The following is a 57671-nucleotide window of genomic DNA, read 5'->3' on the forward strand; positions in this document are numbered from 1 at the left end:
ATAAGAGAATGCGTAATCTAAAATATTAGTTTTTGTTTTTAACACTGTCTACTTGACAGGGAGCACTTCACTTCGAGACTCCTTGTCTTTTTTTTTTATAACTATGTATTTAAGGAAAACGCTTGCAGTTGGTGGTCTTTCTATGCTAATGTGTGACTGATTTTAAAATTAAAGTAATGAACAGGAGTGAAATTCCATTGTTATATAATGAATATCATGTCTCACATATAGGAAATGATGCTTGGGAGGGGTCATTCGAACAGCCCTTTAGAACAATTTCTGCTGCAGCTCAAAAAGCTTTTGCTGGTGATACAATTACGGTTCACGAAGGAATATACAGAGAAAGAGTCAATCCGCCAAGAGGAGGCGAATCTGACACGAAGAGGATTATTTATCAAGCGGCACAAGGAGAGTTAGTTGAGATTAAAGGTTCAGAAATTGTTGATGATTGGGAAGTCGTCAATGATCATTCTTGGAAAAAAGTTTTGAGTCATGACTTTTTTGGTGATTTCAATCCGTTTGACGATCTTATTTATGGCGATTGGTTCAGTCCGTTAGAACAAGAACACCATTCGGGTATGGTCTATTTGAATGGCGAGTGGCTAATCGAAGCAGCGAATCTCGCAGAAGTTTTGGAGAACCCGGAGAAAACGATGATATGGTTTGCTCATGTCGATGAAAAGCATACGACGATTTGGGCAAATTTTGGCACAGCGAATCCGAATGAATCGTTGGTTGAAGTGAATGTCCGACAGTCGGTTTTTTATCCAGAACAAACGGGGATTAATTATGTTACCGTCCGTGGTTTTACAATGAGTCAAGCAGCAACTCCTTGGGCACCACCAACAGCAGAACAAATTGGATTGATTGGTACACATTGGAGTAAAGGTTGGATTATTGAAGATAATATTATTAGTCATTCTAAGTGTACGGGAATCACACTTGGAAAATATGGTGACGAGTGGGATAATATTGACCCCACAACTTTCGCTGGACGACCAGCTGGGGAATATAAAAAAGAGAGTACGTGGCCATCCGCGGATAGCTATAATTTAGCAATCGATCGAGCCTTAAAAAAAGGTTGGAATAAGGATACAATCGGTCATCATATCGTTCGCCGGAATCATATTTCACACTGTGAGATGGCTGGGATTGTGGGGAGTTTAGGTGCTTGTTATAGTATTATTACAGAGAATGTTTTACATGATATCCATGTTATTCGAACGTTTTCAGGAGCTGAGATGGCAGCTATTAAGTTCCATGCCGCAATTGATACCTTAATTAGTCATAATCATATTTATAATTCAGATGAGGGGATTTGGTTGGATTGGATGACGCAAGGAACGCGGGTAACAGGGAATCTAACGCATCATTTAAGAGCAGATGATCTATTTGTAGAGGTTAGTCACGGGCCATATGTCGTTGATAATAATTTATTTTTATCACCTAAATCAAATACGGTTGTTCGTAATTTATCTCAAGGAGGGACATATGCCCATAATATCTTCATGGGTGATCCAGAAATTTATCCTCAACTCGATCGTTCAACTCCTTACCATGAGGAGCATTCAACGAGCATAGCGGGGGTCGTCCATATTGAAGGCGGTGACGATCGTCTTTATAATAATTTATACATTAGTGAGGATCGTAGACGCTTAGGTCTGCACGCATATGATACATCTGTTTTTCCTGTTGTGATGGATGGTAATGTTTATTTAGAGGGGATTAGTCCATCAAATAAAGAAACGAACCCAATTTTATTAGAAAATTACGATTCACAAAAAGCAATCATTGTAGAAGAAGATGGTGTGTATTTAGAGCTCAATCTTGATGTAGCTTGGAAAGAGGAACGTACGCGGCAGTTGGTAACGAGCAAATTATTAGGTGAGACTTCTGTTTCGAAGTTACCGTTTAAAGATACAGATGGTACAGAACTTGTTTTAGATAAAGATTATTTTGGTAAGAAAAGAGATGTAACGAACCCGTATCCAGGCCCATTTGAAATCAATGAAACAGGCAAGCAACGGTTTAAGATTTGGCCGATAAATTAGCTGAATTTTAATAGCATATAGATTGATATCAAAGAAAGAGTCATTGTAACCGAAAGTGATGTATTTGCATTCAAGTAGAAATTTATAAAAACGTATATTTTTAGCGTAATCTCAGGACAGAGATTGCGCTTTTTATGTATTCCTATCGTAGATTTCCTAGTATTTATTATCTAGAGAAAGAGGACGGATTTTATCATAGCGTTTTTGAGATAAGTTTTTCAATCGATTATCTCTTGGTAAATATATTGAATAGTTAAGTTTATTTACTGAAATAATCATTTAAAACGAATTAATAAGTGCTATAAGTCGCTAGTGTATCTTTAACAACTGCAATGTTAGTGACAATAAAATAAATACGTTTAGTAAATAATCGATATAAAACGTTTACATTTACTAAACAATGAGGTATGATAAATAAAAATAAATCAAAAGGAGTTCTAACATGAAAAGAAAACAATTCGCTTTAATGTCTACAGTGTTACTAACAGGTTTATTTATTGCAGGTTGCTCAGGTGGAGGTTCAGCGAAAGACGATGGCAAAACCAATATTCGTTTTTCGACATGGGATAGTGAGAAAGATTTAGAGGATCAACAAAAATTAGTTGATCAATTTAATGAATCACAAGATGAAATTAAAGTAACCTTAGAAGCCTATGGTAGTGAGTATGACACAAAGATTTCTGCAGGTATTGGCGCAGGCGATGCACCAGATGTGATGTATATGTGGAATTTCCCGCACTATAAAGACGCGTTAGAACCCTTAGATACATTGATTGAAAAAGAAGGACCAGAGTACAAAGATAATTTTTATGAGACACTATGGAATTATAACTCAATGGACGAGCAAGTTTACGGTATTCCAATTGGTTTTACGACACATGCTGTTTTCTATAATAAAGACTTATTTGATCAATATAATGTCCCTTATCCAGAAAAAGGTTGGACTTGGGATGATTTAGAGGCAAAAGCAGAACAATTAACGAATAAAGAAAATGGCGATACTGGATTTGCCTTACCAGGTAAACCGGATCCTTATGACTTTGAGATGTTTGCGTGGGGAAATAATGGGAGCTTTACGAATGCTGATGGAAAGTTAGCCGGTTCAATTGATAGTAAAGAAACGGTTGAAGTGTTCGATGATTTCCAAGCAATGTTAAAAAATGAATCGGCAATTGCAACGGAAGGTAGTGGAACGACTGAAATGGAATCGGGCAAAGTTGGTATGTATGTCTATGGTTCTTGGGGCTTACAACCATTGAAAGATGCAGGTATTAATTATGGTCTAGCAGAAGTTCCAAGTCGTAATGGACATGAGGGTGTGAGTATTTTAAGTTCATCGGGCCTATCGATTTCAAAAGACTCAAAAAATAAAGAAGCAGCCTTTGAATTCGTTAAATATTGGACGAATGAAGCCGCTAATGAATACCGGATGGAATATGAGTTACCTGTTTTGAAATCTGTCGTTGAAAAACATCAATTGGAACAAGATGAATACAAAGGTGTCTTTTATGAAATGTTAGAAAAGAGTAGTGATTTTACGCCAAGTTCTTTCAAAGCTGAAAATTGGAGTGACATTTCTTCGGATCTTTCATTATCATTTGAGCGTGTGTTTAATCCAAGTACATTAGAAAAACCAGAAAAAGTTTTCAAAGAAGTAGCAGATAACTATCAAAAATAAATGACAATAAAAGTGGCGGGTGTTAGCCCGCTACTTTTTAAATTATAGGAGGTTGAATCATTTGGAAGCAGTTGGCGTTGAGGTATCGAAAAAGAAAAAACGAGAATTTAGGAAATGGGCACCATACTTGTTTATTACGCCGTGGATCATTGGTTTTGTAGGATTTACTTTAGGACCGCTATTGTTTTCTTTGTATATGAGTTTACATGATTGGCCTGTTACGAGAGAACCAATTTTTGTCGGATTGCAAAATTATATCAATATGTTTACGAAAGACCCGCAATTTTATAAATCAATTATTCTAACATTTAAATTTGCTGTTATTTTTGTCCCGTTGAATATGGTTATCGCTTTAATCTTAGCAATGCTTTTAACGCAACACGTGAAAGGGGTTCGCTTCTTCCGTACCATTTTTTATTTGCCATCTGTTATTTCAGGGGTAGCGATTTCCATTATCTGGGGATGGATCTTTAATACGAAATACGGCATCTTAAATTATTTATTGAAACTAATTGGTGTTGAAGGACCGCAGTGGCTAGTCAATCCTCGATGGGCAATTATTGCAGTTGTGATTGCGAGTGCCTGGGGTGTGGGTTCGATGATGTTAATTTTCTATACGAATATTAAAAGTATTCCAAAAGATTATTATGAAGCAGCGGTCATGGATGGTGCCTCGCCATTAAGACAGTTCTTTTCGATTACCATTCCTATTATTACACCAACGATTTTGTTTAACTTAATTACATCCACCATTACTGCATTACAACAACTAACACTCGTCATCTTGTTAACTGGTGGTGGACCGTTGAAATCAACCTACTTCTATGGACTATATGTCTTTGAAAATGCCTTTAAGCATCAAAGATTAGGTTATGCCAGTGCAAATGCTTGGATTATGTTCCTAATTATTTTATGTTTAACAGCAATTATCTTTAAATCTTCTGATGCATGGGTCTTTTATGAAGCAGAAGTGAAGAGTGCTAAGAAGACAAAGAAAGGTAGAAAATAATATGAAATTATCGAAAAATCATTCATTGTTAACGTATTTATGTCTCATGTTTTTCTCTGTTTATTTTATGGCTCCTTTTCTTTGGATGTTGATTACGGCGTTAAAGTCACCTTCAGAAGTGAATAGCTATCCACCGACATTTGTTCCTCGCGCTGCACAATGGAAAAACTTTGCCGATGCTTGGGCATCGCAACCTTTTGGGATTTATCTTAAAAATTCGGTGATTGTCACAGTGTTAACGACTTTTGGGCAAGTAATTTCTTGTTCATTTATTGCTTTTGGATTTGCCCGATACGATTTTAAATTTAAGAATTTTTTCTTTATGTTATTACTGGCATCGATGATGTTACCTTGGGATGTAACAATGATTCCTCAATATATGCTCTTTAATAAAATTGGTTGGATTAATACGCTGAAACCTTTAATCGTCCCAGCCTTTTTTGGATCACCTTATTACATCTTTTTACTGCGTCAATTTTTAATGAATATTCCAACAGATATTGAAAACGCGGCTCGAATTGATGGCGCGAATGACTTTCAAATTTACTACCGTATTTTCTTTCCAATTATGAAAGCCCCGTTGTTCTTGATTGGTATTTTAAATATGTTAACGGTTTGGAATGACTACTTAGGTCCATTAATTTTCTTGCAAGATCGTAGTAAATATACATTAGCATTAGGTTTAGCTTCATTTAAAGGCGTCAATGACTTAAACATTATTCCGATTATGTGTATTACGATTTTAATGATTGTTCCGCCAGTGGTTGCCTTCTTCTTTGCACAAAAATATATTATTGAAGGTGTCAGTGGTGCTGTTAAATAATAATAATAAAAATAAAGGTAGGTTATATAAAAAATGAGACAAATGAAAAAGTGGGAAAACCAAAATCAGTTAGGAGAAAACAAGTTAACTCCAACAACAACGTTTAATCGTTTTTCTACGGTAGAAAAAGCTTTTGCAAACAAGAATGATGCGAAAATCGGTTTCGTAGATTTAAATGGCGATTGGCATTTTGAGTTGTATCCTTACCCAGAACTTGTATCGGATAATTTCTCAGAATTAGCGCAACAACTAAAAGAAAAAGCAACAATCCCAGTGCCTTCAACATGGCAAACGCAAGGTTATGATGCGATGCATTATACCGATGTTTTATATCCATTCCCGATTAATCCACCGTTTGTACCGACAGAAAATCCAACCGGTGTGTATTACCGTCAATTTTCTTTTGATACGACTTCGGCAAATGATGTTCATTTATTGTTTGAAGGGGTTAGCTCTTATTATGAATGTTATTTAAATGGTCAATTTGTAGGTTCAAATAAAGGTAGTCGTATGGAGTCAACTTTTTCGATTCGTCCGTTATTACAAGAAGAAAACGAACTAATTGTGAAGGTTGTTAAATGGTCGGATGGCACGTATTTAGAAGATCAGGATATGTGGTGGTTATCAGGTATTTTTAGAGATGTTAGTTTGTTTGAAGTACCAAAACTGGACGTAGTGGATGTCTTAATCAAAACAACTGCTGCTGATGAAACGTACGAAGATTTTATTTTGTCAGTGGATTTAAAGGACAGTCAAGTTGCAGTTCAAGCAACGCTTTATGATGGTACGGAACCTGTCTTAACTTTAAACGATTTTGAAGATGGTATCAGCTTAACAACCGTTGAAAAACCGAAGAAATGGAATGCAGAAGAGCCAAACTTGTATACGCTGATTTTAGAAGTTGCGGGTAGTCATTTTATTTCTTTTAAAGTAGGTTTCCGAACGGTGGAAATTACGGATAATCAACTAAAAGTCAATGGACAAGTCATCTTTATTAACGGTGTGAACCGCCATGATTTTATGCCAACAGGTGGGATGACAACGACACTTGAAGTCATGGAAGACGACATTCGTCTAATGAAGCAACACAATATGAATGCGGTCAGAACAGCGCATTATCCAAGCAAAAAAGAATTTTATGATTTGTGTGATCAATACGGTTTGTATGTCATTGATGAAGCAGATTTAGAGTGTCATGGATTTGAAAACACTGGTGATTATACATGGATTAGTGATAATAGTAAATGGAAACAAGCTTATGTCGATCGTGGTGTTCGTATGGTTCAACGAGATTATAATCATCCATCAATTATTATGTGGTCGCTTGGTAACGAATCAGCTGCTGGACAAAACTTTGCTGAAATGTACCATGCAATGAAAACACTCGATGATCGCCCAATTCACTATGAAGGCGATCGTCAAGCGGCTTATAGCGATGTTTACTCCACGATGTATTCACGTCTAGAAAATCTGATTAAAATCGGACGTGACACAGAAGGTCAAAAACCACATATTCACTGTGAATATGGGCATGCAATGGGGAACGGACCCGGTGGTTTACAAGAATATCAAGACGTTATGCGTAAATATGATCGCTTGCAAGGTGGTTTTATCTGGGAATGGTACGACCATGGTATTAAGCAAGAACGCAACGGAAAAGTAACTTATTTCTATGGTGGCGATTTTGGGGATACACCAAACAATAGTAACTTCTGTATTGATGGTTTACTCATGCCAAACCGTGTACCTTCACCAGCTATGGCAGAGTATAAACAAGTCATTGCTCCTGTTAAGGTTTATTTAGAGGATCAAACACTGACGATTAAAAACTTGTATGATTTTGCTGACTTAGCAGGCACGAAATTAACGCTTGATTTTATGGCGGGACGTGAAGTGATTGCTACGAAAGAAATCAGCTTACCTTCGATTGCTTCTTTTGAAACCTTTGCTTTAGACATTGAACAACCAACCTATCAAGGGACAGAAGATTTGTATTTAAATCTTACGTTTAAACGTGAGCTTCCAGAAATTGGCGAAAACTTGATCTCGAACAATCAGTTCTTACTAAAAGAAGCGACGGTTGCTCCAGCGCAAGTAGGCGATAAAAAAGCGCTAAGCCTGGTTGATGAAGCGCATCAAGTTAAAATCACAACAGGTAATCAAGTCTTTATCTTTAGTAAAATTACGGGTAAATTGCTTTCAGTCACAGACAAAACGGGAACCTTAATTCAATCGGGTCTGAGTTTTACCTTATGGCGTGCGCCAATTGATAACGATATGTACAAAACGCAAGCGTGGAAAGAAACCTATTTCTTACATCAAGTAACCGAGCAATTAGAAGGATTTGAAGTGGTTGAAGAAGCGACACAAATTGTCGTGACAGTGAAACGCTATGCAAGTTCGGTTAACCAAAACTGGGGCTATCATATTGAGCAACGTTATACGTTTGATCAAAGCGGAACGGTACAAACGGATATTTCATCCAAAACATTCTTACGTGGTTCAAATGTACCCGAAATGTTACCACGTGTTGGTTTCGACTTAACATTGGATCGCTCATTGAATCAAGTTAGCTGGTACGGCAATGGACCAGGTGAGAGTTACCGTGATAGTCTAGCCGCTGTTCAAATGGGGGTTTTTGATAAAACGGTCGCAGAGATGCATACAGATTATATTTTCCCACAAGAAAATGGCGCTCGTACGAATGTTTTGTGGAGTGAAATTCGAGGGGAAGGAAATCGTAAAGTTCGTTTTGATTTCGCTCAACCAGTAACATTTACGGTACATGACTATAATCGTGAGCAGTTAGAAAAAGCGTTACATACAGATGAGTTGGTGCGAGACAATGATACATTTATTACAATTGATGCGTTCCATTCAGGTTTAGGAAGCAATAGTTGTGGACAGGAACAGTATGCGTATGACAAAGCACGCTTTGAAGATTTTGAATTATCATTTAAAATGACATTTGAATAGGAGATAGAACGATGAAATTAGATATCCAAGAAATTCCTTTTTCGAGAAGAGGCTCATTTTTTGCCATATCTTACTTAAATCATTCAAATAGTGTCTGGATCAGAGAGGTGCGTGGTGGCGATGAGTCACCAAGCACCCTCTTTGAGCTAGTGATTGATGGGATGACGGATGTGAAGTCCGAATCCTTTTTAAGTAAGTACGATTTTGAAGTAAGCGAAACGTCCCTTAAAGTAACAGAAAAAGAAACGACGAATCAATTAGAAATGATTTTCCCTCGAGCGGATCAATTACGTATCAAAAATCAAGGGTTAAATGTCGAATTAAAAGCAGATAAAGTTCGTTACGATACGTTTAATCAAATGGGGACGCAACAGTTTGAATACATTTCTTATAAGAAAGAAACCAAATATCAGCTCGATTTTTCAACAGCTGATTTTATCGTGGATGCACCGTGGTATCGAGTGGGGAACACCCACATCGCCTTAACACTGGGACAACAGCAAGAATTATTATTTACAAACTATCAAGTCACACCTCCAAAAACGTCCGCATTTTCAGTTTCTTTTGATGAAGAACGGGCGGCAGTCGGTAAAGAATTTTCGGATTGGCGCCAATCCTTTGGCCATTCAACAGCCTTTCAAACAGGTTTTGATTTAGCAACGTATATTATCTGGTCAAGCATTGTACGTGAAGAAGGCCTACTAACGGGTGAGTCGATTTTCATGTCAAAAAACTGGATGCAAAATATTTGGAGCTGGGATAATTGCTTTAATGCTTTAGGTGTTAGTAAGGTCGATCCCACATTAGCTTACAATCAATATTTAGTCTTTATTGAGCATCAACATGCATCAGGTGTTTATGCTGACTTTATTAATGATAAATTCAAATCGTATAATTGTGTGAAACCACCGATTCATGCATGGGCTTATCAATTGCTCATTCAACAATCAACCTATTTTTCAGAACCGACTCGTCTATTGACAATCTATGAGAGTATAGCGAAAACAACCAATTTTTGGTTAGAAAGTCGTCGAGTAGATGAAACGTCGTTACCATACTATACGCACGGGAATGATTCCGGCTGGGATAACGCAAGTATTTTCCATACGGGATTACCAGTGATTGCTCCTGATTTAACGGCTTATTTGATTCAACAATTAACGATTTTAGGTGATTGGGCGAAGAAGTTAGATTTATATGAAGCAGCAGAAAAATGGGAACAACAAGCCGACCATTTGACAACGCAACTGATTACAGAGTTATACGATGAAGAAAAAGGACAATTTGTAGCGAAGAGTCAATTAACAGGTGAAGTGATTCCACAATTTGATAGTTTAATTTTGCAATTACCGATTGTCATTGCGGATCGTTTACCTTTAGCCATAAAAAAACAAATCATTGAAAATCTGAAGTCACGCTTTGAAAGTCCATTTGGTCTAAGAACGGAATCTGCAAATAGCCCACTATATCAAGTCGATGGTTATTGGTTAGGACCAATTTGGGCACCAGAAACATATATTTTCTTTGATGCTCTCTTACGTGCGGATGAGGGTGTGTTTGCGCAACGAATTGCTGAAAAGTATTGCCGTTTAGGCGAGCAAGGTGGCATGGCAGAAAACTACAATCCTGAAACAGGAGCGGGCAATGACGACCTTTCCTTTACTTGGACGTCAAGTGTCTTCTTGTTGTTAAGAGACTTTGTGATTGGACGCGATACGAATGAATAAATATTTAGGGAAAATCGGATTAGTCATTGTGGCGGTTATTTGGGGAAGCGGATTTGTCGCAAGTGCACTAGCGCTAGAGCATTATTCACCTTATCAAATTTTAGCCTTACGTTTTACCTTAGCGTTTGTTGTTTGGCTACTGATTAATATTAGAAAACTAAAGAAATTTTCATTTACAACGATGTGGCGTGGGTCATTGTTGGGTGTTTTCTTATTTTTGGCCTTTGCTTTTCAGACAGTCGGACTTCAATATACCACGCCGTCGAAAAATGCTTTTTTAACAGCGGTGAATGTCGTGATTGTGCCATTTTTAGGTTATCTGATTTTTAAGAAAAAACTACCTGTAAAAAATATTATTGGTTCATTTATTACTTTGATAGGGATTGCTATGTTATCATTAACACAAGCGGTCGGTAGTGTTAATTTTGGGGATGTACTGACATTAATATGTGCTGTTTTTTTCGCTTTACAAATTTTTTCAACCGATTATTTTGTAAAAGAAGAAGAGACCTGGGCCTTGATGTTACTACAGATGGGTGTGGCGGCAGTACTGTCATGGCTGACCTTGTTTATAACAAAAGGTGACGTGCCGACACTGCAAGTGACAACAATGATGCCAGTCTTATATTTAGGCTTAGTGAGCACGCTTTTGGCTTACTTTATTCAAACGATTTCACAAAAGAAAACAACGAGTTCAGAAGCAGCAATTATTTTATCGACCGAAGCGTTTTTTGGTATGATTAGTTCAGTGATTATTTTGAATGAACACATTTCGATTAACATGCTTTTTGGAGCAATTTTAATTTTTGTTGGTATTTTGGTAGTTGAATTAGAAATAAAGGGCTGGTCCACGCAAAGGAGTTAACATGAAAAATAAAAAAAATCCGACAATCAAAGACATTGCCGCAATCGCAGAAGTTTCCCCTGCAACAGTCTCGCGTGTACTCAATTATGATGCGACCTTAAATGTCTCAAATGAAACAAAAAAAAGAATTTTTGAAGCAGCAGAAGACTTAGATTATGCGTTACCGAGTACTAAGAAACGTAAAACAAAACAAAGGATACTAGGTTTTTTTAGTACGTATTCAGTAGAGGAAGAGTTAGAAGACGTCTACTATTTAGCAATGCGTGTTGCAGTTGAAAAATTAGCGATGTTTCATGATTTTCAGATTGAGCCAATTGATAGAAACAGTAAAAAAGAGCGATTGAATCAAGTGGAAGGCCTGCTTTGTGTGGGAACATTTTCGCCCGAAGATGTCGACTGGTTAAAGAAATTGAATAAACCAGTCGTATTATTGGATTCCTCTGATGAAGATGATTCGTTCAGCTCAGTGTTAATTGATACGAGTTCGGGAACCAAAAGTGCGATTGATTGCTTGATTCAAAATGGGCATCAAAAAATTGGGTTTATCGGTGGGGTTGATATTCCAGGTAAGAAAGACCCGCGCCAAGTGATTTTCGAGAATGAATTAGAAAAAATGAACGCATTAAACGTGAATTGGTTGAAATTAGGCGGATATACTCCGAATGATGGGTATCAATTGTTTAAAGAGTTGATGTCAGAAGACGAACGACCAACAGCTATCTTTATTGCTAATGATTCGATGGCAGTCGGCTGTTACAAGGCAGCCCATGAGATGGGATTAGCGATACCAGAAGATGTGAGTTTAATTGGTTTTAATGATTTAGCTTCGGCAGAATTTTTGATTCCTGCTTTAACGACAATCAAATTACAAATTGATTACTTAATTGAGATTGGTTTGGAAATATTAACTCGGACAATCCAAAAGCCTCTGCCATTTCCAATCAAGGTGATTATCCCACCGAAATTGATTGAAAGAGAAAGTATTAAAAGAATCAATTAGACGAATGTAACGATCGATGTGAAAAAGTCCGTTTGCCTTGAGCTAAATGGACTGCTTCACATCGGTCGTTCTTTGTTCGTTTTGAACAAATGACGGACAAGCAATTCATCGAAACTTCTAAACTTTTTTCAAGGGGTATCTTATCGATTTCAATCCTGTTATGCTAGGACAGTAGCAAATCTGAAAGGGTTTACTATGATCGTTTTTATAGATGAAGGGTTGAAGTCTAACTTTTAAAAAGTTCGCAAAAGATGGTAACGCTATTTTTTCCTGAGTTAAAAATAGTCGACTCCGGTCAATGCACCTGAAGCAATCTGTAATTAAAAAAGTCGTAAGGACAAACATCAAAGGAGAATCTTTAAATGAGCGAATTTAACGCAGTAGCAGGAAGAAATACCGATTTAGCACCTAAAAATGAGATTTCATCTCAAACAGTAGCATTCTCACATTACAATAACTTATCAGCACAACTACCAGTTGATACAAATGGTCAACTAGTTGAAGGTGATATCAAAGCTCAAGCAACTCAAATTTTCAAAAACATTGAAGCAATTGTTAAGAGTCTTGACCATGTAATGAGCGATGTTGTTCGTTTAAGTATCTTTGTTAAAGACATTCAAGATGTTGATGCAATCGATGAAGTTTTCACAACATTCTTCCCAACATATATGCCAGCACGCACAGTTGTAGCAGTTGATGCTTTGCCAGTAGAAGGCGCATTACTACAAATTGACGCGTTAATCACACATGGCGAAGGAACAATTCCAAACGCGCCTCAAGCGGGTGATTTAATTAAATTAACGAATACAACAACGAATGCACCAGTTGATGCATTAGCTTCTCAAACAGTGGCATTCTCACACTACAACAACTTATCAGCACAATTACCAATCGATCCTAAAACAGGTCGTTTAGTGATTGGTGGCGTGAAAGAACAAACGAGACAAGCATTACAAAACATTAAAGAAATTTTACTAAGCATCGACGTACCATTAGATGATATTGTTAAAACAACAATCTTCGTTAAAGACTTAGCAGACATGGAAGTTGTCAATGAAGTTTATACGACATTCTTCCCAGATTCTGCAATTGCGCGCGCAGTGGCTTACATGCCAGCTCGTACGGTTGTTGAAGTAGCAGACTTACAAATGGGTGCACTTGTTCAAATCGAAGCAGTTGTCTCTCATGGTGACGGTACGCCGCCACAAGCAATCGAAGATCGTCACGGAATCGTGATTTGGGCTGAAAATACAGATGCAGCACCAGTTGATGCTTTATCAACACAAACGGTTGCATTCTCACACTACAATCACTTATCAGCACAATTACCAATTGATGCAAAAACAGGTGAATTAGTTGCAACAGATATTAAAGCACAAACAACGCAAAGCTTATCACACATTCAATCAATCGTTGAAAGTATCGATCACGTTTTAGCAGATGTTGTAAAAGTAAACATCTACGTTACAAACATGGCTGATATGGCGATTGTTGATGAAGTTTACGCAACATTCTTCCCAGGTGGCGTACCAGCTCGTCGCGTTGTGGGCGTTTCAAACTTACCAAAAGGCGCGTTAATTCAAATTGATGCAGTTGTTGGTAACGCAGAAGGCACACCAATTAAATAATTGATTTTAAAAACAGCTATTTTTTGACTCCTTAGAGCCAAAAATAGCTGTTTTTTTTTTGGTAAATTGGTGCTCTTTGTTTCTTTTTTAGATAAATCAAACGCTCATTCATTTTTTTTGATATAATAGAGAAGTAAATTGAGAAGAGGAGTTATTGAACATGGATAAATTATATACGGATGATAGCCTAACGCTACATACCGATTTATACCAAATTAATATGATGTATACGTATTGGGCACTTGGTCGAGCGGATACGCATTCCGTCTTTGAATGTTATTTTAGAGACATGCCGTTTAAAAATGGTTATGCGATTTTTGCAGGTCTAGAACGTCTAGTTAATTACTTAGAAAAATTACGCTTTACAGAAAATGATCTGTCGTATTTACGTGATTTGGGTGAATATCCAGAAGAATTCTTAACGTATCTGGCGGACTTTAAATTTAGTTGTACGATTCGCTCAGCACGTGAGGGAGATTTAGTTTTTAGTAACGAACCAATTATTCAAGTTGAAGGCCCTTTAGCCCAAGCCCAATTAATCGAAACGGCTTTATTAAATATCGTCAATTTTCAAACACTGATTGCGACAAAAGCGGCGCGAATTAAATCAGTGATTGGACAAGACCCACTCCTTGAGTTTGGCTCACGTCGAGCACAAGAAATGGATGCGGCACTTTGGGGGACACGTGCGGCCTTTATTGGTGGCGCGAATGCAACGAGCAATGTCCGTGCAGGAAAAATCTTTGGTATCCCGACAAGTGGTACTCATGCGCATTCGCTCGTACAATCTTATGGTAATGATTATGATGCCTTCATGGCTTATGCTAAGACACATAAAGATTGTGTGTTCTTAGTTGATACGTACGATACATTGAAACTTGGTGTGCCAAATGCGATACGTGTTGCCAAAGAATTAGGTGATAAAATCAACTTTTTAGGCGTGCGAATTGATAGTGGAGATATGGCTTATATTTCCAAAAAAGTTCGTGAACAGTTAGATGAGGCAGGATTCCCAGAGGCAAAAGTCTATGCTTCAAATGATTTAGATGAAAATACGATTTTAAGTTTGAAAATGCAAAAAGCGAAAATTGACGTGTGGGGTGTCGGAACGAAACTGATTACCGCTTATGATCAACCCGCACTCGGTGGCGTCTATAAACTTGTTTCCATTGAAGATGAAAATGGTGAAATGATTGATACGATGAAGCTTTCGGGTAATGCCGAAAAAGTTTCAACACCAGGTAAGAAACAAGTATGGCGAATCACGCGTAAAAAAGATGGTAAATCAGAAGGTGATTATGTGACTTTATGGGATGAAGACCCACGTGAAGCAGAAAGTATTTACATGTTCCATCCCGTCCATACCTATATTAATAAAACAGTCACTGAATTCAACGCGCGACCGCTCTTACAAGATATTTTTGTTGATGGTAAGCTAGTCTATCAGTTGCCTTCTCTAGGTGAAATTAAAGCCTATTGTCATGAGTGTTTAGACGCGCTATGGGAAGAATACAAACGCGACTTGAACCCACAACCATACCCCGTTGATTTATCGACGGAGTGTTGGAATCATAAAATGAAAACATTAGAGACTGTGCGTAAACGTGTAAAAGAAATGCATGGATAGGAGAGATTCTTATGAGTTTACAAACTGAAATTATCAAAAAATTAGGTGTACAACCGACAATTGATCCAGAAAATGCGATTCGCGAAAGCATCGAATTTATGAAAGATTATTTAAAAGCTCATCCATTTATTAAAACCTTTGTCTTAGGTATTAGTGGTGGGCAAGATTCGACATTGGTTGGACGTCTAGCACAGCTAGCGATGGAAGAAATGCGTCAAGAAACCAATGACTCTGACTACTATTTTATTGCTGTCCGTTTACCGTACGGCAAGCAAAACGATGAAGAAGATGCCAAGCGCGCAATGGCTTTCATTAATGCAGATAGTCAAATTGTGGTCGATATTAAACCCGCAGTTGATGCCCAAGTAGCGGAACTAACCGCGATTGGTATTGACGTGACGGATTATAATAAAGGCAATATCAAAGCTCGTCAACGCATGGTTACTCAATATGCAATTGCAGGTGCTTATCAAGGAGCGGTCTTAGGAACGGATCACGCAGCAGAAAATCTGACTGGATTTTTCACAAAGTTTGGTGATGGCGCAGCTGACCTTATTCCAATCGCTACACTAAATAAACGTCAAGGTCGAGAAGTCTTAAAAGCGCTTGAAGCGCCAGCCAGCTTGTACTTAAAAGTACCCGTAGCTGATTTAGAAGAAAACCGCCCAATGATTGCTGATGAAACGGTTTTAGGGGTTTCTTATTCAGACATTGATGACTATTTAGAAGGAAAAACCGTATCAAAAGAAGCCCAAGAAACAATTGAAAATTGGTGGAAAAAAGGCGAGCATAAACGCCACTTGCCAATTACAATGAAAGATGATTTTTGGAAATAAAATAAATTCAAAGAGGTTGTAACGAGGGTTACGACCTCTTTTTATGAATCTTGGAGGAGAAGATGGAAGAATATTTTTTTGAAAAATCATTTTTTAATGATTTGTATTTGTATAATATCGGACATCAAAAATGCGCCCCTTCCCATCAATTCGGTCCCAGTATAAGAGAAAATTATATCTTACATTTTATTGTTAAAGGGGCAGGGACTTTTAAAGTTGAAGGGATAAACTATGAATTAACAAAAGGTGATTTCTTTTTGCTGCGTCCATCGGTTGAAACCGATTATCAGGCGAGTGCGGCGAATCCATGGGAATATTATTGGATTGGCTTTGATGGTGAGAAAGTCGAAGAAATCTTACATTACTTAAAAATTGATTCCGCTAGTCATGTTGGAAAGGCCCAAAATGAAGAGCTTGTCCTCGAACGCTTGAAACAAATTTTTCAACCTAATTTACTAGCAAACGCGAATCAACTAGTCGTTCAGCGTTATTTATACGATATATTGAGCGTCTTTCACTCAGAGGTGGTACGTAGTGATTCACTAGAGGAAGAAAAAAGACGCTATAGTTACTCCTTCATGACATATGTTAAACACTATTATCAAAAAAATGATTTACAAATCGCTGAAATTGCGGAAACATTTGGCTTAAATAAGTCCTATTTTAGTCAGGTAATTAAACAAGAAATGGGAATGACGCCGAATGAGTACTTGAGCTTTGTTCGGATGGAAGAGGGCGCGCGTTTATTGTTAAAGAGCGAAAAAAGTGTGAAAGAAATTGCTTTTTTAGTTGGCTACGAAAATCCGTTGACTTTTTCAAGGGCGTTTAAAAATTATCATGGCGTGAGTCCGATGACTTATCGCGAAAAAATAACCGAATCTAAAAAATAGTGATAGAAACCTAAAAAAGTGTTATGGCTAATAGAGAGCGCTTCCTTTATGATTTAAGTAGAAAGAAGAACAATCACAAGGAGGCAGTTCAATGGTTAAAATTACTTTTATCGGTGCAGGTAGTACTGTTTTTGCAAAAAATGTCTTAGGAGATGCGATGCTAACGCCAAGTTTGCAATATGCGGACATCGCTTTATATGATATCGATGAGGAACGTTTACGTGAATCGGAATTAATGTTGAAAAATATCAATAAAAATTCAAATGACAACCGTGCAACGATTAAAACCTATTATAATCGAAAAGAGGCGCTAAGAGGGGCAGATTTTGTTGTTAATGCAATTCAAGTAGGCGGTTATGAACCATCAACAGTTATTGACTTTGACATCCCTAAAAAATATGGATTACAGCAAACGATTGGTGATACGTTGGGGATTGGCGGGATTTTCCGTGCGTTACGTACGATTCCAGTGATGGTAGCTTTTGCCAAGGAGATGGAAGAAGTTTGTCCGAATGCGTTACTATTAAACTACACCAATCCAATGGCGATGTTAACGATGGCTGTTTCAAAAGCGACCTCAATTAAAACGGTCGGACTTTGTCACAGTGTTCAAGTTTGTGTTCCGGATTTATTCCATTATTTAGGTATTAGTGAAGATTATGACTTAAACGATTTCCAGTGGAAAATTGCAGGGATCAATCATATGGCGTGGCTACTTGAAATTAATTATAAGGGAGAAGATTTTTATCCTGTAATTAAAGAAAAGGCTTTGGAAAAACCGATGCCACACCATGATGCGGTTCGTTTTGAATTGATGCGTAACTTTGGGCATTATATTACAGAATCGAGTGAGCATAATGCAGAATATCATCCATACTTTATTAAATCGAAGTACCCAGAATTAATTGAAAAATTTGGTATTCCAATTGATGAATATTTACGTCGTTGTGTGGATCAAATTGCTGGTTGGGAAAAGCAACGAGACGAGATTGTTCATAATGGTCAATTAACGCACACAAGAAGTCAGGAATATGCCTCATATATTATGGATGCAATGGTTACTGGCAATCCCACAACAATTGCTGGAAACGTAATGAACACAGGATTAATTACCAATTTACCAACAGACAGTTGTGTCGAAGTCCCTTGTTTAGTTGATAAAAATGGGATTCAACCAACCTATGTAGGCGATCTTCCAACACAGTTAGCGGCGTTGAATCGGACGAACATTAACGTGCAACAATTAACAGTCGAAGCCGCATTAACTTTAGATCGTAATAAAATTTACCAAGCCGCTTTAATGGATCCACATACAAATTCAGAATTGTCGATTGATGATATTCGCAATTTAGTCGATGATTTAATTGAAGCGCATGGTGATTACTTACCGAAATATCATTAATTCACAAAAAAACAGTCATTTGATAACGAAATTTTGTTATCAAATGACTGTTTTTTGTTTTATTTTAGTACTTCACCACTATGTCCATAATTTTCTTTTTTCATATCGTTAATAATAATTGTTACGGCTTCTTTTCGAGCGCCAGTTGTACGAACAACGGCATCGGTTACTTCTTTAATTAGTTGCTCTTTTTGCTCAGGTGTGCGACCTTCAAGCATTTGAATATTGATAATCGGCATCTGTTTTCCTCTTTTCTATTTGATAATGTCCTTTTATTTTAGCATATACCTAGAAGTTAGGCGATGTTTAATCATGCGATAAATTCGTATGAATCAGGGCTCAATTTAATGCGTTTGAGGTCATTTTCTTTCTGTTCTTCTTTATTTAAGAATTAATTTTAGCGACTTCTTTTAAGAGCAATTGTTCAATCTTTTCGAAATTTTTATAGGCAAGGCGTGTGGTCGGTCCAGAGATGCCGATCGTAGCAATGAGTGTATTTTGCGCTAAGACTGGAACGGATAAACACGTTAGACCATATTCGTACTCTTCTTTATCGTAAGAAATACCAGTTGATAAGATCTTTTTCTTTTCTTCCAGAAAAGCTTCGTAATTGGTAATCGTATGAATCGTTCGTGGTGTCAACTTTTGTGTGAAATAAGCTTGTAGTTGTTTCTCGCTCATGTAGCTGAGCACCATTTTTCCAGAACTAGAACAATACAGATCAGACTCTGGGGCGAGATTCGATTGAAGGGCATAAAATTCGCCGATTTCTGAATAAATGTTATACATTTTATCTGCTCGATGGACGGTCAAATTGACAGTCTCGCCCGTTAGTTTTGAAAGATTTTTAAGGACAGGTAGACATTTATGAATCAAATTTTGATCGGCATTTACTCCGACTTGATAACTCAAAAATTTATAACTAAGATAATATGTTTCTTCACAATCTTGGATGAGAAGTCCAGCTGATTCCAACGTTTTTAATAAACGAAAGGCACTTGTTTTGGGTAAATTTAATTGTTTTGCAATTTCTGAAATACCGAGACCTTCATTTTTACTAATTAAATCAATGATCTTAGCGGCATTTAAGACTGATTTATTCAGTTCTTCACGACTCATTCATTTTTCCCTCATTCTTTTTTATTTACTTAGTATTATACTTCTTTTTTTGTGAAAACGATAGATTGAAAAAAATTAAACGTAAAAATTAATGTGACTAATTTCACATTATCTATTGCAAAAACGACTTATGTGTCCTATAATCGAAATCGGAATGACGTTCCGTTTTTATTTTTTGTTGTTAGAGAGGAAGAGGAAAATGTCGAAAAGTAAAAATCAATTAATGAATCGATTGAAGTTTATGTTAGGAACTGCTTTTGGAATTTTATTTGTTTTAATCCCATTTAATTTCAATGGCACAGTGGATACAATTTTATTTTATTATTTAAAACTATTTATTGCTAAGTTTGATGGGATCTTGCAACTGATTTTAGTGATGCTAATTATTTTAAGTGCTTTATTATCTCTGATTGATCAACTCAAGCCGGATACGATGATTCGTAAACAGCGCTTAATGGCGAAATTATTTTCAACAACTCCTTTTTATGTTGTTAACCGAATTTTAGGAGCAATCATAGCAATCATGGTTTATTTTCAAGTTGGACCGGAATTTTTATTTTCGGCTGATACCGGTGGTGCAATGTTGTCTTTAGCAACACAATTATCGGTGATTGTGCCAATGATGCTTTTGTTCCAAACGTTTATTTTAGAATTTGGTGCAATGGAATTTTTAGGTGAATTTATTGGTGTTATTGTCCGTCCGTTGTTTAAAACGTCTGAAATTTGTGCGACGAGTATTTTAAGTGCGTGGGTAGGTCCCGGAAATGCGGCAATTATGGGCACGCGCGAACTTTTTGAAAAAGGCTATTTTACGATGAAAGAAATGGCAATTATTGGCACACAATTTGCAACTGGAAGTATTGGTTGGATTGTCGTTGTTTCTTCCGTTTTGGGAGTCGTTGATCAGTTAGGATGGATTATTTTAATTTTAGCGCTTGTTTCGATTATTGTCGCTTTTGTAAGTGTCCGTATTCCGCCAATCTCTAAATATCCAGAAACGTATATCGAAGGAAAAGAAACGACTCAAGTGGTTGAACAAACAGGTAGCGCTTGGAATCGTGCGGTAACAAATGCTTCGAATCGAGCGGGAGACGTTTCGTTAAAAAACTTTACAAGTAAAATCGATAATATGACTTTTTATGTTTTATGGTTGACGCCAATTATTGTTTGTTGGGGAACGATTGCGTTAATTGTTGCGCTATACACACCAATCTTGGCTTTTATTTCCTTACCGATTCAATGGATTTTACAACTGTTTAACGTGGCTGATGCATCACAAGCAGCGAGTGCAATCATGTCAGGTTTTGCGGATAACTACTTACCCGTTATTTTAGCATCCAATATTGCCTCAGTGGAAACGAGAATGATTGTGGCAATCATGAGTATTATGCCAATTATTTATCTGTCTGAAACGGCAACCCTATTAACATCAACGAAAGCAGTACCGAAGTTTCTTGATGTCGTGCTAATTTTTATTCAACGTACTTTTATTGCATTACCATTTGTCGTTATTTTAGTCAAAATGATTTTATAAGTATTTTTATAGTAAAAAATGAAAGAGGGAAAGATTGATGTTAAAAGTTGTACGATTATTTGAAGATGATACGTTCGAACAAGAAAAGAAAATGATAGAAAAATTAGGTTTAGCGATTGATTTACAAGTCAGACCAAGTGTGACAGAAGAAGAAGTGATTGAAAATGCGAAAGATGCGGATGTCATCATTACTGTTTATGAGCCGCTGACAAAAAATGTATTGCAACAATTACCGAATTTAAAATTAGTCCTGTTTCGTTCGATTGGCTTCAATACGATTGATCTAGAATATGCCAATCAAATAAACTTACCTGTCTCACATATTAGTCGTTATTGTACCGATGAAGTCGCGAACTATGTCGTTGCTGCAATTTTAATGCACAATCGTCGCTTACATGACTTTAATCAAGCAGTAAAAAATGACTTTTTATGGGATTCAGAAATGTTCCCAAGTATGCGTAGATTATCTTCACTGACAATTAGTTTGATTGGATTTGGGAATATTCCACGATTAGTTGTCGAGCGTCTAAAAGCATTTGGACCAAAGTTTATTGCTTATGATCCGTTTGTGACAGAAGAAGAGATGGCAAAATATGGTGTTGAAAAAGTGACATTAGAAGAAACGTTTGCACAAGCAGATTACATTTCGTCACACTTACCATTAAATGCAAAAACGGAAAAAATCTTAAATCAAACATTATTCTCCTTAACGACGAAGCAACCAATTTTTATTAATTCCTCACGTGGTGGGGTCGTTGATGAAGCTGATTTATATGAAGCCTTAACGAACGGCCAATTAAGTTACGCCATTTTGGATGTCTTAACTTCTGAAGACCCAGATTTGAAAAACGAGAAATTATTGACGTTAGACAATACGATTGTCACGCCACATATTGCTTTTTATTCGCAAGAAGCGTTTATTCAAGGAGCACAAGACAACATTAAGAATTTAGCATGTTTCTTAAAAGATGAGTATCAGCAAGCTGAAATTGTGAATTTATCCGCATTGAAAAAATAAGAATCAAACGTTGTAGCAACTAAAAGAATCGTTCCAGTCCATGAGAGTTCGGACTGAAACGATTTTTTTATTAAAGAATATTCAAAAAACACTTCGAATTTTCACCTTTGGATTTTAGTATGTTTTAATCATACGGCTTGGATAGTAAGTATTGGTACATGTATCTGAGGTTAATCCGCCACGATTATCAAAAAGGTTTTTGTGTAAAAGATATTGTAGATGTAGCTAAGACAAATGATAAAAAGAGAATATTCCATTGTGAAAAAAGTTTCAACATGATAGGCTAAATTTATGGATAAAGGAAAAGGTGGCAGGCTAATGACCAAAAAAAATATTTTGTTTTTAATTGCAGATGATCAACGTTTCGATACGATTCATGCGTTAGGAAATAGTGAGATTCAGACACCTCATCTCGATAAGTTGGTTGCAAGAGGTGTGGCTTTTGAGGAAGCCTTTATTCCAGGAGGGACGAGTGGTGCGGTTTGTATGCCTTCACGGGCGATGATTCAGACGGGGCGCTATCTAACGAGCTGGGATAACTTTGGCGAAACGCTTCCCCAGGAACACGCATTATTAGGAGAAGAATTAAAAGAATACGGCTATCAAACGTGTGGAATTGGTAAGTGGCATAATGGATTAGAGAGTTACCATCGCAGCTTTAGTGATGGAGGAAAAATCTTTTTTGGTGGTATGTGGGATCACTGGAATGTGCCGGTAAATAAGTACCATGCAGACGGTGATTATGGTGCGTTTAAAAACTTTACGTACAATCCTTTTTCAACGAATACGATTGTTAAAATACCGGCAGAAGAAATAGCGATTGGCAAGCACTCAACCGATTTATTCGCGGATGAAATCATTGATTATATTGAAAAGAGACGGGATAAAGAGGTGCCTTTTTATCTTTATGGAAGTTTTTTAGCACCGCATGATCCACGAACGATGCCTGAAAAATTCCAAAAAATGTATGATCCAGAAAAATTGACGCTACCAGAAAATTTTGCAAGTGAGCATGCTTTTTCTTTTGATATTCAAGGGGAACGAGATGAGACATTGGAAGCCTATCCTCGAACGGAGGCAGCGATTCGTCAACATTTGGCAGATTATTATGCGATGATTTCTCATATTGATGAACGAATAGGCACTATTGTGGAAGCGCTTGAAAACCAAGGGATTCTGGATGACACCTTAATTGTTTTTACTGGCGACAATGGGTTAGCGATTGGCCAGCATGGTTTGATGGGGAAGCAAAATTTATACGATCATAGCATTCGTGTGCCGTTAATTATGGCAGGTCCAGGGATTCCGAAAAATCGAAGACAAGCAGGAAAAGTCTTTTTACTCGATTTAATGCCGACCATTTTAGATTATGTAGGTGCGCCGATTGTAGAAGGAATTGCAGGGCAAAGCTTGTTGCCAATGATTGTCGATGAAAGTCATGGGCGTGAGGTACTTTATTTGATGTTCACGAATAAAGTTCGTGGTATTGTGACGGAAGAATATAAATATTTGGAGTATCGCACGATTGATGGGCACATGTTTCAATTGTTTGATCGAGAAAAAGATCCTTATGAAACGCATAATCTTATTTTTGAGGTTGGTTTTGAAAATATCAAAAAGGGCTTACAAAAACAAATGTATGCGTTAGCTAAAGACCTTGGAGATACGGAGTTTCATCAAGGAAAAGAGTATTGGGATAATTATATCCACATGAGAGGAATGTAGTGATTTGAAACATATTTCTGTTTTAATCAAACCGGCTTCGGGATTATGTAATATCCGTTGCTCGTATTGTTTTTATGCCAATGTAACGTCTTTACGAGAAGTGGAATCGTATGGTCGTATGACGAAGGATGTCGCAGAAAAAATGATTGCACAAATCTTTGTTGATTTAGTTGATGGTGATCAATTAACGTTAGCGTTTCAAGGTGGTGAACCAACGATTGCCGGGTTGCCATACTTTCGTAGAATCAAAGCATTGGTTGAAGAACAAACCCAATTAAAAGCTGTCGCAGTCCATTACGCGATTCAAACGAATGGAATGGTGATTAATGATCCTTGGTGTCAATTTTTAAAAGAAAATAATTTTCTAGTTGGTTTATCAATCGATGGGCACCCGATGTATCATGATATGCATCGCTTAGATACGAAAGGTAAAGGGACCTTTCATCGTGTGTTAAAAACGAAACACTTATTCGACCAGTATGAGATTGAGTACAATGTTTTATGTGTGCTAACGAATCCTTTAGCAAAATCGGCAAAAAAAGTCTATCAATTTTTGCAAAAGGAAAATATTCAATACATTCAATTTATACCTTGTCTAAACGATTTAGGTGTAGAAAAACGCTCTTCTTATGCTTTAACACCTGAGCGTTTTGCTAGTTTTTATCGTCAAATGTTGCGTTATTGGTTAGAAGAATTAGAAGCGGGGACGTATCGAAGTATTAAATTATTTGACGATGTCTTTCATCTTATGACTAGCCGTCAAGTCAATGCGTGTGGCTTGGTCGGAAACTGCCAAGTACAGTATGTGATTGAGGCAGATGGTAGTGTCTATCCTTGTGATTTTTACGTGCTGGATGAGTATCGTCTAGGCTACATTCAAGAACAAGGACTAAAGGAACTCTTTGAACAAGACGTTTCAAAAGCTTTTTTATGTGATAAGCCTGAGCTTTCGAGTTACTGTCAATCTTGTCCATTTCTACAAATGTGTCATGGTGGTTGCAAGCGCATGCGTGATTCGATGTACCTTTCAAAACAAGAAGATTTTTGTGGATATCAAACCTTCTTAAAAGATTTTTTACCGCAATTACAAACGATTGAACAGCATATTCGCGCAATTTAAATAGACAAAAAACCACGAATTCTCGTGGTTTTTTGTTTGTTATAGAGTGTCTGTTAGGGATTCACGAATAAATAAGGCAACATCTTGCAAAAGATCAGGAATAATTTCTTCTCTTGTTAAAAAATAAAAGTTTCGAAAATTATCTGAATCGAGTGTTTCAAAGGGAATGTCATCATTAATGACACGTTTCGATAAAATGGCTCGTCCAGCTCCGTTGTTGATGAGGCTTTCAATCATTTCATTGCTATTGGATTTAATGATGGTCGGTGAGAGATTATTTCTTCGTAAATAGCGATCATTGAGTTCCCTTAAGGGGTTTTTATTTTCGTTTAAAATCCAATAGTTGGACTCGGAATCGCCGGCTACAACCAGTTCGTCTTCTACGAGTAAGTAACGATTCAAGTGTTCGCTCCGTTCCGCCCATTCGATCAGTCCAAAATCAAATTTTGCTTGCTCAACACCATGAACAATTTCTTGATAACCCAAAATCGGGAAATGGAAATCAATCATTGGAAATTTCTCAGTCAAGGCCGGGGCGTATTGAGCTAACAAATGTATGCCACATGTTTTAGTACATGCAATGACACAAGTTTCACGAACATCGGGATCGTTACCGATATGCAAGAGAACATCTTCCCACTCTTCGATCATTTTAATGATTCGAGGGTATAGAAATTCAGCTGCAGGAGTCGGAACGATTTCTTGCTTGCCATTACGAATAAATAATTTTGTGTTTAAATGGTCTTCGAGTTTTTTGATTTGCGATGATACGGTAGGTTGAGATAAAAATAACGTATCGGCTGTCCGTGTAAAGTTATGTGTTTCGTAAACAGAGATAAACGTTCTTAAAATTTGGAACATGTAGGCACCTCATTAGTCTTTTGCTTCATAATTTTGACAAATATCACATAAAATTGTATAAATTTTTTCGATTTCTTTCGGATTGCCTCGTAATTCGAAATCGGCAATCATTGGTACGTCAAATTGTTGTGCATATTGTTTGGCTGTCAAGCAGTATTGGTGAGCGAAATTTTTATTTCCACTTCCGATAATGCCTAGGCAGAGTTGATGATTTTCTTGGCTGTCTAGATAATCACGCAAACTTTCCGTCATGATTTCTTGATCGCCACTGTCTAGTCCGTTGCCACCTTCTAAATAAGTAGGAACTACCACAACATAGGGACTCGTTTCTTCTTCAATCTTGACGTTATCGTGAATTTCTTTTATGTGAATCAGTGGGCAATCACTGTTTTCCTCGTGTTTGACCTCAGATAATTGTTGGATTCGTTTTGCAAACGATCGGCTATTGCCAGAAATAGAAATATAAAGTAAATTAAGAATCATAGCTTTGATAACCTCCTTGGAGATAGTATATCAAAGATTGGCGAAGAAGATAACTGGTAGTTGAAGGAAAGGAAGTAAAAAGAAATGATACGCACAGCGAAGATTGAAGACGCACAAGCCATTGCAGAGCTTGTTTTAGTCGTTTTAAAAGATATGGAAGTTGATTTTTTAACACAATTTGGTGAAGAAAAAACAGTCGAGGTCATAAAAAAAGCGGTCGAATCACCGACCTATCGTTATGGTTATCAACGTGGCATTATAAAAGAAATTGACGGAGAAGTTGCTGGGATTGCTTTTGGTTATTTAGCTGAAGAAGAACCAATGATTGATCAGCCCTTATCAGAAACATTGGAAAAAATGGGATTACCAGACGCCCCGATTTTCGTTGATTTAGAAACTTATCCGAATGAATGGTATTTAGATACGATTGTTGTGAGTGAGAAGTTTCGCGGATGTGGTGTCGGAACGGAATTGTTAGCAGCAGTCAATCAGGCAGCTAAAAAAGCAGGGGCGAATAAAGTTGGACTATGTGTCGACTTAGCGAATCCTAAAGCTCAACAACTTTATCAACGACAAGGGTATAAAATTGTGGGTGAACAAGTACTCAGCGGACATGATTACTATCATATGCAACGCTTAATTTGATTGGAAAAGTATAAGGAAGTGTGATAAAAGTTGTTCTTCTCTGAGATACTGGCGCTGCATTTGAGCGATGATGGCTTTCAATAACTCGAATTTCGCAACGTTTTTTGACAGGGGCGACTTTTATACCTGTCCGTTAATCAAATGCTCGTAACGAAAAAGAGGCTGGGATAAAAACCACAGCCTCTTTCCTATGTGATATCAAGTACTTCATTGTAATAGGTGGGCTGACTACGTTCACGGTTATAAGACCAGTAATCGAGCACACTAGCGATGCAAATACATTTAGCCGCATTGCGATCATCATTGACTTGTAATTGATAATGATCTCCCATCATTAAACGTGTTTTAGACATACGCATAATTTGATTGGTAAAATGATTCACACGGTATTCATGTTGATAAATATTACCGTGAGCCATCCAGTGAAGTTGGGAAATATAATAAAAATCATTGGGCCAGTTTAAAAAATGTTGCATCGTGCCAACTTTTTTATCATTTTCGTAAATTTCAAAGCGCCGAACAAAAGCCAATCGGTCTTTTTTTATGTATGCAATGGACCGACCATTCATATCATAAAGAGTCAAACGACTACCGAGATCGCCAAGACGACCAGTAAGTAAGTATAATGGTTGTCCATTATGATCTTTAACAATTGTTTTAGGTGAAGATCCAAAGGGTTTTTCTTGAATTAAAAAATCAGACATCCTAAACGATCCTTTCTAAAATGGAGAATAAATTGTTGAAAAGAAGACGCCTGAAAATCATTTGATGTGATGATTCGGCGTCTTTTTAAGGGGCATCGTATTTGGCATGGTGTCATTACTTGGACAAGAAAGAGTTACAGCTTCTCATCAATGGCACGGACAATTGCTTTTCCTACGCCAGAGTTCATATTTTCGTGTGTTACATATTTCGCTTCTTCGTGTAATTCGACAACCGCATTGCCCATTGCAAAACTGACACCCGCAACTTGAATCATACTTAAGTCATTCAAGTTATCACCAATCGTCATGACATTTTCTAAATTGATTTGACGATCATTGGCAACATGTGTAACAGCAATGCCTTTTTGAGCATGTTTGTGGTTGATTTCAATATTGTTTGTACCAGAAGAAGTGACAACGCAATCTTCAAATTTTGCAATCTTTTTGGCTGCTGGACCTAAGAAATCAGGACCACGTTTATCAAAACAAATGACTTTCAAAATTTCAGTATCCTCTTGATGAACTAAGTCGCGTAAATTAGGTGTGACGTCAACAGGGAAGAACTCTAGATGCGCCACAGTCATCGCAATCGCTGCTTTTTGAGTTAAGTGTGGAAAAGCATCAATAATATGAGTTGAGAAATGTTCGATACGTGATTCTTTACTATTTGTATAGGTACCATTTTGTGTCGATAATTCATAATAAATACCATGTTCATCTAAAATATCAAACATTTCAAAGACTTCTTTTTTATCTAGTGGGGTAGTGAAAAGTGAATTGCCTTCTTTATCAAAAACATGTGCACCATTTAAAGTAATCATTGCACATTTTATCCCTGCTTTTTCAAGTGGGGGAAGTGCTTCCGCTCGATTTCGACCAGTTGCAATCATGAATTCCACACCGTGTTGTTCCGCGTAGCGAATCGCATCGATATTTTCTTGTGTAATATTCAACTCTGAGTCAAGTAGTGTACCATCCATATCTGAAGCAATTAATTTAATCATACAGCTTACCTTCCAATCATCTATTTATTATGTTTAGTGTAACATAAATTAGGAAGATTATCTTAGAATCAAAAAGGATTAGTTGAGGAATTTTAGAAATTGTTTTATTCTTAGTAAGAGGAGTTGACGTAATGAAACCATGGAGTCAATATAGTTGGCAACGATTATTAGCTGACGAATTTGAAAAAGAATATTTTCAAGATTTATTTAAATTTATTGATCAAGAATATGAGGAAACAACGGTATACCCACCAAAGGAATTGATATTCTCTGCTTTTGAACATACGCCTTACGAGGAAGTGAAAGTCGTCATTTTAGGACAAGATCCATACCACGGTGCCAATCAATCACACGGTTTAGCATTTTCCGTACAAAAAGGCGTGAAGATTCCGCCGTCGTTACGCAATATGTATAAGGAGTTAGCCAGTGATTTAAATATTCCACCGGCTAGCCATGGTAATTTAATTAGCTGGGCAGACCAAGGGGTGTTATTGTTAAACACTGTTTTAACCGTGAGAGAAGGCGAAGCTTATTCTCATCGTAAACAGGGTTGGGAGCAGTTTACCGATCGAGTGATTGAAGTTTTGAATGCACGTGAAGAACCAATTATTTTTGTTTTATGGGGAAAACCCGCTCAACAAAAAGCGGCAATGATCGATACCCAAAAACATGTCATAATTCAATCGTTTCATCCAAGCCCATTATCAGCGAGCCGTGGTTTTTTTGGTTCCAAACCGTTTTCTAAAGTGAATGATGCACTAAAAAAATTAGGGAAAGAACCAATTGATTGGCAAATACCAGAAGAAATGTAACAGATTTCAAAAAAAGTTGAAACAGTTGTCTAGATTTTCAGAAAAGGTCAAACAATCCTCGCTTTTTTTCATTAATACAGTTGAAAAAACTGTTATTTTTTGAGTAAATGGTGTATGATAAATAGGAATAAAGATTCTGGAGGGTTTATTGTGGAACTATTTGATAGCTTAAAATTTAAAATTGTACGTCGTGGAATTCGTATCGCATTCCCGGAAGCAACAGATACACGTATTCTAAGTGCCGTTGCTCGTTTAAAAGGTGAAGAACTAGTTGAACCAATTTTAATTGGTAAACGAGCAGATATTGAGCAAGCAGCAGCTGTTCGTGGAATCAGCATTGCAAACATGCAAATTTATGATCCAAATGACTGTGATCGTTGGGATGAAGTTGTTGATGCTTTTGTTGAAGTTCGTAAAGGTAAAGCAACACGTGAGCAAGCAGAAGTTTTATTAAAAGATGAGAACTATTTTGGAACAATGTTAACACACATGGGAATTACTGATGGGCTCGTTTCAGGAGCGATTCACTCAACTGGTGATACTGTGCGTCCAGCGTTACAAATTATTAAAACAAAACCAGGAATTAGCCGTACAAGTGGTGCGTTCCTAATGATGCGCGGAAACGAACAAGAAAAGTACTTGTTCTCAGACTGTGCAATCAACGTAAATCCATCACCACAAGAATTAGCTGAAATTGCAATTGCTTCAGCAGAAACAGCAAAAATGTTCGATATTGATCCTAAAGTTGCGATGTTAAGCTTCTCAACAAAAGGATCAGCAAAAGCACCTCAAGCAGATGCGACAATCGAAGCAACTCGTATTGCAAAAGAATTAGCACCAGACTTAGTGATTGATGGTGAATTACAATTTGATGCAGCTTACAACCAATCAGTTGCTCAATTAAAAGCACCGGAATCAGAAGTTGCAGGTAAAGCAAACGTTTATGTTTTCCCAGATTTACAATCAGGAAACATCGGTTACAAATTAGCACAACGTTTAGGTAACTTCGAAGCAATTGGACCAATCTTACAAGGATTAAACAAACCAATTTCTGATTTATCTCGTGGATGTAACGAAGAAGACGTCTACAAATTATCAATCATTACAGCAGCACAAACATTAAACGATTAATAGTAAACAAGGGGCCGTGACTCAAGTCGCAGCCCCTTATTTATTATGCAAACATTTGATAGATATAGGGGGGAAGAATCTGATCTTTCGGAAATTTCACTAAATTCGAGCAATCGAAAGATCAGAGTGTTCGAATTTACCTCCATTTTTTCAGAGCAAATCGATTTTTGTCACACCTTTTTTTATACGAATTTTTTGTACATTCCTGTCAACTTATAATACAATAGCGATAGTTATTCTCTACTAGATGAAAAAGGAGTGAGTGTGATGTTAGCAGATCGTTGGAAAAAACTACAAACATATGGCGCAAACTTACCTAGCGCGAAAGTTTATTTTCGTGAAGATTGGGAAGTTATTTATTTTGAACTTCAAGGAAAGATGTTTGCCTTACTCTCGCCGACGGTAGATGAGAAAACACAATTAACCATCAAAGGGGACCCTCAAAAAAATGAGGAATTGCGCGAACTCTATTCATCGATAAAACCCGGCTATCATATGAATAAAAGGCATTGGAACTCGATAATCTTACAAACAGATGAATTAACGGATGAAGAACTAACACAAATGTTATTGTCGTCGTATCAATTAGTTTTAGCAAAATTTTCTAAAAAAGAACAAGAAAAAATTAAAAATAATACAGAATAAAAGACAAGGAGATGATGAAGTGATTATTTTAGAGACGCCAGAAAAAACGGAAGCTCTTGCTGAAATTATTGGTGAAGTGGCGCAAGCGGGAGAAAATATTGTATTAACAGGTGACTTAGGAGCTGGCAAGACAACACTAACTAAGGGGATTGCTAAAGGTTTAGGCATTGATCAAATGATTAAAAGTCCGACTTATACGATTATTCGAGAGTATAGCCAAGGACGTTTGCCACTTTATCACATGGATGTTTATCGCGTAGGTGAAGGTGCAAGTGATTTAGGTTTGGATGAATATTTTGAAGGGAACGGTCTTTCAGTTATTGAATGGGGCAACTTATTAGAAGCTGACTTACCTGAAATTTATTTAGAAATTGTTCTAACGAAAGACGAAGAAGATATGAATAAGCGCTACGTTGATTTTCACGCATATGGTGAAATGGCAAAGGCCTATCAAAAAAGAATCGAAGAGAAATGGAGTCAACGCGATGAGTGAAGAATTAGAATTAACGATTCGAGAAGCAATTCCATCAGATGCAGCTGAATTATTAAAAACTACACGAAAAATTGGGCAAGAAACAGAATTTTTAGTGATGGATGAAAAAGGAATCAATTTACCTGAGGAATTACTCGCTATTCAATTAGAGGATATTTATGAAAGTTCGAATAATACTCTATTCGTTGCTTTATTAGGTGATAAAATTGTTGGAACGGCTTCGCTAAAAGGATCAAATGAAAAACGTATTTCACATATTGTTGAGCTGGGAATTTCGATTTTAAAAGATTACTGGGGAATGGGTTTAGGCAGTATTTTAATGGAAGAATTACTTTTATGGGCAGAAGAGAATCCCGAAATTTATCGGATAAAATTAACTGTCCAAGAGCAAAATACAGCAGCCATCCGACTTTATGAAAAATTTGGATTTAAAAAAGAAGCGGTCATGGAGCGTGGTGCTCGTGGAAATGATGGACGTTTTTTAAATGTTTTACTAATGAGTAAGATGATTCATGAAGTTGAAGGATAAAATGAGAAAAAGACGCGAACACCGACCGTTTTAAAACGTTGTGTTCGCATCTTTTTTTATTATTGAATCGTTAATTCAACCGGGCAATGGTCACTGCCAGTAATCTCGGTATGAATTTTGGCATCGACTAAGCGATCAATGATATCTTTTGAAGTAAGGAAATAATCAATCCGCCAACCGGCATTATTTTTGCGAGCATTGAAGCGGTAACTCCACCAAGAGTAAATGCCTTCAGTATCGGGATAGAAATGGCGGAACGTATCGACAAAGCCACTTTCCAATAAAATACCAAATTTTTCGCGTTCTTCGGGTGTAAATCCTGCATTTTTTTGGTTGGTTTTCCAATTTTTTAAGTCGATGTTCTGGTGAGCGACATTTAAATCACCACACAAAATAACTGGCTTTTCTTGATTTAGTTCAAGCAAGTAGAGACGAAAGGCTTCTTCCCATGACATGCGGTAATCCAGACGCTTAAGTTCACTTTGAGAATTGGGTGTATAACAAGTGATAACGAAAAATTCTGGATACTCTAACGTGATTACTCGTCCTTCCTGATCGTGTTCATCAATTCCAAGTCCATATCGAACAGAAATAGGCTCATGTTTTGTAAAAATTGCGGTACCAGAGTATCCTTTTTTGACAGCATAATTCCAATATTGATAATAACCAGGTAAATCGAGTTCGATTTGTCCTTCTTGTAATTTTGTTTCTTGTAGGCAGAAGAAATCAGCATCTAAAGCATTAAAAACTTCCATAAAATTTTTGCCAACGATTGCGCGCAAACCATTGACGTTCCACGAAATTAGTTTCATCTTAAAATCGCTCCCTTCTTGATTCCTCTTTATTTTAGCGCTTTATTCGACTTTGTCAAAAGGGAAAGTTCTAGGATTCTATTAAGAAGCCTAGCCATGAAGTGTGGGAAGTGCTAAAATGGGACAGAAGAAACTAAAGGAGTCGGACAAAAGTGAATTTTAAAGATCAATTAATCCAGCAATTTCCAGATTTTATTTTATATAGAGATGAACCGCTACAAAAGTATACCTTTACTGAAACGGGAGGACCTGCAGATATTTTAGCTTTTCCCAGAACGACAATGGAAGTAAAATTACTCGTTGATTATTGTCGTGAACAAGACATTCCTTGGCTTGTTCTAGGCAACGCTAGTAATTTAATTGTCCGTGATAGTGGCATTCGTGGTGTTGTTTTAATGTTGCTTGAAATGAAACAGTTAACAATTGAAGATGACCGAATGACCGTTGAGTCTGGCGCGCGTTTAATTGATGCGAGTGTCGCTGCTTACGAAGCTTCATTGACCGGATTAGAATTCGCTTGTGGGATTCCGGGTAGTGTTGGTGGTGCAGTCTTTATGAATGCAGGAGCTTATGGTGGTGAGATTAAAGACGTCTTTATTTCGTCAGATGTCTTGTTACCAAATGGTGAAATTGTAACGATGACAAAAGAAGAAATGGCTTTTCGTTATCGCCATAGTCACATTCAAGAAATGGGTGGGATTATCTTAACAAGTCGTTTCGGTTTGAAGAAAAGCAAACCATTGCCAATTAAAACGATGATGGATGAATTAACTGAACTACGGGAATCGAAACAACCCCTTGAATATCCATCATGCGGTAGTGTATTTAAGCGCCCCGAAGGACACTTCACAGGGAAACTGGTACAAGATGCTGGTTTACAAGGTTATACAATTGGAGGGGCACAAATTTCGATGAAACATGCCGGTTTTATTGTCAATATTAACAAAGCGACAGCAACCGATTATATCGAATTGATTGCCCATATCCAAACAGTGATTAAAGAAAAATTTAATGTTGATTTAGAACCTGAAGTTCGAATTATCGGCGAAAACTAAGAAATCGATAATCTTTGATGTTGAGGGGGAATGAACTTAAAAATTTTTCATCAACACTTTTGTAATGATACCTTATTCTCTAAATAGAAAAAAACGCACGAAAAGTTTAAACTTTTCGTGCGTTTTTTTGATTCTATCTCATTCAATAACGTCTAAAACAGAATAACTGCGTTGATCATAGCGATTACGACTACGGGAATACTCAATTGGTTGCCCATCCTTTAAGTAGACGATTTGCTCCACTTCTAAAATAGGATCGGATGCTTCACAATTTAAATAAGTTTTATCCAATTGATCCGCTTTATCAGCCTTAAGTTTACGGTAAGCACCAGCAAAAGTAATACCTAGTTGCTGGTGCAAATACTCATAGATTGATTTTTCTAAAATACTTGGATTTAAATCAGGAACCAACTCAGTGGGCATATAAGTATGCTCTAAAACATAAGGGGCACCATCGAGTAGGCGTAAACGAATAATTTTATAGACTGGTTTATGCTTATCTAGAAGAAGTTTCTCACGAATTAAATCATCCGGAAATTTAACTTCAAATGTAATGATTTGGCTTGTTAAGTTTCGGTCTTTCATCTGTTGACTAAGTCCATCATATTCGGTGGCGGAATAATTTTCAGATCCCCAAACACCTCGTTTTAACACACGGGTGCCTGCACCACGCTGACTATAAACAAGGCCCTCCATTGCTAAAATATTAATTGATTTTTTGATTGTTACACGACTGACCTGAAATTCTTCGACCAATTCAATTTGATTCGGCAAAAGTGAATCAGGAGGATAGATGCCGTCTGCAATTCTTTTTCGTAAAATATTTGCAATTTTTTCGTATTTCGTCAAGACAATAAGCCACCTTTCATGACTCTATTATATAGAAAGGGGACCATTTAAACAATTGAATTTCAAATTATGCAAGGGAATTGAATTGTTGCTTGTCTAAGATTTTTAAAAACGGGAACCAAATTAAACCAACAATCAAGCAATCGACAATTTGTAGCAACCCACCTAGAATGGAATTAGTGGCTAAAATACCATTGATGACAATCGGAACCGTCCAAGGAATCGCTACTCCGGTTGGGGCTGGTACAAGACCAATTGCCATTACAAAATAATTGATGCTCGTGACAACGAGGGGAGCAAGTAACCAAGGGATAAAAATCGTCGCATTCATAACAATTGGTAAGCCGAAAATAGCGGGCTCATTCACATTAAAAATACCAGGAGCTAACGCAAGTCGACCGACGTCTTTTAATTGCTTACTTCTCATGAAAAAGGCCATCAATAAAACGACAGATAATGTCATACCAGAACCACCTAAACCAACAGTAAAAATCTCCATAAAAGGCTTAGTTACAATATGTGGTAAAGCTTCGCCTGCTTTGTAAGCATCTAAATTTTCTAACATTAGCGTATTCCAAATTGGATCCATTACTGAATTAATGATGACTTGACCATGCAATCCGAAAAACCAAAGAAATTGAACAAAGAAAAGTGCGACAAGAGTAGCAGGTAAACCACTCCCTAGACCCATTAATGGTTTTTGAATCATTTCATAGACTAAATCATGAAGATTTTGGTTAAATATTCCTGTCATCACCGCATTAATTACTAGAAAAATAGTTAAAGTTAAAATTGCTGGGATTAAAGCGGCAAATGACTTTGAAACAGCTGGTGGAACACCTTCGGGCATGTTAATTTGCCATCCTTTTTTAGTGATTCTTGAAAATAATTCAGCTGCTAAAAAAGCAGCAATCATACCAATAAACATCCCTTTCGCGCCTAAACGATCTAAAGAAAGTACGCCATTGACAATCGTTTCATCTTCTAAAGTAATAAAAAAAGGAGTAACCATTAAAAATGCGGTCAAAGAAACTGCACCACCAAAGATTCCTTCAACCTCATAGGATTTACTCAAATAATACCCAATACCAAAAGTTACAAAAATCGTCATAATACTCATCGTAGCATTTTGGCCATTTCCAAATAGCTCTGCTAATGTTTCTTTTGTTTGAGTACTGAAGAAGGGTAAATTATTTAATACAACGATGATTGAACCAAACATCGTTAAGGGAAAAGAAAGCATAAAAGCGTCTCTTAAAACACTTAAATAACGATTATTACCTAACTTATTTGCAACAGGCATTATTTTTGTAGCTAATTTATCCATAAAATTATTCATTTCTCATTCTCTCCTTTAATAAATAAATGTCCTAAATTACTAAAAAATAGTTTTGAAATCGATTTCAAAATCATTGTAGCACTTTATTTTATAAATGACTAGTCTTTTATCGATTAAAGTATTGTCATTTTTAGAGTGTGGTGTATAATAGAGTAAAATCATAGACAGGGGCGATTTAGAAATGAAAAAATATCAATTTCCAGAAAATTTTTGGTGGGGATCAGCTGCAAGTGGACCTCAAACAGAAGGAAGATTAGCTGATGATGGGAAAGGAGATAGCATCTGGGATCAGTGGTTTAAAGAGTCACCAGAGCGTTTCTTTAACCAAGTTGGTCCAGAAAAAACATCACAATTTTTAACGAAATACAAAGAAGATATCCAATTAATGAAAGCAACGGGGCATACCTCTTACCGTACGAGTATTCAGTGGAGCCGTTTAATCCCAGAAGGAACAGGGGCTGTGAATCTGAAAGCTATTGAATTTTATAATGGGGTAATTGATGAATTATTGGCGAATGATATTGAACCATTTATTAATTTATTCCATTTTGATATGCCAATGAAGTTACAAGAACAAGGTGGTTGGCTCAATCGTAAAACGGTGGAAGCTTATGTTGTTTTTGCAGAAACATGCTTTAAGTTATTTGGTGACCGCGTGAAAAAGTGGTTTACTCATAATGAGCCAATCGTTCCAGTTGAGGGAGGGTATCTATATGACTTCCATTATCCAAATCATATTAATATGAGAGAAGCTGTTCAAGTTGGTTACCATGAAAACTTGGCGAGTGCGATGGCAATTAAAGCGTATCACCAACTAGAATTAGACGGTGAAATTGGAATTATTTTGAATTTAACACCAAGTTATCCACGAGATGCCGAAAACCCAGCCGATGTGAAAGCCGCAAACTATGCAGATCTATTTTTCAACCGTTCTTTTTTAGATCCAGCGATTAAAGGGGAATTCCCAAGCGAGCTCGTAGCAGTCATTAAAGAATTGGGGATATTACCAGAAGTGATGGCAGGTGATTTGGAACTAATTAAGGAGAATACGATTGATCTACTAGGAATAAATTATTATCAACCACGTCGTATTAAAGCAAAAGAAAGTGACGTCGATCATACTCATGGACCGATGCCGGATGATTATTTTGATAACTATGAAATGCCTGGAAGAAAAATGAATCCTTATCGCGGTTGGGAGATTTATGAAAAAGGAATTTATGATATTTTAACGAATGTTCGAGAAAATTATGGGAATATTCGTTGTTATATTTCAGAAAATGGTATGGGTGTCGAAGGGGAAGAGCAATATATAGATGCCCAAGGTGCTATTCAAGATGATTATCGTATTGAGTTTGTCAAAGATCATTTGAAATATATACATCAAGCAATCCAGGAAGGTAGTAATGTGCAAGGATATCATATGTGGACTTGTATGGATAATTGGTCATGGATGAACGCTTATAAAAATCGATATGGCTTTATTGCAGTTGATTTGGCTCAAGATGGCAAAAGAACAATTAAGAAAAGTGGCCATTGGTTCAAGACGGTTTCTGACTTAAATGGTTTTGAAGATTAAACGCTAGGTTATTTAGGGTATTAGGTATTCAAAGGAAAACGAGATGTCGTTTCTTTTCGGCACCTTTTGTAGCATTAATCATTAAATAAAAAAACGGTAGAGAAATGATTCTCTACCGTTTTTTTTATTTATTTACTGTGAAAAGTTGATTATTCAGAAAAGTCACGACGCGCCATAAATTTCAGTAAGACGGAAGCGACAGCTGCTGTTGCAAGACCTGCAACAATAGCCTCGGGGATTCCTTGGACAAAAATGACGGAGATAATCGCGGCGTAAACGGCATCGCCGGCTTTACCTAGTACTTCTGAATATTCTGGTTTGAATAAAAAGTAGATAAAATTCATAACTAAAATGGTATTTGTTAATCCACCAGCCAATCCAGCTAGGAAGAGACCGAATGCTTTCCCTTTATTTTTGAAGATTTTCTTACTCCATAAATAAACAAAGTAAGGAACAACCCCAATTAAGATACGGGGAATAAAAGCGACCAATAATGCTTTCCAACTTCCGCTGTCTGTTGTACCAAGTGGGGCAATAAAAGGCGAGAAGACGAAGGACATTGGCGTAATAATAATGGTGCTTCGAATCATACTAATCAAGCCAAAGCAACCACCTAAAAATCCACCTATTTTCGGACCTAAAACAATCGAAGCAATAATGACTGGAATGTGTAACGTTGTGGCATTGATTGGTCCCAGTGGAATAAATCCTAGAAATGGTACACTAGTAAGTAAAATTAAGACGCTCAAAAAAAGAGCAGTTAAGACGAGTTGAAAGGTTTTTTCTTTATTCTTCATAGAGGACTCCTTACGGGTTTAAAGTTTGAGTGATGCGCTGAATGATTGTTTCAACAGTTGCGAGTGCACCAGGGCCATAGTCACCACATGCAAGCAATGCTTCACGTGGTTCAATTTCAATAAAACCATCAGCCTTTAAAGTCGCTAAATTTCGTTGAACGGCAGGATTTAAATACATGTAGGTATTCATTGCAGGAGCAATCAGTCGTGGCACATGATCTTCTAAGGCGAGCGAGACAGTTGAAAGGATGTCATCGGCAATCCCATTTGCTAGTTTCCCAACTGTATTTGCACTGGCAGGTGCAACGATAAATAAATCGGCACGTTTAGCCAGTTCAATATGGTTGATTTTTTCAGGTATTTCTTCGGCCATCACGTCGGTATGAACGCGACGTTTGGACAAAGATTGTAAGGTTAAAGGCGTGATAAATGCTTGACTACTTTGGGTCATTACCACATCGACTGCATAGCCAAGTTTGGTTAATTCATTGGTTAAATCGGCGGCTTTATAGGCAGAGATACTACCTGAAACGCCGAGTAAAATATGTTTTTGAGTCATGTTAATCCACTCCTTTTGTGTTTAAAGCGGTTAAAATCAAGCTAGCAATCTGTTCTTTCGTCGTCGCTTCGCCAACCAGGTTCCCCTTATGATCTAATAAATAGCCGAGGTGTTGATCGCCTTGAATCGACTGCAAGTCGTTCGCTAAAACGAAATCGCCGTTATTTTTTTTCATGCTTGTCATCGCAACGTTGAACAGTTCTTCTTTCGAAACATCAACTAGTAATTTGAAGCTAACGAGCATCGTCTGAGGTTGGATTTGTTTAATGAGTTGAATGACTTTGGGATTTTTCTTTAAAGTTAAAAATAAATAATCCGTATTTGAGGAAATCTTGCTTGTGTTTGTTGCTTCTGATTTCTCTATTAATTGGATTAACTGTTCTGTCGTAACGGGTAAATTTGTTTGTGCCAATTGTTGGTTTAGCGCTTCAGTAAAAGCTTCGATAGAGTAGCTAGTCGCAGGCGTAAAGTCGCTAACTGCCATGCTATGAATCACTGCATCGTACGAATTGGTTTCAAGTAAGTGTGTTAACTGTGTTGCTAGTTGTTGCGTATCCTCAATTAAATAGATTTTTAAATTTTCTTGCGTAATTGGTTTGGATGCACTAAGGGTCGTAATATAATCGACTTGAATGCCTTGTTCAAGCGCTTTTGTAGCAATTAAATAACCGAGTTTACCAGTCGAGTGGTTGGTAATGGAACGGACTTGATCAATTTTTTCAGACGTTCCTCCGGCTGTGATAAGTATTCTTTTCATATCCATTTACACTTCCATTTTTACAATTGTCCGACCTTCGTGTTTGCCGTCGAGCAGAGCATTGATTGTTTCATCTAGGTCACTTAAAAGTACCTCTTGTATTTTCAAGTCAGCTAAAAGTGTCTGATGTTCCGCCAGTAGTTGCCAAATTTTTTGACGGGTTGTTTGATTAACAGCAACAGAATCGATGCCAGTGACTTGGATTCCTCTTAAAATAAAGGGTAATACGGTCACATCAAGTTCAATCCCACTCGCATTACCACAAAGGTAGGCACTTCCATTATAAGCTAATTGAGGCAATAAAGCAGACAAAAGCGCTCCGCCAACGGTGTCAATCACGGCTGTAGCAATTTGGCGAGCAAGTGGTTTCACTGCAGGTGGAATCAAATCAGCTGGGTTCACAATTTTTGTGGCACCTAATTCGAATAGCCAATCACTTTGCTTACGAGAAACGGCAACGATATTCGTGTAGCCTAAACGATTTAAAAGAGCAATTGCGATACTACCGACGCCACCAGAGGCACCCGTCACGTAAATCGCTGCATCTTTTGCATAGTTTTTTTCTTCTAAAGCAGTAACAGCTAGCGCAGCAGTGAATCCAGCCGTACCATAGGTCATCGCTGATTTTACATTGAGTGGTTTCGGAATTTCGACTAACCATTCAATCGGAACTTGTTGATATTGACTGAAGCCACCTGGTTGGTTGACTCCCAGTCCGTAGCCAGTAACGAGGACTTCTGTTCCGACAGGGAATTGTTCATTAGTGGATTGAACAATTTCGCCTGCTAAATCAATGCCAGGAACCATCGGATACTGACGAATGACACCGCCATTTTTGGAAGCAGCGAGTGCATCTTTATAGTTGATATCAGAATAACGGACACGAATTTCAACATGGCCGTCTTTTAAAGGTTCGCGTTGTTTTTTGATTAGTCCACGAGCGAAAATATGATCCTCATGATTGACTTCAAATGCGATAAAATTAGACAAAATGTTTCCTCCTTTTTTATACGAAAATTGCTTTTAAATTAGTGATATCATACCACAAATTAAAGGTTTTGAGGAAAATAGCCAAAAAAAGAAATATTACTTGTATTTCCAATCGAAAAACCCTATTCTTAACAAGTATGTTCTGGTCTGAAATCAAAAAAACGAACAGTTCGAAAGACTAACAGTTAAAAGAAAAACGGGTATAAAAGAGCATATAATCTACCATTGGGAGGAAAGATACAAATGAGAAAACCGATCATTTCATTTACGAATGTAGTGAAACGATTTGACGACGAAGTGATTTTAAAAGGCGTCAATTTTGAGATAGAAGAAGGAAAGTTCTATACGTTGCTTGGGCCCTCGGGCTGTGGCAAAACAACAATATTAAGGATAATTGCTGGGTTTTCTGAGGCATCCGAAGGGGATGTGTTTTTTGAAGGAAAACGCATCAATGACGTGCCTGCGAATCAACGCCAAGTAAACACTGTCTTCCAAGATTATGCGTTATTCCCGCATATGAACGTTTTTGAAAATGTCGCTTTTGGTCTAAAAATTAAAAAGTTACCAAAAAATCAAATTCAAGAAAAAGTCAAAGAAGCGTTACGATTAGTTCGCTTAGGTGGTTATGAAAACCGTGAAATTAGTGAAATGTCTGGTGGTCAACGTCAACGTGTCGCGATTGCTCGTGCGATTGTTAATGAACCAAAAGTTCTCTTATTAGATGAACCGTTGTCTGCACTGGATTTAAAATTGCGGACGGATATGCAATATGAATTACGTGAATTGCAACAGCGTCTAGGCATTACTTTCATTTTCGTTACACACGACCAAGAAGAAGCGTTGGCAATGAGTGATGAAATCTTTGTGTTAAACCACGGTGAAATTATTCAAAGTGGTACACCAGTTGATATTTATGATGAACCAATTAATAAGTTCGTTGCTGATTTTATTGGTGAAAGTAATATTGTTAAAGGGACGATGATTGAAGATTATGTAGTAGAAATTGTCGGTAAACAATTCGAGTGTGTCGATGGCGGCATGCGACCAAATGAGCCGGTTGAGATTGTCATTCGTCCAGAAGATTTATCCTTAACGACTGTTGAAAAAGGTAAATTAGTCGTTCGCGTCGATACCCAATTATTCCGAGGCGTGCATTACGAAATTATTTGTTATGATGATGACGGTAATGAATGGATGGTTCACTCCACTCGTAAAGCGGTTGAAGGCAGTCAAGTTGGCTTATCTTTTGAACCAGAAGACATTCATGTCATGCGTTTCAATGAGTCTGAAGAAGACTTTGATGCACGACTTGAAAGTTACGAAGAGTAGGAGGGAAGAGATGACAAAAGTAAGACGCATTTATGCGGTACCTTATCTATTATGGTTGCTACTCTTCGTATTAGCTCCGGTTTTAATGATTGTTTATCAATCGTTCTTTGATATGAATGGCCAATTTACTTGGGAAAATTATCAAACGTATTTTGCATCAGGCAAGTATTTAACGATGACATTTAATTCGATTTGGTATGCGTTTTTAATTACCTTAATCACATTAGTCATTAGTTATCCAACCGCCTATTTCTTAACAAAACTAAAACATCGTGATTTGTGGTTACTATTAATTATTTTACCAACCTGGGTCAATTTATTATTAAAAGCATATGCCTTTATTGGGATTTTTGGTATTCATGGCAGTTTAAATGGTTTCTTGGGCTTTTTCGGTATTGGTGCGAAGCAAATTTTATTTACTGACATCAGTTTCTTAACGGTGGCAACGTATATTGAATTACCATTTATGATTATTCCGATTTATAATGCTCTCGAAAAAATGAATCCATCCTTAATTAGTGCCAGTCGAGACTTAGGGGCCAACTCGTTTGAGACCTTTCGACGTGTCATTTTTCCTTTATCGCTGAATGGCGTGAAAAGTGGAATCCAAGCGGTCTTTATTCCATCGCTCTCACTCTTTATGTTAACGCGTTTAATTGGTGGGAACCGCGTGATTACACTGGGTACCGCAATTGAGCAACATTTCTTAGTCACGCAAAACTGGGGAATGGGTTCGACCATAGGTGTCATTTTAATTATCGCGATGTTCCTAGTCATGCTTTTAACAGGTGAAAAAGGGAAAGGTGGTAAAAAATGATGAACAGTAAAATTTGGTCACGTCTTTATTTAACAGTTGTTTTTATTTTACTCTACACACCAATTGCCTATTTAATTTTCTATTCGTTTAATGCAGGCGGTACGATGAATGAGTTTACCGGCTTTACTTGGGAACATTATCGTTCCGTATTTGAAGATACACGCTTGCTAATTATTGTCTTGGACACGTTTTTCTTAGCATTTTTATCTGCGCTAATCGCTACGATCATTGGAACTTTTGGTGCAATGGCCGTTTATTACACGAAACAGCGCCGTCTGCGGAATATTTTTATGAGTCTAAATAATATTTTACTTGTTTCACCAGATGTTATTATTGGTGCGAGTTTCTTAATTTTCTTTACAACGCTCGGTGGTTTTTTACGTAACTTTAATTTAGGATTTACGAGCGTCTTGCTTTCACACGTTGCATTTAGTATTCCGATTGTCGTGTTAATGGTCTTACCAAAATTACGTGAAATGAATGATTCGATGGTGGATGCGGCACTTGATTTAGGTGCGAATTACTTCCAAGTCATTCAACGAATTATTTTACCGTATCTTTCACCAGGTATTATCGCCGGTTACTTTATGGCTTTTACGTATTCATTGGATGACTTTGCGGTGACGTTCTTTGTTACTGGAAATGGCTTTAGTACCCTGTCGGTTGAGATTTATTCTCGTGCCCGTCAAGGGATTAGTTTAGAAATCAATGCACTAAGCACACTTGTTTTCTTGTTCTCGATGATTTTAGTCGTGGGTTACTACTTTATTAGTAAAGACAATGTTTCGAAAAAATTAAGAAAAGGCAAGGCAGCTACGAGAGGAGTGGCACAAACTCGATGAAAAAATTACAATCACTCATTATCGGCATTGCTGTCATTCTCATACTCTTGTTTTTAGGTGGACAACAACTCGAAAAAAGCAGTGGGATGGCCGGTGCCAAAGTCTTGAATATCTACAACTGGGGTGACTACATTGACCCGAGTCTGTTAAAACAATTTGAAAAAGAATATGGTTACAAGGTTAATTATGAAACCTTTGATTCGAATGAGGCGATGTTTACCAAGCTTGCTCAAGGGGGCGTCTCGTATGATTTGACGATTCCAAGTGAGTATATGATTGAAAAAATGATAGAAGAAAATCTCGTTCAAAAGCTCGATTACAGTCAAATTGAAGGCATTGAAAACATTGACCCGCGATTTTTAGATATGAGTTTTGATCCAGGCAATCAATATTCGATCCCGTATTTCTGGGGGACACTAGGAATAATCTACAATGATAAGTTTATTGATAGTGCGGAGATGACGAAATGGGCAGATCTGTGGCGTCCAGAATTAAACAATAGTATCATGATGATTGACGGTGCTCGCGAAGTTATGGGGATTGGTTTGAATCGTTTAGGCTATTCATTAAATAGTAAAAGTATGTTTGAATTGGAACAAGCAGTGATGGAATTACGCAGTTTAATGCCAAACATCAAAGCGTTAGTTGCCGATGAAATCAAAATGTATATGATTAATGAAGAAAGCCCGGTTGCGATTACTTTCTCTGGTGAAGCCGCAGATATGATGTATGAGAATGAAAACCTTCATTATGTGATTCCGGAAGAAGGGTCGAATTTGTGGTTTGATAACATTGTGATTCCACATAACGCCAAAAACGTCGAAGGTGCCTATGATTTCATTAACTTTATGTTGAAACCCGAAATTGCAGCTCAAAATGCCGAATACATTGGTTACTCAACACCAAATAAAGAAGCGTTAAAACTTTTACCACCAGAAATTACAGAAGACGAACAATTTTATCCAAGTGATGAATTGATTTCTCGCTTAGAAGTTTATGAAAACTTAGGGCCAGAATATATCGGAATTTATAATGATTTCTTCTTAGAATTGAAGATGTATCGCAATTAAAAAGAGAAACAGCTGATTCCTTTTGACAAGATGTCAAAGGGAATCAGCTGTTTTTTATTTATTCAATCTCAAACCATGCTTTGTAATATTCAAAACGTTCCTCGTCATCTTTTGTAGTACCTAGATAGCGAGCAATCACTGCTTTGGTCTGATATCCAAGTTTCTCTAATTCCTTTTGTTGTTTTTCAATAATCGTAGGAGCAATCGGGATGTCAGCTGGAATTTTTAATAAAATTTGTCGAAATTGCATGGTCGGTTGTTTTTCCCAGATTAGCGTTTGATTTTTTGTTTTCTCGGAAATAATCAATCCTTCTTGAATCTGAATATGTGGTTCGAGTGTGAGATATAAAGTAAAGTTTGATGGATTATTTTCTTGAAATGCCGCATAGTTTAATGGATCTTGATAAGCATAGGCGATGAGGTATTCAAAATCGGGCGCAGCAATGACATATTCTGTTTCAGAAAGAAGGCTAATTTCACTTAGTTTTTCCTTACGGTCTTTAATGACTTGCTGAATTAACTTGAGTTTCGTCAGTTCTTCTTCAACTTCAACTTCGGCATTGGTGAGTAAATCGTTCAATTGTCTCCCTGACATTTCACGATAATTTTGTAATTGTTTAATCGAAAAACCAAGACTGCGATAAAAAACGATATCACCGGTATGGATTAGTTCTTTTAAATCATACATCCGATAATCATTTTCGGCGTTGCGCTCTGGTTGAATCAGTCCTTTTTCTTCCCAATACCGCAAAGTGGACTTTGGAATACTATAAATTTTGGCAATATCATTGATTGAAAAAAGCTCCATTGATCCACACTCCTTTTTTTAATATTATAGCAATCGTTCGCTTGACCTTCAAGTAGGTTGATAGTTTATAGTACGTAACTGTAGCATATTTTACAGAAGGAAAAAGGTGAAAAAAATGACAGTAGTACAAATCCTAAAGAAGTTTTTAGTTAAACATAAAATGTTAACATTACTGATGTCGACCGCGTTAATGTTTCAAGTCATTGGTACACTATATGTTCCATTTTTAGTGGCCGAATTAATCGATGAAGGGATTGCGCAAAAGGACCTATCGTTAGTGGCGTCAATTGGAATTGAAATGGTGATTGTGGCAATCTTAGCTGGAGTTGCTGGTATCTTGGGAAGTTATTATTCGGCTAAATTTGCCGCTAAATTTAGTTATCAGGCACGAAAAGACGTATTCCAGAAAGTCCAAGAATTATCAATGAGTGATATGAATCAGTTTGGTGTGTCATCATTGCTAACCAGAACAGTGAATGATATTGAAAATATCGCAGAAGCGCTCGTTTTATTTAGTCAGATGATTTTACCAGCACCATTTATTAGTCTAATTGCGATTTACTTAACGTGGACAGTTTCAGAAAAATTAGTCTGGATCCCTATTCTCGTGATTACTATCTTTACATTATTGACATTGGTGCTTGTACGTAAAGGAAATAAATATTCGGTCATTATTCAAGAAAAAATGGATCGAATGGTTCGCTCAATCCGAGAGTTTTACTCTGGTGTTCGTGTGATTCGAGCTTTCAATAACGAATCATCAGAAAAGAAAAAGACCGATCAAACGTTTAGTGACTATGCTTCAAATATGATTCAATTAAATTATTTATTTGCCTTCTTAACGCCAAGTGTTTCAGCGCTATTTGGTGGTGCGATGACAGCGATTATGTGGTTTGGTGCCTTTGAAGTTGTTGGTGGGACACTTGAAATTGGAAGTATTACAGCAATTGTCGAATATACGGTATTAGCGATTATGTACTTAATCATGGCAGCGATGGTTATTTTAACTTTGCCTAGTGCTTATGCGTCTTTGGATCGCTTACGTCAAGTGTTAGTCTTAGATATTGAAGTGAAAGATCCAACGCATCCATTACGAGAAGATAGAGAGGACGACCAAGCCGTTGTTCGTTTTGAGCATGTTTCTTTTGCGTATCCAGACTCAGAAGATCCGGTCTTACAAGAAATTAATTTTCATGTGAATCGTGGTGAAACAGTGGCAATTGTCGGAAGTACCGGTTCTGGGAAGAGCACGATTGCCAAGTTGTTGCTTCGATTGAATGATGTTACTTCAGGAAGTGTGATGGTTAATGGCATAGATGTTCGCAAACAAAAACAATTTGATTTACGAAAGAACATCAGTTATGTACCACAAAAATCCTTTCTTTTTAATGGAACAATTTTAGAAAATATACAAATGGGTAACGAAGCAGCGACATTTACTGAAATCGAAGCAGCAGCTAAAACAGCACAAGCAGCATCGTTCATTCAAACATTAGAACAACAATATGATTCTTTTGTCGCTCAGGGTGGTTCTAATTATTCAGGAGGACAAAAACAACGCCTATCGATTGCTCGAGCCCTAGTCAAGAAAGCCGATGTTTATCTTTTTGATGATAGTTTTTCAGCTTTAGATTATCAAACAGATAAATTAGTCCGCCAAGGAATCAAACAAACATTAACTGATGTAGCAATAATTATCGTGGCACAGCGCCTAAGTACCGTGATTGAAGCGGATCGCATTGTCTTAATTGACCAAGGAAAAGTAGTGGGTCAGGGAACGCACGAAGAGTTGCTACGAAAGAATCGACTATATCAAGAATTTGCCATTTCACAGCAATTGTTAGAGGAGGGAGATCAGCGATGAAGCAAATCCAATTGATTTCAAAAAATCGTCAAAATTTCAAACATTTTTGGACATTACTTAAAACAGAACGTACAGGATTGTTGATTATCCTGATTGCCAATACCATTAGTAATGCATTAATGACGGCACTTCCTTTCATCATGGGGATTGCGATTGATGATTTACTTAAAGTGCTCAATAAAGGGAGTCATTATCAGTCCATATTCGATCTAGTTCAATCTACGATACTAGTACCTGTTGTTTTAATGGGAATCGCATCTGTATTGGCCGGCCTATTGTCTTATTTATCTGAATACGTTATGTCGCGTGTCAGTGAAGCAATCGTAGTAACGTTACGTGAGGACGTAACAGCTAAATTGACCAAACTGCCAATGAATTTCTTTGATACACATCAAATTGGCGATATTATTAGCAGAACAACGTCAGATGCTAAAAAGATTTCGGATTTCTTAGTAATGAACGTGCCACAAATGGTTTCTTCTATTGCTAGTTTGACTTTAGGTTTGGCAATGATGTTTTATATAAGTGGGACATTAACGGTATTTGTTCTGTTAATCATGCTCTTAAGTGTGGTTACAACGAAATGGATTTCTACTAAAAATAAAATTTATGCTGAAAAAAGTCAAACATCACTAGGGCAATTGAGTAATGTTGTCGAAGAATTATATAGCGGTAATATGATTGTGAAGTCTTTTAATCTCCAAGAAGAGGTTACAGAGAAAATGGAAAACGCGAATAAAAGTTATTATGAATTATATTTGAAGTCAAAATTCATTAACTTTTCGATCTATCCAGCAGTAAGAATTTTGAATCAACTTTCATTTGTTTTTAGTGCGATCGCATCGGCTGTTCTAGTTATCCAAGGTCGTATGTCGATTGGAACGATTCAAGCTTATTTACAATACGTCAATCAAATTTCAGAACCGGTTACCAATTCGTCCTATGTTGTGAATTCGATTCAAAATGCGTTAACGGCAGTGGAACGAATTTTTGAAATTTTAGAAGCAAATGAAGAAGTACCAGAAAACCAAGATGTTCAAACAATAACAAATCCAAAAGGTGAGATTACGTTTGATCACGTGAAATTTGGTTATCACTCAGATAAAATGTTAATGAATGACGTTAATTTTGAAGTAAAGCAAAATCAAATGGTCGCAATTGTTGGTCCGACTGGAGCAGGTAAAACGACACTCGTTAATTTATTGATGCGCTTCTATGAAGTTAATCAAGGAACTATTTTATTTGATGGCGTACCGATTAATCAATTGTCTAGAGAACACTTAAGAAGTTTATTCGGAATGGTATTGCAAGATACGTGGTTGTTCGAAGGGACGGTTGCTGAAAATATTGCCTACGGAAAAAAAGATGCCACCTTAGAAGAAGTCGTTGCGGCGGCCCGTGCAGCACAATGTGATCATTTTATCCGAACGTTACCGCAAGGCTATCAAACAGTCATTACCAATGGAGGGAATAGTATTTCCCAAGGGCAGCAACAATTATTGACAATTGCCCGTATTTTATTGGTGAATCCAAGTATCGTCATCCTAGACGAGGCCACTTCAAGTGTCGATACACGTACAGAAGTCGATGTCCAAAAAGCAATGAATGAAATGCTAACTGGGAGAACCAGTTTTGTGATTGCTCATCGCTTATCAACGATTATCTCAGCCGATATCATTTTAGTAATGAAAGACGGTGATATTGTTGAACAAGGCAATCATGAAGCGTTACTTGCCGCTAATGGCATGTACGCACAGTTGTATCAAAGTCAGTTTTAAAAAGAACGCTCTCTCCTTAACAAAGGAAAGAGCGTTTTTTAGTGATTAATCGGGACTGACTTGAACAATCGTAACACCTTTTTCTTCAATTGCATTTAACGCATCATCATCTGCGTAGATATCGGTAATCAAAATATCAATTTGTGATAAATCAGAAGTGAAAAAATTTGCGACATGTCCAATTTTACGATAGTCAGCAACGAGGATTACTAACTGATTGGCATTTTCAACCATGACACGATTCACCTTTGCTTCATGGACGTTTTCCGTTCGAACACCACTTTCAGCACTGACTCCTGAACAACCTAAAATCGCAATATCAGAACTGATATGTGAGAGGGCTTCGATCGTTAAATCCCCAACGAGCGCTTCTTTAGGATAGCGGATTTCACCACCTGGTAAAATAATCGTTGTATTTGGGTTCATGTTTTTCGGACTCGCTTTTAAATTGTTGGTTACAATCGTCAAGGGTGTTTCTTTTAAAAAGTTCACTGCTTGCAATGCAGTCGAACTACTATTAATGAAGAGAGTCATATTGTCTTTAATATAACTTGCTGCTTTTTTTGAGAGGGCCACTTTAATATTCTCTAAGTTTTGATTTTCTGTTAAACCTTCAAAATTTGGCTTATCTATTAGGGATGCACCACCATGGACTCTCACAATGACGCCCATTTCTTCCATAATCATCAAGTCTCTACGAATCGTCATCGGTGATACTTGAAGTAATTCTGCTAATTCATTCACTGAAACGTCACTTGAAAGATTTCTTTCAAGCAAGTGGATAATTTCCTCTCGTCTTTTTTTTATTGTTAAAGATGTATTTTTCATTATTCAGCCTCCATATTTTGGATATTAAAGTAATGAGAACGATAAAACATATATTTCACATTAATAATACACTATGAACTCAAACATGTAAACGCTTAAGCGAACAAGTTTTGGTTAATGTGTTTGGAAAAAGAGATAAACAAGAAAAATCTAGTGATATTTTGTTTATTCGAACATAAATACTATTTATTTCAATCAAACGAACATAAAATGGTGTTGAAAGCGATAACATTCGATTGTAAGATGAAATCAAGCAAAAGATAGAAACGATAACGAAGGAGTGGTTTACTTGAAGAATATTAATGAAGTAACAAAGGATAAATGGTTAGCAGCAACGTTTCCAGAGTGGGGAACTTGGTTAACGGAAGAAATTGAAGCAAAAGAAGTCGCTGAAGGATCATTTGCCATGTGGTGGTTAGGTTGTACAGGAATTTGGTTAAAAACACATGAAGGAACAAACATTGTCATGGATATGTGGAACGGTACGGGAAAACAAACCCACGGAAATGGCAAGATGAAAAAGGGACATCAAATGCAACGAATTGGTGGCGTAAGTAATATGCAACCAAACTTAAGAAATGTGCCTTTTGTCATCGATCCCTTTGAAGTGCGCAATGTCGACGCCTTAGTAGTCTCGCATATTCATTCTGATCATTTAGATATTGTGACTGCAGCAGCAGTTGCTAAAAATAGTCCGAAAGCAAAATTCATAGGTCCCAAAGAAGTCGTAAACACATGGATTGAGTGGGGCGTTCCAGCAGAACGAACAATCGTAGTCAAACCAAATGACCGAGTAACCGTTGGTAGTGTCGAAGTTGTCGCTTTAGAGTCATTTGATCGAACGGCATTAGTAACAATTGACGATGAGAATCAAACATTAGCAGGTACGATGCCAATTGATATGGATGACATTGCTGTAAACATTTTATTTGAAACAAGTGGTGGAAATCTTTATCATGGAGCAGACTCACATTATTCAGTAATGTTTGCGAAACACGGAAAAGAGCACGAAATCGATGTCGCTTTGATTAATTATGGTGAAAATCCTCCAGGAATTCAGGATAAAATGACTTCCATTGACGTATTACGGATGGCAGAAGCCTTAAAAGCGAAAGTCGTGATTCCAGTTCATCATGATATATGGACGAATTTTATGGCAGATCCAGAAGAAATTGTGACACTGTGGGACTTTAAAAAAGACCGTCTGCAATATCAATTCAAACCTTTTATTTGGCAAGTAGGTGGCGAATACAATTATCCGCAAGACACGGATCGCATCCGATTTAATTTTAATCGCGGATTCCAAGACGTCTTCGAACAAGAAAATGATTTACCTTATCCATCTTTCTTATAGTCGGATAAGCACGGTTTTGATCGTAAAAAGGAGTGTTTAAGGATGTTAACTTATTTTGAAAAAAATGATTTAGTCGATTATCCAGTAGAAATGCCAGAAAGTTGGCAAGAAGCCATTCGAATGAGTTGTCAAAAACTAATGAATCACAATTATATTACAGATACTTATGTGGATGAGATCATTGAATCGATCATTGAACATGGGCCATACATTGTGATTATCCCGAATGTAGCGATGCCGCACGCACCTGGGAATCATTCGAGTGTGTTGAAAAGTGGTATCTCATTTACAAAATTTAAAAAACCGGTACTATTTTTTGATGAGAAAGAAAAAGAAGAGAAACCAGCTGTATTATTCTTTACGATTGCAGCAAAAAATGCAGATGAACATTTAGAGAATATTACAAATTTAATGGAATTATTTTCAGATGAGCAAATGATGGATCAACTGATTCATTCAGAAACGATTGAAGATTTCGACAAATTATTAGTCGGAAATACATTGACATAAATGGGGGGATTTAAAATGAGTTTACCAAATCTACAAGTCGCATTGGATCACTCGAACGTGGCAGATGCCATTGCAGCAACGGTCGCTGTTGGAAATGAAGTGGATATTATTGAGGCCGGAACCGTTTTAATGTTAGAAGTTGGTAGTGAAGTGGTCCGTGTGATTCGCGAACTATTTCCAGATAAAATCGTTGTTGCAGATACAAAATGTGCGGATGCTGGAGGAACAGTTGCCAAAAATTGTGCCAATCGTGGCGCAAACTGGATGACTTGTATTTGTTCAGCGACGGTTGCAACGATGAAAGCAGCAGCTAAAGAAATTGATGAAATTCAAGTCGAATTATATGGAAATTGGACTTACGAAGAAGCGCAAACGTGGTTGGATGCTGGTATGACTCAAGCGATTTATCATCAAAGTCGGGATGCTTTATTAGCTGGTGAAACGTGGGGCGAAAAAGACTTACAAAAAGTGAGGAAATTAATAGAGATGGGATTCAAAGTCTCGGTAACTGGCGGTTTAACGATTGAAACATTGGCACTTTTTAAAGGGATTGATGTTTATACCTTTATTGCAGGCAGGGGCATTACCGAAGCGCCAGATCCAGCAGCAGCAGCGCGAGCATTCAAGCAAAGAATTGCAGATATATGGGGGTGATCGGAAATGTTGGCTTTAGGGATTTATGAAAAGGCTTTACCGAAAGAAACCTCTTGGTTGACCAAACTAAAAATGGCGAAATCGCTGGGCTTTCAATTCGTTGAACTATCAATTGATGAAACAGATGAACGTTTAGCAAGATTAGAATGGTCACCCGATCAAATTGCCAACGTTCGCCAAGCAATAAGCGAAACCGGTGTCGGAATTTATTCGATTTGTTTAAGCGGGCACCGGCGCTATCCACTTGGATCAGCTGATAAAGCACAACGTGAAAAGGCACTTGTGATCATGCAGCAAGCTATCGATTTGGCGTCTCAACTAGGCGTTCGAACCATTCAATTAGCAGGATATGATGTTTATTATGAAACAAAGACGGTTGCCAGTCGAGAATATTTTGTTGAAAACTTAAGAAAATCGGTAGAAATGGCAGCAAAAAAACAAGTTATGCTAGCCATTGAAATCATGGACGATCCTTTTATGAACTCCATTACGAAATTCAATCGAATAAAAGCGGAAATCCCTTCTCCTTGGCTACAAGTCTATCCAGACATCGGTAATTTATCTGCTTGGCCAATGAACGATGTGAGTTACGAATTAACCCAAGGGATAGCAGCAATGACATCGGTGCATTTAAAAGATACGATTGATGTCTCCACTGATTTTCCTGGAAAATTCAAAAATGTTCCATTTGGTGAAGGAAACGTCGATTTTTTTGGGAGTCTCAAAGCGTTAAAGCGACTGAATTATTGTGGTACTTTTTTAATCGAAATGTGGAGTGAAACAAGTGAGCAACCCATCGAAGAAATCAAAAAAGCGCGTGAATTTTTAATTCCGATATTTGAGGAGGCTGGTTATGAAACACGTTCAATCAATCATTGCTGAGATGAAAGACCGAGTTTTTTCGGCGAATTTACAACTTCCTAAATGGGGGCTCGTGCAATTAACGTGGGGAAATGTAAGCGAAATCAATCGAGAACAAGGCATTATTGTCATTAAACCGAGTGGTGTCAGTTATACTGAAATGACTGTCGAACAAATGGTCGTGGTCAACTTGAAGGGGGATCCAATAGAAAAAAATAGCTTGAATCCTTCATCCGATCTTCCGACCCATTTGGAATTGTATCGTTCTTTTCCAACAATCAAATCGGTGGTGCATACGCATAGTAAACATGCCGTCTCTTGGGCTCAAGCAGGTAGAAGTCTTCCATCTTATGGGACGACGCATGCGGATGCTTTTTATGGAGAAGTTCCAATCACACGGCAACTAACTAAAGAAGAAGTACAAGATAATTATGAATTAGCTACGGGAAAGGTGATTGTTGAAACATTTGAAACACAATCACTCGACCCGATGAGTGTACCAGGTGTTTTGGTTAACGGACATGGACCCTTTACTTGGGGGGCATCGGTCGAAAAGGCCATTGAAAATAGTCTAATCTTAGATGAAATCTGTTCAATGGGCTTGATGACTGAAAGCATTCAAAAAAAGGAAAATACATTACCAAAATATATCTTAGATAAACATTATTTCCGCAAACATGGTGCGACAGCTTATTATGGGCAAGGTTAAAAAAAGACTGTATAAGAAAGTGAGTGAAAAAGATGGCATTTATTATTGAAGTGTTTACTAGCTTGTTTAACAATATTATCGCCAAGCCAGAATTCTTCTTGGCAATATTGGTTTTTGTTGGTTATGTCTTGTTGAAAAAAAGCTTTTTGGAATCCTTATCGGGTGCATTAAAGGCTGCGATTGGTTATATGATTTTACAAACGGGTTCGTCTGGGATGGTTCAAGGCTTTAACCCCATGTTGAATGGTTTATTAGCAAAGTTCAACTTAAGTGCAGCGGTCATTGATTCTAACTTTGGATTTGCCGCTGCGAATGAAGCAATTGTCGCAATTGGCGAGTCGTTATCTTCAACAATGTTTGTTCTATTGATTGGATTTACGGTTAATATTTTACTCGTATTATTTAAAAATATCACGAAAGTTCGGACACTTTACACAACTGGACATATCATGGTCAAACAGGCGGGCTTCATTACGTGGATGGTTTTCTTTGCCTTACCGGAATTTCGTAATGCAACAGGAATAATGATTATTGGGATTTTAATTGGTCTTTATTGGGCAGTCTTTTCTAATTTAACCGTTGAAGCGACTCAAAATTTAACGGGTGGTGAGCGTGTCTTTGCCGTTGGACATGCCCAAATGGCAGGGATTTGGTTAACCGATAAAATTGCCCATTTATTTGGAAAAGAAGAAGATGACATTGATAGTATTAAATTATCTAAAAACTTTAAAGTGTTATCGGATAATATTTTTGGGACGTCTATTGTGATGCTGATCATGTTTGGGACATTACTGGTTGTACTTGGTCCAGAAACAATGGCGGAATTTGATCCAGGATACAATCCGAGTTTAGCGTTTATTAGTTATATAATTACAAAAAGTTTAAGTTTCGTCGTAAACTTTATTATTTTACAAACTGGTGTTAGAATGTTTGTTACAGAAATTACCGAATCATTTAATGGGATTTCGGATCGCTTACTAAAAGGTGCCATTCCAGCGGTAGACTGTGCAGCAACCTTTGGCTTTGCTTCATCAAACACTGTGATTATCGGATTTTTATTCGGTTTCCTAGGTCAATTGTTAGCAATTGGTGCTTTAGTCTTATTTGGTTCACCAATCTTGATTATTTCAGGTTTTGTACCGTTATTTTTTGACAACTCAACTTTGGCAATTTATGCCAATAAACGAGGCGGTCGCAAAGCAGCGATGATTATTCCCTTTTTCTCAGGTATCGTGCAAGTATTATTAGGTGCGGTCGGTGTGGTGATGTTTGGGTTAGCTGATCTAGGTGGTTGGTATGGAAACTTGGATGTTTCAACCGTATGGTTAGCTTTTGGAGCCTTAATGAAACAGTTTTCTGTTGTCGGTATTGGACTCGTGGTTATTTTTATGTTGGTTATTCCACAATTACAATATACGCGAAATAAAGAAGGTTACTTCTAAAAAGGAGAGAGTCATATGTATAAAGTTTTAGCATCTTGTGGCGCTGGGATTGGTTCCAGTATGATTATTAAAAAGAAAATTAAAGAGGTTTTTACTGAATTAGGTTATGAGGTTGAAATTACACACGAAAGTTTAGGGACGGCGAAAAGCAAAGCAAAAGAATTTGATATCATCTATACATTAGCTGCGCTCAAAGATAACTTTGAAGATAGTGATGGGTATGAGAAGGTCGTCGGTTTAAAAAATATTATGTCAAATGATGAAATCAGAGATGCTGCCAAACGAATTCTAGGGATTTAACGATGAGTCATAACGTTATTTACATTCATAGCCATGATAGTGGTAAATTCGTTAGTCCGTATGGTTATCAATTAGACACGCCTCATTTAGAGTCATTTGCTGAAACAGCAACCGTCTTTCACAATGCGTTTGCGGTTGCCCCAACCTGTTCTCCTAGCCGCACATCGCTTTTATCAAGTACTTATCCACATGAAAATGGGATGCTGGGATTAGTGAATCGAGGGTTTCTAATGGAAGACTATGATCGTCACTTTATCCGTTGGTTGAACGAAGCCAATTATGAAACCGCTTTGTGTGGCATTCAACATGAAGCGGCACATTATCATGAATCTGAAAAAGCAACTCAAATCATTGGCTATCAAAAAAACTTAACGACACCAACAGTACTGGCGGAGTTAAGCGATAAGCGCATTTGGGATATTGAAAATACAGCGAATGCAACAAAATGGCTGGAAGACAGAGCGCCAGATACGCCATTTTTCTTATCCCTTGGATTTTACTGTACGCATCGACCTTATCCCGTTGTTTTAAATAAAGAATCCGCAAAGCATGGGGTACCAAATGGCTTTCCATCAGAAAAAATCATACTCGATGATTTTCAAGAATACAACGAAGGCATTAAGCACGTTGATCAATGTTTTGGTCAAGTTGTCGATCAATTAAAGCAGTTGGATTTATTGGATAAGACGATCATTATTTTCACGACTGACCACGGAATTGCCTATCCTTTCGGAAAGAATAATTTAACCGATTTAGGATTAGAAGTGAGTTTGTTGTTGCGTTTACCTGGCCAAAAAGAGCGGCGAGATACGACACAACTTGTCAGTCATTTAGATATTGTACCGACACTCTGTGACTATTTAGCGATTTCACCGAAGTATCCAGTGAGAGGGCAGTCGTTGCGACCGGTCTTTGAGTCTGACGCCACCATAAATGAGGAACTGTTCTTCGAAATGAATTTTCATACATCTTATGAACCAGCACGAGCGATTCGAACGAAACGCTATAAGTATATTGAGTATCTTGAAGATTACGAAAAGTATCAGCTATCGAATATTAATGATTCGAATGTCAAGAGGTTTTATATTGAACAAGGTTTAACTCAGCAGGTGAAAAAAAGAAAACAATTTTATGATTTACTTTTTGATCCGGATGAAAAAAATAACTTAATGGACCATCCAGATTACGCCAAAGTCGTTGCAGAGCTTCAAGAACGATTACAGCAATGGCGGATAGAAACTAACGATTATGATGTTGAGAAATTGACGTGGGAAAAGCAATGGGTGGTAAATACCCGTCAAAGCCAGAAACAACGGGGGAATGCAATAACGGATTACATCGAAGGGCATGAACCGAATCGATTGAAGTGAATAACAACCAGTGAATAAGAAGGATTTAGACGAAAAGTCTGAATCCTTTTTAATTGTCCAAGC

53 protein-coding genes and 1 pseudogene are annotated in these 57671 nt (G+C 37.3%); 39 read left to right on the top strand and 15 right to left on the bottom strand.

Annotation, left to right across the window (positions count from 1 at the left end; translation table 11 throughout):
* Positions 1-197 precede the first annotated feature (197 nt).
* The 13 genes from IEV09_RS05640 (at position 198) to IEV09_RS05700 (ending at position 18512) form a co-directional block, all read left to right on the top strand.
* Entirely contained in the window at positions 198-2051 is a 1854-nt protein-coding gene (locus tag IEV09_RS05640) for a right-handed parallel beta-helix repeat-containing protein (RefSeq protein ID WP_188367301.1), read from the top strand.
* 442 nt (positions 2052-2493) lie between these two features.
* Positions 2494-3729, top strand: coding sequence for an ABC transporter substrate-binding protein (locus IEV09_RS05645; protein WP_188367302.1), 1236 nt, complete (start codon positions 2494-2496; stop codon positions 3727-3729).
* Positions 3730-3790: 61 nt separating this feature from the next.
* Positions 3791-4738 (top strand): carbohydrate ABC transporter permease, encoded by a 948-nt coding sequence (locus IEV09_RS05650; RefSeq protein ID WP_188367303.1) that lies wholly within the window; start codon positions 3791-3793, stop codon positions 4736-4738.
* Between the two features lies 1 nt (position 4739).
* Positions 4740-5561: a carbohydrate ABC transporter permease gene (locus tag IEV09_RS05655; RefSeq protein ID WP_188367304.1), complete on the top strand. Its 822-nt coding sequence runs from the start codon at positions 4740-4742 to the stop codon at positions 5559-5561.
* 33 nt (positions 5562-5594) lie between these two features.
* Positions 5595-8537 (top strand): glycoside hydrolase family 2 TIM barrel-domain containing protein, encoded by a 2943-nt coding sequence (locus IEV09_RS05660; RefSeq protein WP_188367305.1) that lies wholly within the window; start codon positions 5595-5597, stop codon positions 8535-8537.
* An 11-nt stretch (positions 8538-8548) separates the two neighbouring features.
* Entirely contained in the window at positions 8549-10264 is a 1716-nt protein-coding gene (locus IEV09_RS05665) for an amylo-alpha-1,6-glucosidase (RefSeq protein ID WP_188367306.1), read from the top strand.
* Positions 10257-11129 (top strand): DMT family transporter, encoded by an 873-nt coding sequence (locus IEV09_RS05670; protein ID WP_188367307.1) that lies wholly within the window; start codon positions 10257-10259, stop codon positions 11127-11129. Before IEV09_RS05665 ends, IEV09_RS05670 begins: the two co-directional genes overlap by 8 nt.
* Position 11130: 1 nt before the next feature.
* Complete coding sequence (locus IEV09_RS05675) at positions 11131-12129, top strand: LacI family DNA-binding transcriptional regulator (protein WP_188367308.1); 999 nt, start codon at positions 11131-11133, stop codon at positions 12127-12129.
* Between the two features lie 362 nt (positions 12130-12491).
* Positions 12492-13757: a RidA family protein gene (locus IEV09_RS05680; RefSeq protein WP_188367309.1), complete on the top strand. Its 1266-nt coding sequence runs from the start codon at positions 12492-12494 to the stop codon at positions 13755-13757.
* A 160-nt stretch (positions 13758-13917) separates the two neighbouring features.
* The gene (locus IEV09_RS05685) at positions 13918-15384 is read left to right on the top strand and encodes a nicotinate phosphoribosyltransferase (protein ID WP_188367310.1); all 1467 of its coding nucleotides are present in this window, start codon (positions 13918-13920) and stop codon (positions 15382-15384) included.
* Between the two features lie 11 nt (positions 15385-15395).
* Positions 15396-16220 (top strand): NAD(+) synthase, encoded by an 825-nt coding sequence (gene nadE, locus IEV09_RS05690; RefSeq protein ID WP_188367311.1) that lies wholly within the window; start codon positions 15396-15398, stop codon positions 16218-16220.
* Positions 16221-16282: 62 nt separating this feature from the next.
* Entirely contained in the window at positions 16283-17110 is an 828-nt protein-coding gene (locus IEV09_RS05695) for an AraC family transcriptional regulator (protein WP_188367312.1), read from the top strand.
* A gap of 91 nt (positions 17111-17201) precedes the next feature.
* Entirely contained in the window at positions 17202-18512 is a 1311-nt protein-coding gene (locus tag IEV09_RS05700; protein ID WP_188367313.1) for an alpha-glucosidase/alpha-galactosidase, read from the top strand.
* Between the two features lie 59 nt (positions 18513-18571).
* Here IEV09_RS05700 and thmT read toward each other — a convergent pair.
* Both thmT and IEV09_RS05710 read right to left on the bottom strand, forming a co-directional pair.
* Positions 18572-18754 (bottom strand): annotated as a pseudogene (gene thmT / locus IEV09_RS05705) (2-hydroxymuconate tautomerase); the annotation flags it as partial.
* A gap of 142 nt (positions 18755-18896) precedes the next feature.
* Positions 18897-19631 carry an IclR family transcriptional regulator gene (locus IEV09_RS05710; protein WP_188367315.1) on the bottom strand — a complete coding sequence of 245 codons (735 nt, stop codon included), beginning with the start codon at positions 19629-19631 and terminating at the stop codon, positions 18897-18899.
* Positions 19632-19830: 199 nt separating this feature from the next.
* Between IEV09_RS05710 and IEV09_RS05715 the strand changes: the two genes are divergently transcribed.
* The 4 genes from IEV09_RS05715 (at position 19831) to IEV09_RS05730 (ending at position 25028) form a co-directional block, all read left to right on the top strand.
* The gene (locus IEV09_RS05715) at positions 19831-21165 is read left to right on the top strand and encodes a YjiH family protein (protein ID WP_188367316.1); all 1335 of its coding nucleotides are present in this window, start codon (positions 19831-19833) and stop codon (positions 21163-21165) included.
* 37 nt (positions 21166-21202) lie between these two features.
* On the top strand, positions 21203-22183 hold the full coding sequence (locus tag IEV09_RS05720; RefSeq protein WP_188367317.1) for a C-terminal binding protein: 981 nt from the start codon (positions 21203-21205) through the stop codon (positions 22181-22183).
* 318 nt (positions 22184-22501) lie between these two features.
* Positions 22502-23908, top strand: a complete 1407-nt coding sequence (locus IEV09_RS05725) for a sulfatase family protein (protein WP_188367318.1) — start codon at positions 22502-22504, stop codon at positions 23906-23908.
* A gap of 4 nt (positions 23909-23912) precedes the next feature.
* Positions 23913-25028, top strand: a complete 1116-nt coding sequence (locus IEV09_RS05730) for a radical SAM/SPASM domain-containing protein (RefSeq protein ID WP_188367319.1) — start codon at positions 23913-23915, stop codon at positions 25026-25028.
* A 39-nt stretch (positions 25029-25067) separates the two neighbouring features.
* Here IEV09_RS05730 and IEV09_RS05735 read toward each other — a convergent pair whose 3' ends face one another.
* Together IEV09_RS05735 and nrdI are read right to left on the bottom strand one after the other, a co-directional pair.
* The gene (locus IEV09_RS05735; protein WP_188367320.1) at positions 25068-25889 is read right to left on the bottom strand and encodes a LysR family transcriptional regulator; all 822 of its coding nucleotides are present in this window, start codon (positions 25887-25889) and stop codon (positions 25068-25070) included.
* Positions 25890-25901: 12 nt separating this feature from the next.
* Positions 25902-26372, bottom strand: a complete 471-nt coding sequence (gene nrdI, locus IEV09_RS05740; RefSeq protein ID WP_188367321.1) for a class Ib ribonucleoside-diphosphate reductase assembly flavoprotein NrdI — start codon at positions 26370-26372, stop codon at positions 25902-25904.
* 84 nt (positions 26373-26456) lie between these two features.
* On the opposite strand from nrdI, the gene IEV09_RS05745 reads away from it, so the two are divergent.
* Complete coding sequence (locus IEV09_RS05745) at positions 26457-27017, top strand: GNAT family N-acetyltransferase (protein ID WP_188367322.1); 561 nt, start codon at positions 26457-26459, stop codon at positions 27015-27017.
* A gap of 188 nt (positions 27018-27205) precedes the next feature.
* On the opposite strand, the gene IEV09_RS05750 is transcribed toward IEV09_RS05745, so the two are convergent.
* Complete coding sequence (locus tag IEV09_RS05750; protein ID WP_188367323.1) at positions 27206-27721, bottom strand: LURP-one-related/scramblase family protein; 516 nt, start codon at positions 27719-27721, stop codon at positions 27206-27208.
* Positions 27722-27855: 134 nt separating this feature from the next.
* The gene (locus tag IEV09_RS05755) at positions 27856-28725 is read right to left on the bottom strand and encodes a Cof-type HAD-IIB family hydrolase (protein ID WP_188367324.1); all 870 of its coding nucleotides are present in this window, start codon (positions 28723-28725) and stop codon (positions 27856-27858) included.
* Between the two features lie 131 nt (positions 28726-28856).
* On the opposite strand from IEV09_RS05755, the gene IEV09_RS05760 reads away from it, so the two are divergent.
* The 5 genes from IEV09_RS05760 to IEV09_RS05780 all read left to right on the top strand — a co-directional run bounded on the left by IEV09_RS05760 (position 28857) and on the right by IEV09_RS05780 (position 32335).
* Positions 28857-29537 carry a uracil-DNA glycosylase gene (locus IEV09_RS05760; RefSeq protein WP_188367325.1) on the top strand — a complete coding sequence of 227 codons (681 nt, stop codon included), beginning with the start codon at positions 28857-28859 and terminating at the stop codon, positions 29535-29537.
* A gap of 150 nt (positions 29538-29687) precedes the next feature.
* Positions 29688-30668 carry a phosphate acetyltransferase gene (gene pta / locus IEV09_RS05765; protein WP_306450217.1) on the top strand — a complete coding sequence of 327 codons (981 nt, stop codon included), beginning with the start codon at positions 29688-29690 and terminating at the stop codon, positions 30666-30668.
* A gap of 267 nt (positions 30669-30935) precedes the next feature.
* Positions 30936-31313: an MmcQ/YjbR family DNA-binding protein gene (locus IEV09_RS05770; protein ID WP_188367327.1), complete on the top strand. Its 378-nt coding sequence runs from the start codon at positions 30936-30938 to the stop codon at positions 31311-31313.
* Positions 31314-31332: 19 nt separating this feature from the next.
* On the top strand, positions 31333-31806 hold the full coding sequence (tsaE, locus tag IEV09_RS05775) for a tRNA (adenosine(37)-N6)-threonylcarbamoyltransferase complex ATPase subunit type 1 TsaE (protein ID WP_188367328.1): 474 nt from the start codon (positions 31333-31335) through the stop codon (positions 31804-31806).
* Positions 31799-32335 carry a GNAT family N-acetyltransferase gene (locus tag IEV09_RS05780; protein WP_188367329.1) on the top strand — a complete coding sequence of 179 codons (537 nt, stop codon included), beginning with the start codon at positions 31799-31801 and terminating at the stop codon, positions 32333-32335. The genes tsaE and IEV09_RS05780 overlap by 8 nt, the downstream gene beginning before the upstream one ends.
* Before the next feature lie 59 nt (positions 32336-32394).
* Here IEV09_RS05780 and IEV09_RS05785 read toward each other — a convergent pair whose 3' ends face one another.
* On the bottom strand, positions 32395-33147 hold the full coding sequence (locus IEV09_RS05785) for an exodeoxyribonuclease III (RefSeq protein WP_188367330.1): 753 nt from the start codon (positions 33145-33147) through the stop codon (positions 32395-32397).
* Between the two features lie 152 nt (positions 33148-33299).
* Here IEV09_RS05785 and murB point away from each other — a divergent pair, with 152 nt between their 5' ends.
* Positions 33300-34202: a UDP-N-acetylmuramate dehydrogenase gene (gene murB / locus IEV09_RS05790; RefSeq protein WP_188367331.1), complete on the top strand. Its 903-nt coding sequence runs from the start codon at positions 33300-33302 to the stop codon at positions 34200-34202.
* Between the two features lie 138 nt (positions 34203-34340).
* Here murB and IEV09_RS05795 read toward each other — a convergent pair whose 3' ends face one another.
* Complete coding sequence (locus IEV09_RS05795) at positions 34341-35051, bottom strand: GntR family transcriptional regulator (RefSeq protein WP_188367332.1); 711 nt, start codon at positions 35049-35051, stop codon at positions 34341-34343.
* A 67-nt stretch (positions 35052-35118) separates the two neighbouring features.
* A complete protein-coding gene (celB, locus tag IEV09_RS05800) occupies positions 35119-36390 on the bottom strand; it encodes a PTS cellobiose transporter subunit IIC (protein ID WP_188367333.1) in 1272 nt (423 codons plus the stop codon).
* 181 nt (positions 36391-36571) lie between these two features.
* Between celB and gmuD the strand changes: the two genes are divergently transcribed.
* Positions 36572-37969 (top strand): 6-phospho-beta-glucosidase GmuD, encoded by a 1398-nt coding sequence (gmuD, locus tag IEV09_RS05805; RefSeq protein WP_188367334.1) that lies wholly within the window; start codon positions 36572-36574, stop codon positions 37967-37969.
* A gap of 149 nt (positions 37970-38118) precedes the next feature.
* Here gmuD and IEV09_RS05810 read toward each other — a convergent pair whose 3' ends face one another.
* Genes IEV09_RS05810 through IEV09_RS05825 form a run of 4 tightly spaced genes read right to left on the bottom strand, consistent with a single transcriptional unit; the run spans position 38119 to position 41072 of the window.
* On the bottom strand, positions 38119-38766 hold the full coding sequence (locus tag IEV09_RS05810) for an ECF transporter S component (protein ID WP_188367335.1): 648 nt from the start codon (positions 38764-38766) through the stop codon (positions 38119-38121).
* Positions 38767-38776: 10 nt separating this feature from the next.
* Positions 38777-39325 (bottom strand): phosphopantothenoylcysteine decarboxylase, encoded by a 549-nt coding sequence (gene coaC, locus IEV09_RS05815; RefSeq protein ID WP_188367336.1) that lies wholly within the window; start codon positions 39323-39325, stop codon positions 38777-38779.
* Between the two features lies 1 nt (position 39326).
* Complete coding sequence (coaB, locus tag IEV09_RS05820; RefSeq protein ID WP_229731670.1) at positions 39327-40088, bottom strand: phosphopantothenate--cysteine ligase; 762 nt, start codon at positions 40086-40088, stop codon at positions 39327-39329.
* Complete coding sequence (locus IEV09_RS05825; protein WP_188367337.1) at positions 40089-41072, bottom strand: YhdH/YhfP family quinone oxidoreductase; 984 nt, start codon at positions 41070-41072, stop codon at positions 40089-40091.
* A 243-nt stretch (positions 41073-41315) separates the two neighbouring features.
* Here IEV09_RS05825 and IEV09_RS05830 point away from each other — a divergent pair, with 243 nt between their 5' ends.
* From IEV09_RS05830 to IEV09_RS05845, 4 genes are read left to right on the top strand one after another with little or no spacing between them, the layout of a single operon-like run.
* Positions 41316-42401: an ABC transporter ATP-binding protein gene (locus IEV09_RS05830; RefSeq protein WP_188367338.1), complete on the top strand. Its 1086-nt coding sequence runs from the start codon at positions 41316-41318 to the stop codon at positions 42399-42401.
* Between the two features lie 10 nt (positions 42402-42411).
* Positions 42412-43218, top strand: coding sequence for an ABC transporter permease (locus IEV09_RS05835; protein WP_188367339.1), 807 nt, complete (start codon positions 42412-42414; stop codon positions 43216-43218).
* Complete coding sequence (locus IEV09_RS05840; RefSeq protein ID WP_188367471.1) at positions 43218-44060, top strand: ABC transporter permease; 843 nt, start codon at positions 43218-43220, stop codon at positions 44058-44060. The genes IEV09_RS05835 and IEV09_RS05840 overlap by 1 nt, the downstream gene beginning before the upstream one ends.
* Positions 44057-45130 carry an ABC transporter substrate-binding protein gene (locus IEV09_RS05845; protein ID WP_188367340.1) on the top strand — a complete coding sequence of 358 codons (1074 nt, stop codon included), beginning with the start codon at positions 44057-44059 and terminating at the stop codon, positions 45128-45130. Before IEV09_RS05840 ends, IEV09_RS05845 begins: the two co-directional genes overlap by 4 nt.
* Before the next feature lie 58 nt (positions 45131-45188).
* On the opposite strand, the gene IEV09_RS05850 is transcribed toward IEV09_RS05845, so the two are convergent.
* Complete coding sequence (locus tag IEV09_RS05850) at positions 45189-45938, bottom strand: MerR family transcriptional regulator (protein ID WP_188367341.1); 750 nt, start codon at positions 45936-45938, stop codon at positions 45189-45191.
* A gap of 115 nt (positions 45939-46053) precedes the next feature.
* Here IEV09_RS05850 and IEV09_RS05855 point away from each other — a divergent pair, with 115 nt between their 5' ends.
* Positions 46054-47802: an ABC transporter ATP-binding protein gene (locus tag IEV09_RS05855; RefSeq protein ID WP_188367342.1), complete on the top strand. Its 1749-nt coding sequence runs from the start codon at positions 46054-46056 to the stop codon at positions 47800-47802.
* Positions 47799-49580: an ABC transporter ATP-binding protein gene (locus IEV09_RS05860; RefSeq protein WP_188367343.1), complete on the top strand. Its 1782-nt coding sequence runs from the start codon at positions 47799-47801 to the stop codon at positions 49578-49580. The genes IEV09_RS05855 and IEV09_RS05860 overlap by 4 nt, the downstream gene beginning before the upstream one ends.
* A gap of 45 nt (positions 49581-49625) precedes the next feature.
* Here IEV09_RS05860 and IEV09_RS05865 read toward each other — a convergent pair whose 3' ends face one another.
* The gene (locus IEV09_RS05865) at positions 49626-50408 is read right to left on the bottom strand and encodes a DeoR/GlpR family DNA-binding transcription regulator (protein ID WP_188367344.1); all 783 of its coding nucleotides are present in this window, start codon (positions 50406-50408) and stop codon (positions 49626-49628) included.
* 289 nt (positions 50409-50697) lie between these two features.
* On the opposite strand from IEV09_RS05865, the gene ulaG reads away from it, so the two are divergent.
* From ulaG to IEV09_RS05905, 8 genes are read left to right on the top strand one after another with little or no spacing between them, the layout of a single operon-like run.
* Positions 50698-51762: an L-ascorbate 6-phosphate lactonase gene (gene ulaG / locus IEV09_RS05870; protein ID WP_188367345.1), complete on the top strand. Its 1065-nt coding sequence runs from the start codon at positions 50698-50700 to the stop codon at positions 51760-51762.
* 42 nt (positions 51763-51804) lie between these two features.
* Positions 51805-52272 (top strand): PTS sugar transporter subunit IIA, encoded by a 468-nt coding sequence (locus IEV09_RS05875; RefSeq protein ID WP_188367346.1) that lies wholly within the window; start codon positions 51805-51807, stop codon positions 52270-52272.
* A gap of 15 nt (positions 52273-52287) precedes the next feature.
* Positions 52288-52926 (top strand): 3-keto-L-gulonate-6-phosphate decarboxylase UlaD, encoded by a 639-nt coding sequence (locus tag IEV09_RS05880; RefSeq protein WP_188367347.1) that lies wholly within the window; start codon positions 52288-52290, stop codon positions 52924-52926.
* Positions 52927-52932: 6 nt separating this feature from the next.
* On the top strand, positions 52933-53808 hold the full coding sequence (locus tag IEV09_RS05885) for an L-ribulose-5-phosphate 3-epimerase (RefSeq protein ID WP_188367348.1): 876 nt from the start codon (positions 52933-52935) through the stop codon (positions 53806-53808).
* Positions 53780-54496: an L-ribulose-5-phosphate 4-epimerase AraD gene (gene araD / locus IEV09_RS05890; RefSeq protein ID WP_188367349.1), complete on the top strand. Its 717-nt coding sequence runs from the start codon at positions 53780-53782 to the stop codon at positions 54494-54496. The genes IEV09_RS05885 and araD overlap by 29 nt, the downstream gene beginning before the upstream one ends.
* Before the next feature lie 32 nt (positions 54497-54528).
* Entirely contained in the window at positions 54529-55938 is a 1410-nt protein-coding gene (locus IEV09_RS05895; protein ID WP_188367350.1) for a PTS sugar transporter subunit IIC, read from the top strand.
* Positions 55939-55953: 15 nt separating this feature from the next.
* Complete coding sequence (locus IEV09_RS05900) at positions 55954-56238, top strand: PTS sugar transporter subunit IIB (RefSeq protein ID WP_188367351.1); 285 nt, start codon at positions 55954-55956, stop codon at positions 56236-56238.
* 2 nt (positions 56239-56240) lie between these two features.
* The gene (locus IEV09_RS05905; protein ID WP_188367352.1) at positions 56241-57608 is read left to right on the top strand and encodes a sulfatase family protein; all 1368 of its coding nucleotides are present in this window, start codon (positions 56241-56243) and stop codon (positions 57606-57608) included.
* Positions 57609-57671: the final 63 nt, after the last annotated feature.

The organism is Enterococcus alcedinis, from assembly GCF_014635985.1.
GTDB classification, from domain to species: domain Bacteria; phylum Bacillota; class Bacilli; order Lactobacillales; family Enterococcaceae; genus Enterococcus_I; species Enterococcus_I alcedinis.

Excerpts from the sequence above, each read along its gene's own strand:
- IEV09_RS05885 (WP_188367348.1), top strand. The coding sequence starts at position 52,933 with ATGTTGGCTTTAGGGATTTATGAAAAGGCTTTACCGAAAGAAACCTCT.
- IEV09_RS05785 (WP_188367330.1), bottom strand. The coding sequence starts at position 33,147 with ATGAAACTAATTTCGTGGAACGTCAATGGTTTGCGCGCAATCGTTGGC.
- nrdI (WP_188367321.1), bottom strand. The coding sequence starts at position 26,372 with ATGATTCTTAATTTACTTTATATTTCTATTTCTGGCAATAGCCGATCG.
- IEV09_RS05745 (WP_188367322.1), top strand. The coding sequence starts at position 26,457 with ATGATACGCACAGCGAAGATTGAAGACGCACAAGCCATTGCAGAGCTT.
- IEV09_RS05850 (WP_188367341.1), bottom strand. The coding sequence starts at position 45,938 with ATGGAGCTTTTTTCAATCAATGATATTGCCAAAATTTATAGTATTCCA.
- IEV09_RS05710 (WP_188367315.1), bottom strand. The coding sequence starts at position 19,631 with ATGAGTCGTGAAGAACTGAATAAATCAGTCTTAAATGCCGCTAAGATC.
- IEV09_RS05655 (WP_188367304.1), top strand. The coding sequence starts at position 4,740 with ATGAAATTATCGAAAAATCATTCATTGTTAACGTATTTATGTCTCATG.
- IEV09_RS05875 (WP_188367346.1), top strand. The coding sequence starts at position 51,805 with ATGTTAACTTATTTTGAAAAAAATGATTTAGTCGATTATCCAGTAGAA.
- celB (WP_188367333.1), bottom strand. The coding sequence starts at position 36,390 with ATGAATAATTTTATGGATAAATTAGCTACAAAAATAATGCCTGTTGCA.
- IEV09_RS05725 (WP_188367318.1), top strand. The coding sequence starts at position 22,502 with ATGACCAAAAAAAATATTTTGTTTTTAATTGCAGATGATCAACGTTTC.
- IEV09_RS05665 (WP_188367306.1), top strand. The coding sequence starts at position 8,549 with ATGAAATTAGATATCCAAGAAATTCCTTTTTCGAGAAGAGGCTCATTT.
- IEV09_RS05865 (WP_188367344.1), bottom strand. The coding sequence starts at position 50,408 with ATGAAAAATACATCTTTAACAATAAAAAAAAGACGAGAGGAAATTATC.
- araD (WP_188367349.1), top strand. The coding sequence starts at position 53,780 with ATGAAACACGTTCAATCAATCATTGCTGAGATGAAAGACCGAGTTTTT.
- IEV09_RS05675 (WP_188367308.1), top strand. The coding sequence starts at position 11,131 with ATGAAAAATAAAAAAAATCCGACAATCAAAGACATTGCCGCAATCGCA.
- IEV09_RS05660 (WP_188367305.1), top strand. The coding sequence starts at position 5,595 with ATGAGACAAATGAAAAAGTGGGAAAACCAAAATCAGTTAGGAGAAAAC.
- nadE (WP_188367311.1), top strand. The coding sequence starts at position 15,396 with ATGAGTTTACAAACTGAAATTATCAAAAAATTAGGTGTACAACCGACA.
- IEV09_RS05685 (WP_188367310.1), top strand. The coding sequence starts at position 13,918 with ATGGATAAATTATATACGGATGATAGCCTAACGCTACATACCGATTTA.
- IEV09_RS05810 (WP_188367335.1), bottom strand. The coding sequence starts at position 38,766 with ATGAAGAATAAAGAAAAAACCTTTCAACTCGTCTTAACTGCTCTTTTT.
- coaC (WP_188367336.1), bottom strand. The coding sequence starts at position 39,325 with ATGACTCAAAAACATATTTTACTCGGCGTTTCAGGTAGTATCTCTGCC.
- IEV09_RS05750 (WP_188367323.1), bottom strand. The coding sequence starts at position 27,721 with ATGTCTGATTTTTTAATTCAAGAAAAACCCTTTGGATCTTCACCTAAA.
- IEV09_RS05900 (WP_188367351.1), top strand. The coding sequence starts at position 55,954 with ATGTATAAAGTTTTAGCATCTTGTGGCGCTGGGATTGGTTCCAGTATG.
- IEV09_RS05880 (WP_188367347.1), top strand. The coding sequence starts at position 52,288 with ATGAGTTTACCAAATCTACAAGTCGCATTGGATCACTCGAACGTGGCA.
- IEV09_RS05680 (WP_188367309.1), top strand. The coding sequence starts at position 12,492 with ATGAGCGAATTTAACGCAGTAGCAGGAAGAAATACCGATTTAGCACCT.
- IEV09_RS05720 (WP_188367317.1), top strand. The coding sequence starts at position 21,203 with ATGTTAAAAGTTGTACGATTATTTGAAGATGATACGTTCGAACAAGAA.
- IEV09_RS05755 (WP_188367324.1), bottom strand. The coding sequence starts at position 28,725 with ATGATTAAATTAATTGCTTCAGATATGGATGGTACACTACTTGACTCA.
- IEV09_RS05670 (WP_188367307.1), top strand. The coding sequence starts at position 10,257 with ATGAATAAATATTTAGGGAAAATCGGATTAGTCATTGTGGCGGTTATT.
- IEV09_RS05700 (WP_188367313.1), top strand. The coding sequence starts at position 17,202 with ATGGTTAAAATTACTTTTATCGGTGCAGGTAGTACTGTTTTTGCAAAA.
- IEV09_RS05760 (WP_188367325.1), top strand. The coding sequence starts at position 28,857 with ATGAAACCATGGAGTCAATATAGTTGGCAACGATTATTAGCTGACGAA.
- IEV09_RS05835 (WP_188367339.1), top strand. The coding sequence starts at position 42,412 with ATGACAAAAGTAAGACGCATTTATGCGGTACCTTATCTATTATGGTTG.
- IEV09_RS05855 (WP_188367342.1), top strand. The coding sequence starts at position 46,054 with ATGACAGTAGTACAAATCCTAAAGAAGTTTTTAGTTAAACATAAAATG.
- coaB (WP_229731670.1), bottom strand. The coding sequence starts at position 40,088 with ATGGATATGAAAAGAATACTTATCACAGCCGGAGGAACGTCTGAAAAA.
- IEV09_RS05735 (WP_188367320.1), bottom strand. The coding sequence starts at position 25,889 with ATGTTCCAAATTTTAAGAACGTTTATCTCTGTTTACGAAACACATAAC.
- IEV09_RS05895 (WP_188367350.1), top strand. The coding sequence starts at position 54,529 with ATGGCATTTATTATTGAAGTGTTTACTAGCTTGTTTAACAATATTATC.
- IEV09_RS05645 (WP_188367302.1), top strand. The coding sequence starts at position 2,494 with ATGAAAAGAAAACAATTCGCTTTAATGTCTACAGTGTTACTAACAGGT.
- IEV09_RS05780 (WP_188367329.1), top strand. The coding sequence starts at position 31,799 with ATGAGTGAAGAATTAGAATTAACGATTCGAGAAGCAATTCCATCAGAT.
- IEV09_RS05905 (WP_188367352.1), top strand. The coding sequence starts at position 56,241 with ATGAGTCATAACGTTATTTACATTCATAGCCATGATAGTGGTAAATTC.
- IEV09_RS05770 (WP_188367327.1), top strand. The coding sequence starts at position 30,936 with ATGTTAGCAGATCGTTGGAAAAAACTACAAACATATGGCGCAAACTTA.
- IEV09_RS05840 (WP_188367471.1), top strand. The coding sequence starts at position 43,218 with ATGAACAGTAAAATTTGGTCACGTCTTTATTTAACAGTTGTTTTTATT.
- IEV09_RS05695 (WP_188367312.1), top strand. The coding sequence starts at position 16,283 with ATGGAAGAATATTTTTTTGAAAAATCATTTTTTAATGATTTGTATTTG.
- IEV09_RS05845 (WP_188367340.1), top strand. The coding sequence starts at position 44,057 with ATGAAAAAATTACAATCACTCATTATCGGCATTGCTGTCATTCTCATA.
- gmuD (WP_188367334.1), top strand. The coding sequence starts at position 36,572 with ATGAAAAAATATCAATTTCCAGAAAATTTTTGGTGGGGATCAGCTGCA.
- IEV09_RS05860 (WP_188367343.1), top strand. The coding sequence starts at position 47,799 with ATGAAGCAAATCCAATTGATTTCAAAAAATCGTCAAAATTTCAAACAT.
- IEV09_RS05715 (WP_188367316.1), top strand. The coding sequence starts at position 19,831 with ATGTCGAAAAGTAAAAATCAATTAATGAATCGATTGAAGTTTATGTTA.
- IEV09_RS05830 (WP_188367338.1), top strand. The coding sequence starts at position 41,316 with ATGAGAAAACCGATCATTTCATTTACGAATGTAGTGAAACGATTTGAC.